This window comes from Aquabacter albus, assembly GCF_040049275.1.
GTDB lineage: Bacteria > Pseudomonadota > Alphaproteobacteria > Rhizobiales > Xanthobacteraceae > Aquabacter.
Genome location: NZ_JBDZDT010000001.1, coordinates 628,768 through 684,171 on the forward strand (window position 1 = coordinate 628,768; position 55,404 = coordinate 684,171).

General features: G+C 66.9%; 52 protein-coding genes (2 of these 52 cut by a window edge). 20 read left to right on the plus strand and 32 right to left on the minus strand.

Annotated features, from left to right (window positions below):
* Nucleotides 1-1,390: the 3' portion of an efflux RND transporter permease subunit gene (locus ABLE91_RS02600; protein WP_348928132.1), read on the plus strand. The gene continues 1,721 nt to the left of window position 1, outside the view; 1,390 of the gene's 3,111 nt are visible here — the last part of the coding sequence; the start codon falls outside the window, past its left edge; its stop codon occupies nucleotides 1,388-1,390.
* Nucleotides 1,391-1,707: 317 nt separating this feature from the next.
* Here the strand turns inward: ABLE91_RS02600 and ABLE91_RS02605 are convergent, their stop codons facing one another.
* From ABLE91_RS02605 to bioB, 5 genes are read right to left on the minus strand one after another with little or no spacing between them, the layout of a single operon-like run.
* On the minus strand, nucleotides 1,708-2,685 hold the full coding sequence (locus ABLE91_RS02605; RefSeq protein ID WP_348928134.1) for a beta-ketoacyl-ACP synthase III: 978 nt from the start codon (nucleotides 2,683-2,685) through the stop codon (nucleotides 1,708-1,710).
* Nucleotides 2,682-3,944: an adenosylmethionine--8-amino-7-oxononanoate transaminase gene (locus ABLE91_RS02610; protein ID WP_348928136.1), complete on the minus strand. Its 1,263-nt coding sequence runs from the start codon at nucleotides 3,942-3,944 to the stop codon at nucleotides 2,682-2,684. The genes ABLE91_RS02605 and ABLE91_RS02610 overlap by 4 nt, the downstream gene beginning before the upstream one ends.
* Nucleotides 3,945-3,962: 18 nt before the next feature.
* Complete coding sequence (gene bioD / locus ABLE91_RS02615) at nucleotides 3,963-4,583, minus strand: dethiobiotin synthase (protein ID WP_348928137.1); 621 nt, start codon at nucleotides 4,581-4,583, stop codon at nucleotides 3,963-3,965.
* On the minus strand, nucleotides 4,580-5,725 hold the full coding sequence (locus tag ABLE91_RS02620; protein ID WP_348928139.1) for an 8-amino-7-oxononanoate synthase: 1,146 nt from the start codon (nucleotides 5,723-5,725) through the stop codon (nucleotides 4,580-4,582). Before ABLE91_RS02620 ends, bioD begins: the two co-directional genes overlap by 4 nt.
* Nucleotides 5,722-6,711: a biotin synthase BioB gene (gene bioB, locus ABLE91_RS02625; RefSeq protein ID WP_348928141.1), complete on the minus strand. Its 990-nt coding sequence runs from the start codon at nucleotides 6,709-6,711 to the stop codon at nucleotides 5,722-5,724. The genes ABLE91_RS02620 and bioB overlap by 4 nt, the downstream gene beginning before the upstream one ends.
* Nucleotides 6,712-6,837: 126 nt before the next feature.
* Here bioB and ABLE91_RS02630 point away from each other — a divergent pair, with 126 nt between their 5' ends.
* On the plus strand, nucleotides 6,838-7,185 hold the full coding sequence (locus ABLE91_RS02630; RefSeq protein ID WP_348928143.1) for a cupin domain-containing protein: 348 nt from the start codon (nucleotides 6,838-6,840) through the stop codon (nucleotides 7,183-7,185).
* 223 nt (nucleotides 7,186-7,408) lie between these two features.
* On the opposite strand, the gene ptsN is transcribed toward ABLE91_RS02630, so the two are convergent.
* The 9 genes from ptsN to ABLE91_RS02675 all read right to left on the minus strand — a co-directional run bounded on the left by ptsN (nucleotide 7,409) and on the right by ABLE91_RS02675 (nucleotide 15,573).
* Nucleotides 7,409-7,873 (minus strand): PTS IIA-like nitrogen regulatory protein PtsN, encoded by a 465-nt coding sequence (ptsN, locus tag ABLE91_RS02635; protein ID WP_348928145.1) that lies wholly within the window; start codon nucleotides 7,871-7,873, stop codon nucleotides 7,409-7,411.
* 110 nt (nucleotides 7,874-7,983) lie between these two features.
* Nucleotides 7,984-8,571, minus strand: coding sequence for a ribosome hibernation-promoting factor, HPF/YfiA family (hpf, locus tag ABLE91_RS02640; RefSeq protein WP_348928147.1), 588 nt, complete (start codon nucleotides 8,569-8,571; stop codon nucleotides 7,984-7,986).
* A 308-nt stretch (nucleotides 8,572-8,879) separates the two neighbouring features.
* On the minus strand, nucleotides 8,880-9,962 hold the full coding sequence (gene paaE, locus ABLE91_RS02645) for a 1,2-phenylacetyl-CoA epoxidase subunit PaaE (protein ID WP_348928312.1): 1,083 nt from the start codon (nucleotides 9,960-9,962) through the stop codon (nucleotides 8,880-8,882).
* Between the two features lie 11 nt (nucleotides 9,963-9,973).
* Nucleotides 9,974-10,495, minus strand: a complete 522-nt coding sequence (gene paaD / locus ABLE91_RS02650; protein WP_348928149.1) for a 1,2-phenylacetyl-CoA epoxidase subunit PaaD — start codon at nucleotides 10,493-10,495, stop codon at nucleotides 9,974-9,976.
* Nucleotides 10,495-11,271, minus strand: a complete 777-nt coding sequence (gene paaC, locus ABLE91_RS02655) for a 1,2-phenylacetyl-CoA epoxidase subunit PaaC (protein ID WP_348928150.1) — start codon at nucleotides 11,269-11,271, stop codon at nucleotides 10,495-10,497. The genes paaD and paaC overlap by 1 nt, the downstream gene beginning before the upstream one ends.
* Before the next feature lie 120 nt (nucleotides 11,272-11,391).
* On the minus strand, nucleotides 11,392-11,679 hold the full coding sequence (paaB, locus tag ABLE91_RS02660) for a 1,2-phenylacetyl-CoA epoxidase subunit PaaB (RefSeq protein WP_348928152.1): 288 nt from the start codon (nucleotides 11,677-11,679) through the stop codon (nucleotides 11,392-11,394).
* Between the two features lie 20 nt (nucleotides 11,680-11,699).
* The gene (gene paaA / locus ABLE91_RS02665; protein ID WP_348928153.1) at nucleotides 11,700-12,686 is read right to left on the minus strand and encodes a 1,2-phenylacetyl-CoA epoxidase subunit PaaA; all 987 of its coding nucleotides are present in this window, start codon (nucleotides 12,684-12,686) and stop codon (nucleotides 11,700-11,702) included.
* 202 nt (nucleotides 12,687-12,888) lie between these two features.
* Entirely contained in the window at nucleotides 12,889-14,217 is a 1,329-nt protein-coding gene (locus ABLE91_RS02670; RefSeq protein WP_348928155.1) for an MFS transporter, read from the minus strand.
* A gap of 327 nt (nucleotides 14,218-14,544) precedes the next feature.
* On the minus strand, nucleotides 14,545-15,573 hold the full coding sequence (locus tag ABLE91_RS02675; protein ID WP_348928157.1) for an SDR family oxidoreductase: 1,029 nt from the start codon (nucleotides 15,571-15,573) through the stop codon (nucleotides 14,545-14,547).
* Nucleotides 15,574-15,686: 113 nt separating this feature from the next.
* Here ABLE91_RS02675 and ABLE91_RS02680 point away from each other — a divergent pair, with 113 nt between their 5' ends.
* A complete protein-coding gene (locus ABLE91_RS02680) occupies nucleotides 15,687-16,097 on the plus strand; it encodes a winged helix-turn-helix transcriptional regulator (RefSeq protein ID WP_348928158.1) in 411 nt (136 codons plus the stop codon).
* On the opposite strand, the gene paaX is transcribed toward ABLE91_RS02680, so the two are convergent.
* Both paaX and ABLE91_RS02690 read right to left on the minus strand, forming a co-directional pair.
* Nucleotides 16,087-16,938 carry a phenylacetic acid degradation operon negative regulatory protein PaaX gene (gene paaX / locus ABLE91_RS02685; RefSeq protein ID WP_348928160.1) on the minus strand — a complete coding sequence of 284 codons (852 nt, stop codon included), beginning with the start codon at nucleotides 16,936-16,938 and terminating at the stop codon, nucleotides 16,087-16,089. The two genes, ABLE91_RS02680 and paaX, sit on opposite strands and share 11 nt — an antisense overlap.
* 32 nt (nucleotides 16,939-16,970) lie before the next feature.
* Nucleotides 16,971-17,621 carry a TetR/AcrR family transcriptional regulator gene (locus tag ABLE91_RS02690; protein WP_348928161.1) on the minus strand — a complete coding sequence of 217 codons (651 nt, stop codon included), beginning with the start codon at nucleotides 17,619-17,621 and terminating at the stop codon, nucleotides 16,971-16,973.
* 271 nt (nucleotides 17,622-17,892) lie between these two features.
* Here ABLE91_RS02690 and ABLE91_RS02695 point away from each other — a divergent pair, with 271 nt between their 5' ends.
* The 8 genes from ABLE91_RS02695 to ABLE91_RS02730 all read left to right on the plus strand — a co-directional run bounded on the left by ABLE91_RS02695 (nucleotide 17,893) and on the right by ABLE91_RS02730 (nucleotide 25,284).
* Complete coding sequence (locus tag ABLE91_RS02695) at nucleotides 17,893-19,050, plus strand: ABC transporter substrate-binding protein (protein ID WP_348928163.1); 1,158 nt, start codon at nucleotides 17,893-17,895, stop codon at nucleotides 19,048-19,050.
* Nucleotides 19,051-19,251: 201 nt separating this feature from the next.
* A complete protein-coding gene (locus ABLE91_RS02700) occupies nucleotides 19,252-20,124 on the plus strand; it encodes a branched-chain amino acid ABC transporter permease (protein ID WP_348928164.1) in 873 nt (290 codons plus the stop codon).
* Nucleotides 20,124-21,071: a branched-chain amino acid ABC transporter permease gene (locus ABLE91_RS02705; protein WP_348928166.1), complete on the plus strand. Its 948-nt coding sequence runs from the start codon at nucleotides 20,124-20,126 to the stop codon at nucleotides 21,069-21,071. Before ABLE91_RS02700 ends, ABLE91_RS02705 begins: the two co-directional genes overlap by 1 nt.
* A complete protein-coding gene (locus tag ABLE91_RS02710; RefSeq protein ID WP_348928167.1) occupies nucleotides 21,068-21,856 on the plus strand; it encodes an ABC transporter ATP-binding protein in 789 nt (262 codons plus the stop codon). Before ABLE91_RS02705 ends, ABLE91_RS02710 begins: the two co-directional genes overlap by 4 nt.
* On the plus strand, nucleotides 21,843-22,541 hold the full coding sequence (locus ABLE91_RS02715; protein ID WP_348928168.1) for an ABC transporter ATP-binding protein: 699 nt from the start codon (nucleotides 21,843-21,845) through the stop codon (nucleotides 22,539-22,541). The genes ABLE91_RS02710 and ABLE91_RS02715 overlap by 14 nt, the downstream gene beginning before the upstream one ends.
* Nucleotides 22,542-22,698: 157 nt before the next feature.
* Nucleotides 22,699-23,715, plus strand: a complete 1,017-nt coding sequence (locus ABLE91_RS02720; RefSeq protein WP_348928170.1) for an ABC transporter substrate-binding protein — start codon at nucleotides 22,699-22,701, stop codon at nucleotides 23,713-23,715.
* Between the two features lie 22 nt (nucleotides 23,716-23,737).
* A complete protein-coding gene (locus tag ABLE91_RS02725) occupies nucleotides 23,738-24,517 on the plus strand; it encodes an ABC transporter ATP-binding protein (protein ID WP_348928172.1) in 780 nt (259 codons plus the stop codon).
* Nucleotides 24,514-25,284, plus strand: a complete 771-nt coding sequence (locus tag ABLE91_RS02730; protein WP_348928174.1) for an ABC transporter permease — start codon at nucleotides 24,514-24,516, stop codon at nucleotides 25,282-25,284. The genes ABLE91_RS02725 and ABLE91_RS02730 overlap by 4 nt, the downstream gene beginning before the upstream one ends.
* A 96-nt stretch (nucleotides 25,285-25,380) precedes the next feature.
* On the opposite strand, the gene ABLE91_RS02735 is transcribed toward ABLE91_RS02730, so the two are convergent.
* On the minus strand, nucleotides 25,381-26,421 hold the full coding sequence (locus tag ABLE91_RS02735; RefSeq protein ID WP_348928176.1) for a Bug family tripartite tricarboxylate transporter substrate binding protein: 1,041 nt from the start codon (nucleotides 26,419-26,421) through the stop codon (nucleotides 25,381-25,383).
* A 226-nt stretch (nucleotides 26,422-26,647) separates the two neighbouring features.
* Here ABLE91_RS02735 and ABLE91_RS02740 point away from each other — a divergent pair, with 226 nt between their 5' ends.
* On the plus strand, nucleotides 26,648-28,381 hold the full coding sequence (locus ABLE91_RS02740) for a CocE/NonD family hydrolase (protein WP_348928177.1): 1,734 nt from the start codon (nucleotides 26,648-26,650) through the stop codon (nucleotides 28,379-28,381).
* A gap of 121 nt (nucleotides 28,382-28,502) precedes the next feature.
* Here ABLE91_RS02740 and ABLE91_RS02745 read toward each other — a convergent pair whose 3' ends face one another.
* A complete protein-coding gene (locus tag ABLE91_RS02745) occupies nucleotides 28,503-29,306 on the minus strand; it encodes an SDR family NAD(P)-dependent oxidoreductase (RefSeq protein WP_348928179.1) in 804 nt (267 codons plus the stop codon).
* A gap of 114 nt (nucleotides 29,307-29,420) precedes the next feature.
* On the opposite strand from ABLE91_RS02745, the gene ABLE91_RS02750 reads away from it, so the two are divergent.
* Complete coding sequence (locus ABLE91_RS02750; RefSeq protein WP_348928181.1) at nucleotides 29,421-30,359, plus strand: GlxA family transcriptional regulator; 939 nt, start codon at nucleotides 29,421-29,423, stop codon at nucleotides 30,357-30,359.
* Here the strand turns inward: ABLE91_RS02750 and ABLE91_RS02755 are convergent, their stop codons facing one another.
* The 10 genes from ABLE91_RS02755 to ABLE91_RS02800 form a co-directional block, all read right to left on the minus strand.
* Nucleotides 30,360-31,577, minus strand: coding sequence for a polysaccharide pyruvyl transferase family protein (locus tag ABLE91_RS02755; protein ID WP_348928183.1), 1,218 nt, complete (start codon nucleotides 31,575-31,577; stop codon nucleotides 30,360-30,362).
* A 16-nt stretch (nucleotides 31,578-31,593) separates the two neighbouring features.
* The gene (locus ABLE91_RS02760; protein ID WP_348928185.1) at nucleotides 31,594-32,970 is read right to left on the minus strand and encodes a glycosyltransferase family 4 protein; all 1,377 of its coding nucleotides are present in this window, start codon (nucleotides 32,968-32,970) and stop codon (nucleotides 31,594-31,596) included.
* Nucleotides 32,971-32,975: 5 nt separating this feature from the next.
* Nucleotides 32,976-35,144, minus strand: a complete 2,169-nt coding sequence (locus tag ABLE91_RS02765) for a glycosyltransferase family 2 protein (RefSeq protein WP_348928186.1) — start codon at nucleotides 35,142-35,144, stop codon at nucleotides 32,976-32,978.
* 7 nt (nucleotides 35,145-35,151) lie between these two features.
* Entirely contained in the window at nucleotides 35,152-35,904 is a 753-nt protein-coding gene (locus tag ABLE91_RS02770; RefSeq protein WP_348928188.1) for a hypothetical protein, read from the minus strand.
* Between the two features lie 10 nt (nucleotides 35,905-35,914).
* Nucleotides 35,915-37,180 (minus strand): glycosyltransferase family 4 protein, encoded by a 1,266-nt coding sequence (locus ABLE91_RS02775; RefSeq protein ID WP_348928189.1) that lies wholly within the window; start codon nucleotides 37,178-37,180, stop codon nucleotides 35,915-35,917.
* Complete coding sequence (locus ABLE91_RS02780) at nucleotides 37,177-38,010, minus strand: class I SAM-dependent methyltransferase (RefSeq protein ID WP_348928191.1); 834 nt, start codon at nucleotides 38,008-38,010, stop codon at nucleotides 37,177-37,179. Before ABLE91_RS02780 ends, ABLE91_RS02775 begins: the two co-directional genes overlap by 4 nt.
* Complete coding sequence (locus ABLE91_RS02785; RefSeq protein WP_348928193.1) at nucleotides 38,007-40,268, minus strand: glycosyltransferase; 2,262 nt, start codon at nucleotides 40,266-40,268, stop codon at nucleotides 38,007-38,009. Before ABLE91_RS02785 ends, ABLE91_RS02780 begins: the two co-directional genes overlap by 4 nt.
* A gap of 118 nt (nucleotides 40,269-40,386) precedes the next feature.
* Nucleotides 40,387-40,992 carry a calcium-binding protein gene (locus tag ABLE91_RS02790; RefSeq protein ID WP_348928195.1) on the minus strand — a complete coding sequence of 202 codons (606 nt, stop codon included), beginning with the start codon at nucleotides 40,990-40,992 and terminating at the stop codon, nucleotides 40,387-40,389.
* A 404-nt stretch (nucleotides 40,993-41,396) separates the two neighbouring features.
* Nucleotides 41,397-42,803 (minus strand): HlyD family type I secretion periplasmic adaptor subunit, encoded by a 1,407-nt coding sequence (locus ABLE91_RS02795; protein ID WP_348928197.1) that lies wholly within the window; start codon nucleotides 42,801-42,803, stop codon nucleotides 41,397-41,399.
* The gene (locus ABLE91_RS02800) at nucleotides 42,800-44,533 is read right to left on the minus strand and encodes a type I secretion system permease/ATPase (protein WP_348928198.1); all 1,734 of its coding nucleotides are present in this window, start codon (nucleotides 44,531-44,533) and stop codon (nucleotides 42,800-42,802) included. Before ABLE91_RS02800 ends, ABLE91_RS02795 begins: the two co-directional genes overlap by 4 nt.
* Nucleotides 44,534-44,793: 260 nt before the next feature.
* Here ABLE91_RS02800 and ABLE91_RS02805 point away from each other — a divergent pair, with 260 nt between their 5' ends.
* From ABLE91_RS02805 to ABLE91_RS02830, 6 genes are all read left to right on the plus strand, one after another.
* Nucleotides 44,794-45,378 carry a MarR family transcriptional regulator gene (locus ABLE91_RS02805; RefSeq protein ID WP_348928200.1) on the plus strand — a complete coding sequence of 195 codons (585 nt, stop codon included), beginning with the start codon at nucleotides 44,794-44,796 and terminating at the stop codon, nucleotides 45,376-45,378.
* Between the two features lie 117 nt (nucleotides 45,379-45,495).
* The gene (locus ABLE91_RS02810; RefSeq protein ID WP_348928202.1) at nucleotides 45,496-46,740 is read left to right on the plus strand and encodes a glycosyltransferase; all 1,245 of its coding nucleotides are present in this window, start codon (nucleotides 45,496-45,498) and stop codon (nucleotides 46,738-46,740) included.
* A 145-nt stretch (nucleotides 46,741-46,885) separates the two neighbouring features.
* A complete protein-coding gene (locus ABLE91_RS02815; protein WP_348928204.1) occupies nucleotides 46,886-48,088 on the plus strand; it encodes a polysaccharide pyruvyl transferase family protein in 1,203 nt (400 codons plus the stop codon).
* 95 nt (nucleotides 48,089-48,183) lie between these two features.
* Entirely contained in the window at nucleotides 48,184-49,323 is a 1,140-nt protein-coding gene (locus ABLE91_RS02820) for a hypothetical protein (protein ID WP_348928206.1), read from the plus strand.
* Between the two features lie 198 nt (nucleotides 49,324-49,521).
* Nucleotides 49,522-50,415, plus strand: coding sequence for a LysR family transcriptional regulator (locus tag ABLE91_RS02825; protein WP_348928314.1), 894 nt, complete (start codon nucleotides 49,522-49,524; stop codon nucleotides 50,413-50,415).
* Between the two features lie 117 nt (nucleotides 50,416-50,532).
* Nucleotides 50,533-51,603 carry a carbon-nitrogen hydrolase family protein gene (locus ABLE91_RS02830; protein WP_348928207.1) on the plus strand — a complete coding sequence of 357 codons (1,071 nt, stop codon included), beginning with the start codon at nucleotides 50,533-50,535 and terminating at the stop codon, nucleotides 51,601-51,603.
* A 142-nt stretch (nucleotides 51,604-51,745) separates the two neighbouring features.
* Here ABLE91_RS02830 and ABLE91_RS02835 read toward each other — a convergent pair whose 3' ends face one another.
* Nucleotides 51,746-52,333 carry a hypothetical protein gene (locus ABLE91_RS02835; RefSeq protein ID WP_348928208.1) on the minus strand — a complete coding sequence of 196 codons (588 nt, stop codon included), beginning with the start codon at nucleotides 52,331-52,333 and terminating at the stop codon, nucleotides 51,746-51,748.
* 189 nt (nucleotides 52,334-52,522) lie between these two features.
* Between ABLE91_RS02835 and ABLE91_RS02840 the strand changes: the two genes are divergently transcribed.
* Nucleotides 52,523-52,750 (plus strand): cysteine rich repeat-containing protein, encoded by a 228-nt coding sequence (locus tag ABLE91_RS02840; RefSeq protein WP_348928210.1) that lies wholly within the window; start codon nucleotides 52,523-52,525, stop codon nucleotides 52,748-52,750.
* A 62-nt stretch (nucleotides 52,751-52,812) separates the two neighbouring features.
* Here the strand turns inward: ABLE91_RS02840 and ABLE91_RS02845 are convergent, their stop codons facing one another.
* The 3 genes in view from ABLE91_RS02845 to ABLE91_RS02855 are tightly spaced (at most 33 nt apart) and all read right to left on the minus strand, a layout consistent with a single transcriptional unit that may run on beyond the window.
* Nucleotides 52,813-53,868 (minus strand): phenylacetaldoxime dehydratase family protein, encoded by a 1,056-nt coding sequence (locus tag ABLE91_RS02845; RefSeq protein ID WP_348928211.1) that lies wholly within the window; start codon nucleotides 53,866-53,868, stop codon nucleotides 52,813-52,815.
* 33 nt (nucleotides 53,869-53,901) lie between these two features.
* Entirely contained in the window at nucleotides 53,902-54,639 is a 738-nt protein-coding gene (locus tag ABLE91_RS02850; protein ID WP_348928213.1) for an ABC transporter ATP-binding protein, read from the minus strand.
* Nucleotides 54,636-55,404, minus strand: partial view of an ABC transporter ATP-binding protein gene (locus tag ABLE91_RS02855; protein ID WP_348928215.1) — the 3' portion only. Its footprint extends 8 nt past the window's final position; the window shows 769 of its 777 coding nt (coding positions 9-777); its start codon lies beyond the right edge, outside the window — the gene reads right to left on this strand; its stop codon occupies nucleotides 54,636-54,638. The genes ABLE91_RS02850 and ABLE91_RS02855 overlap by 4 nt, the downstream gene beginning before the upstream one ends.

Sequence of the window (55,404 nt, forward strand, 5' to 3'; positions counted from 1 at the left end):
GGCCACCGCCCAGAAGGCGGAGGCGCTGATCGGCGAAGATCCGGACGTGGCCACCGCCACCACCTATATCGGCCGCGGCACGCCGCGCTTCTGGCTCGGCCTCAATCCCGTGCTGCCCAACCCGAACTTCGCGCAGATCGTCATCGTCGCGAAGGACGTGGAGGCGCGCGAGCGGCTGAAGGCTCGGCTCGACAAGGCGCTGGCCGAGGGCGCCCTGCCCGAAGCCCGCTCACGCGTGGACCGCTTCGTGTTCGGCCCGCCGGTGGGCTTCCCCGTGCAGTTCCGCGTGGTCGGCCCCGACCCGCTGAAGGTGCGCGACATCGCCGAGCAGGTGCGCCAGGTGATGGACCGCGACCCCGCCCTCATCGATCCGCATCTGAACTGGGGCGAGCAGGTGAAATCCATCACCCTCCAGGTGGACCAGGACCGGGCGCGGGCCATCGGCACCACGCCGCGCGACATCGCCGAGACGCTCCAGACGCTGCTCTCCGGCTACACCGTGACCCAGCACCGGGACGGCAACCTCCTCATCGACGTGGTGGCCCGCGCGGTCCCGGAGGAGCGCGTCGACCTGGAACGTCTCTCCGCCCTCACGGTCACCACCCGCAACGGCATCGCCGTGCCGCTAGGTCAGGTGGCCCGCATCGTCTATGGGGCGGAGGAGCCCATCCTCTGGCGGCGCGACCGCGACCTGGTGCTGACGGTGCGCGGAGACGTGAAGGACGGCATCCAGCCGCCCGACGTGACCACGCGCATCCTGCCCCAGCTCGCGGCCCTCAAGGTCGGCCTGCCGGCGGACTACCGCATCGAGACCGGCGGCTCCATCGAGGAGAGCGTGAAGGCGAACACGGCGCTGGCCGCCGTGTTCCCGGTCATGATCATCGCCATGCTGACGCTGCTGATGATCCAGCTCCAGAGCTTCTCGCGGCTCGGCCTCGTGCTGGCCACGGCGCCCCTCGGGCTGATCGGGGCGACGTTCGCCCTGCTCATCTCGCACCGGCCGTTCGGCTTCGTGGCGCTGCTGGGCCTCATCGCTCTGGCGGGGATGATCATGCGCAACACGGTGATCCTGGTGGACCAGATCGACAAGGACATCGCCGCCGGCCATGCGCCCGCGGAAGCCATCGTCGACGCGACCATCCGCCGGGCGCGGCCCGTGGTGCTGACCGCGCTCGCGGCGGTGCTGGGCATGATCCCCCTCGCGGAGAGCACCTTCTGGGGGCCCATGGCCATCACCATCATGGGCGGGCTTCTGGTGGCCACCGTCCTCACCCTGCTGGTGGTGCCGGCCATGTATGCGGCCTGGTTCCGGGTGAAGGTGGCGAAGGCGGAAGTGCCGGCCGCGAACGTTGCGGGCGAGCCGCCGCACGCGGAGCACGCTGCGGCGTGAACACAAATTCCCTCTCCCGCTTGCGGGGGAGGGGTAGGGAGGGGGCAGGCGCGGCCAAAGGACCGCCCTCCCGAGGCCAGTCGGCCCCCTCCCGCTTCAATATCGGAGTTTGTCCTGGGCGTATGCAACGCAGCGAAGCACAGTGGAATGCGACCCGGGACCCAGCGCAAGAGACCGCCGAAGGCGCTTCAATAAGCCGTCGCCACGCGGTGACGGCGTGAAGGCGCTGGTCGCGGGTTGACGGCTTCGCCGGAGTCTTGCGCTGGGCCCCGGATCTGCGTTCGAGCTGCGCTCTCACTTGTCCAGGGCAAGAAGGCTCACACCCGCAGCACGCACGCTCCGCCGGTGAGACCGCCACCCGCCGCACTCATCAGGATGATCTCGCCAGATTCCAGCGGCTTCTCCTGGTGCGAGAGCGACAGGGTCAGTGGAATGGTCCCCGCCGAGGAATTCCCGTACCGCGCGATGGAACGGGCCACCTTCTCGGGCGGAATACCAAGATTGTGCGCCACCGCATCCAGCAGCCGCTCATTGGCCTGGTGCGGTACGAAGCGGTCCACCTGTGCTGCCGAAATTCCCGCCTGCTCCAGCGCGTCGCGCGCCGCATCGCTCATCAGCCGCACGGCGCCGAGAAACAGCGCCTTGCCGTCGGTAAGCGTCATGCGCGTGTCCTCCACCGACAGGTCCGGGGAGAAGGGCCGGCTTGAGCCCCCCGCGGGGATATGCACCAGTTCGTAGCCCGAGCCCTCCGAGCCCAGGGAGGCGCCGAGGATGCCGCCCTCCCCGCCCGGCGCCACCACCACCGCGCCGGCCGCGTCGCCGAAGATGACGGAGGAGCCGCGCTCGGTGGGATTGATGCGGCGGGAGAGCAGGTTCGCGCCGATCACCAGAGCCGGCCGCCGCCACGTGCGCACGAAGCCTTCCGCCATGACCAACGCATAGAGGAAGCCCGCGCAGGCGCCCGCCATGTCCACGGCGCCGGAATGTGCGAGGCCCAGCTTGTGCGCCACGAGCGGCGCGGAGGGCGGCAGGAGATGGTCGGGCGTCGAGGTGGCGAGCAAGGTGAGTGCGATGTCGCTGCGCGGCAGGCCCGCCTCTTCCAGCGCCATCTCGCCGGCCGCGACCGCAAGGTCTGAGAGGGTCTCGTGCGGCTCCGCCCAGCGGCGCTCCAGAATGCCCGTGCGTCGTTCGATCCAGCCGGTCTCCAGGCCGAGGGAGGATTCGATCTCGGCGTTCGGCACCACCCGCACGGGGGCTGCATGGCCGAGGCCGAGGAGGCGCGTGCCGGCGCTCATGAGGGGCTCCCGAAGCGGTCGCCGGCCTCATGGATGGCGGCGTAAAGCCTGTCCAGCTCGTCGGCCGTCACGCAATAAGGCGGCATCAGATAGAGCACGTTGCCGAGAGGGCGAACGAGCAGGCCCTGCTCCAGGAAGAAGGCCCGCATCTTCGGCCCGGCCTCCGCCAGATAGCCCGCGCCCGGCACCTTCAAATCCAGCGCCGTGATGGTGCCGCAGCGGCGCGCATTCTCGAAGCGTCCGTCATCCGCGAACTGCGCGATGCGCTCCGCCTGCATGGCGCAGAGCGCTGCGACCCGTTCCGCCACCGGCTCCTGCTGCCAGACCTTCACATTGGCGAGCCCGGCGGCGCAGGCGATGGGATTTGCGGTGTAGGAAGAGGAATGGAAGAAGGTGCGCGAACGGTCCTGCGAGTAATGCGCCGCGAACACCTCCTCGCTCGCCAGCGTGGCGGCAAGCGGGATGGCGCCGCCGGTAAGGCCCTTGGAGGTGCACAGGATATCCGGCGAGATGCCCGCCTGTTCGCACGCGAACATGGTGCCGGTGCGGCCCCAGCCGGTCATCACCTCGTCGGCGATGAAGAGGGTGCCGGTCTCCCTCGCGATGCGCGAAAGCTCGGAGAGAATGGCGGGCGGATACATGAGCATGCCGCCGGCGCCAAGCACCAAAGGCTCGATGATGAGCGCCGCCGCCTTGCCGCCCCGCGTTGCCGCCTCGAAGGCGTCCAGCGTCTCCTGCTCCTTGCCCGGCGCGGGGAAAGGGATGCGATCCACCTCGAACAGCAGCGGCTCGTAGGCGGCGTTGAACACGCCGCGCGCACCGACGCTCATGGCGCCGATGGTGTCGCCGTGATAGCTCGCCTCCATCACCACGATGCGGTGCCGCGCCTCCCCTTTATTGCGGAAGGTGCCGAGCGCCATCTTCAGCGCCACCTCCACGCTGGTGGAGCCGGAATCCGAATAGAAGACGCGGATGAGGCCCGGCGGCGCCAGCGTCACCAGCTCGCGCGCCAGAGCCTCGGCATAAGGATGGGTGAAGCCGGCGAAGATGAGCTGGTCCAGCTCCTCGCTCGCGGCCCGGATGGCGGACATGATGGCCGGGTGCCGGTGGCCGTGGGTGATGACCCACCAGGAGGAAATGGCATCGAGGATGCGCCGGCCCTCGGCCGTCTCCAGATAGGCGCCCTCGGTGCGCGCGATGAGCGGCGGGGCCGGCTCGGTGGCGTGCTGGGTGAAGGGGTGCCAGACGGGCGAATTCATCTCAAAGGAAATCCAGCATCACAGGAAATCTCTGGCCTCGAACGCCCCCGCGAACGCCGCCTGCAAAGCCTCCGGCGTCAGCGGCGCGACGGGGGGCAGGCAGCCGAGCACCTTTACCCCCGAAAAGGCGGCGATGACATCCTGGCTGTCGCGCATCTCCTCGCCGATGAAGGCGATGCCCTTGATAGGGATGTTCCGCGCTTTGAGCGCCTCGATGGAGAGCAAGGTGTGATTGATGGTGCCGAGGGCGGTGCGGGCGCAGAGCACCACCGGCAGGCCCCAGTGGGCGAAGAGATCGATGGTGAGAAGGTCGCGCGTGAGCGGAACCATGAGCCCCCCTGCCCCCTCGATCACCAGCGGGCGCTGCGGAGGCACGAGGAGGCGGGCGGGATCGATGGCGACGCCCTCCGCCTCGGCCGAAAGATGCGGCGAGGCGGGCAGCTTCAGGCGATAGGCTTCGGGCAGGATGCGCTCCGGCGGGACGCGGCCAAAGCGCGCCACCGTCTCGCTGTCGGTTTCCTCCTCAAGGCCGGACTGAACCGGCTTCCAGTAAAACGCCCCGAGCGCATGGGTGAGCGCGGCGGCGAAGACGGTCTTGCCGATGCCCGTGTCCGTGCCGGTGACGATGAGCGCGCTCACGCCGGCACCTCGGCCATGGCCTCGGCGATGGCGTCCACGAGGCCGGAGACGATGGCGGCGTCCACATTCAATGTGAGCGAGACCCGTAGCCGCGCGGTGCCTTCGGGCACGGTGGGCGGGCGGATGGCGCGGCAGTCGAAGCCGGCGGCCCGCACCTTCGCCGCCACCGCCGTCGCGCGGGCATTGGTGCGGAGCATCACGGGAATGATCTGCGAGCCAGAGGGCGGCACGCCGAGGCGCTGCATCAGCGAGCCTTCGGCGGTCTTCACCAGCATGGAAAGCCGCGCCCGCCGCTCCGGCTCGTCCTTCAGGATGCGCAACGATTCCCGCACCCCGGCGGCCACGAGGGGCGAGGGCGCCGTGGCATAGATGAAGGGTCGGGCGCGGTTCACCAGGAAATCCAAGAGGCTGCGATGCGCCGTCACCAGCGCGCCGGAGACGCCCAGCGCCTTGCCGCAGGTATGGATTGAGATAAGCGCCTCGCGCCCCTCATAGTCCGCCGCCAGCCCCCGCCCGTCCGGGCCGAACACGCCGGTGGCATGGGCCTCGTCCACCACGAGGAAGCCGTCATGGCGCTCGGCGATGGCCATGAGGTCGGTAAGCGGGGCGGCGTCGCCATCCATGGAATAGATGCTCTCCACGGCGATGAAGGGCGTGCCCTTCCCGCCCGCCCCGCGCCAGCGCAGGACGGCATCTTCCATCGCCTGCGCGTCGTTATGGGCGGTGGCCGCCACCTCCGCCTTGCCCGCCTGCATGCCGGCATGGACGGAGGCGTGGATCAGTTCATCATAAACGATGAGATCGCCGCGCCGGGGCAAGGTGGAGAACAGCGCGAGGTTGGCGTCGAAGCCGGAGGCGAAGAACAGGCAGCCATCCGCGCGGAGAAAACGCGCCGCCTCCTCCTCCAGCGCCTCATGCTCGGGATCGTTGCCGCGCAGTAGCCGCGACCCCGCAGCCCCCACCGGCACACCGCGCGCCACCGCCTCCTGAACCGCCGCCTTTAGGCGCGGCGAGGAGGCTAGGCCCAGATAGTCGTTGGAGGCGAAATCATGCCCCGCGCGCGGCTCCAGCGCGCGGCCCCGGCTGCGGCCGCGCAGGCCCTCCAGCGTCGCCGTGAAGCGGCCGAGCCGCCCGGCGCTCATTGGCGGGTGTCCAGCTCCTCGGCCGTAATCCCCAGGCGGCGGAACAGGCCGGTGTCGTGGTCCTCGCCGGGATTGTCGGCGGTGAGCAGCGTCTCGCCCACGAAGATGGAATTGGCGCCCGCGAAGAAGCACATGGCCTGCAATTCGTCCGTCATCTCGGTGCGGCCGGCAGAAAGGCGCACGTGCGAGGTGGGCATGAGGATGCGGGCGAGCGCGATGGTGCGCACGAACTCGATGGGGTCCACGGGCGCCGCGTTCTCCAGCTTCGAGCCCGGGATGGGAATGAGCATGTTGATGGGCACGCTCTCCGGCGGCACGGCCATGTTGGCCAGCGTCAGCAGCATGTCGATGCGGTCGCCCGCATTCTCACCCATGCCGAGGATGCCGCCGGCGCACACCTTCATGCCCGCCTCGCGGACGTTGGCCAGCGTCTCCAGCCGGTCGGTGAAGGTGCGGGTGGTGATGATCTCGCTGTAATAGCGCTCGGAGGTGTCGATGTTGTGGTTGTAATAATCGAGCCCGGCGTCCGCGAGGCGGTGGGCCTGCTGCGGGTTCAGCATGCCGAGCGTCATGCAGGTCTCCATGCCCAGGGCTTTGACGCCCTCCACCATGGCGACGACCATGTCCATGTCGCGCTCCTTGGGCGAGCGCCAGGCGGCGCCCATGCAATAGCGCGTCGCGCCGCCGTCCTTCGCCTTCTTCGCTTCAGCGAGGACGCGCTCAACCTCCATCAGCTTGGAGGCCTTCAGGCCCGTCGGCGCGTGGGCGGACTGGCTGCAATAGCCGCAATCCTCGGGGCAGCCGCCGGTCTTGATGGAGAGCAGGCGGCTCATCTGCACCTTGTTGGGGTCGAAATGGGTGCGGTGGATGCTCTGGGCTTCGAACAGCAGGTCATTGAGCGGGAGATTGTAGAGGCGCTCGGCCTCTTCGCGGCTCCACAGGCTGCGAACCCCAGCGTCCTTGGGAACGGGCACCACCACTGTCATCGTCCAAAACCCATCCTGATCTGCCCCTTCCCTGAGTTATACCGGAAAGTGTCACTGACAAAATGCTAAGAATGGCGTGGAAAACCCGTCTCCTGTGAACCTCACGAAATCCGCGAGTGACGCGTCATGAAGCTCCACGAACTCGATCGCTCGAAAACGGAAGCCATCGCCGGGCCGATCGATCCCGCCGCCGTCGTTTCGGGCAAGCCGGAAACCCGCGCCTTCGTCACTTATGACGCACCGGAGGAGCGGCTGTGTGTGGGGGAATGGGAGGCAAGCGTGGGCAAGTGGCGGGTGAAATATGATGAGTGGGAATATTGCCTCATCGTCTCCGGCCGCTGCGTGGTGACGGGGGACGACGGCACGGTCATCCATGCGGGCCCGGGCGACGCCTTCGTGCTGGAACCCGGCTTCACCGGCACCTGGGAGGTGGTGGAGCCCATGCGCAAGCATTGGGTGGTGCGGACGCCTTGAAGGGCTTTTTGTCCTGGACAAGCGAAAGCGAAGCTTGAGCGCAGATCCGGGACCCAGCGCAAGAATCCACCGAAGGTGCTTCAACCCACCAGTGCCGCCACGCGGCGATGGTGCAAAAGGCGCTAGTCGCGAGTTGACCGCTTCGCAGGAGTCTTGCGCTGGGTCCCGGATCTGCGCTCCGCTTTCAGCGTCACTTGTCCAGGACAAGCCGCGCTTTTAACCCCTACGCCGCATCCGACGCGGACGCCGCCGTCAGCAGGGCGTGAATGAGCGATGCATCGCGGGTGGCGCGCAGCTTCTCGGCGATGCTGGGGTCGCGCAGCATGCGGGCGACGCGGGCCAGGGCCTTCAGGTGGTCCGCTCCCGCCGCCTCGGGTGCGAGCAGGAGGAAGACGAGGTCCACGGGTTCGCCGTCCAGGGCCTCGAAATCGATGGGCTTTTCCAGGCGCGCGAAGGCGCCGAACAATTGTCCGAGCTTCGGCAGCTTGCCGTGGGGGATGGCGATGCCGCCGCCCACGCCGGTGGAGCCGAGCCGCTCGCGCTGGAGCAGGGTGTCGAAGATTTCCCTCTGATCGCGCCCGATGAGAACGGAAGCGTTGTGCGCAAGCTCCTGGAGAGCCTGCTTCTTGCTGCTCGCCCGAAGGGACGGAAAGACCGCATCGGGTGCGAGGAGATCGGCGAGGGGCATGGAACCTTGTTCCTGGGTCTATAGCGCGATCCGTGCCGGGGCCCAGGGGGCTCCGGCAGCGGAGAGGGGCCGGAAGGGGGACATGCCGCCCTTCCAGGCCCGCGCGCGGGTCAATGTTTTTCCTCGGAGAAGGCGGCAGGGTCGATCCACCCCACATGCCCGTCCGGGCGCCGGTATACAACGCTCATGCGCCCGTGTCCGGCATGGCGGAACACCACCACTGGCGCTCCGGTGATCTCCAGCTCCACCACGGCATCGGCCACAGAGAGGCTGCGGAGCTTGGTCACCTGCTCGGCGACCACGGTCGGGCTCCAGCCCTCCAGGCCCTCGTCCGTCTCGTCCTCGGGAGCGGGCGCAAGCACGTAGGCCTGCGCGCTCACGGCGCCATTGGCGTTGCCATGCCCGTGACGATCCTTAAGGCGCTGCTTATAGCGTCGCAGGCGCTTCTCAATCTTGTCCAAAGCCGCGTCAGCGCAGGCATTCGCCTCGTGCGCGTTGCCCTGGGCCTGAAGATTCACGCCCGAATCAAGGTGAAGCATGCACTCGGACCGATAGCCGGATCCGTCGCGTGCCACGGTGACGTGGCCAGACCATCCGCCATCGAAATATTTGCCGAGCACCTCGGAAATGCGGTCCGACAAACGTTGCCGGAGGGCATCTCCGACGTCGATATTCTTACCCGAGACGCGTAAGGCCATGCGATTTGGTCCCCTTTGGAGTTAGGACGTGGGTGATCCCCTCGTTCTCCCCCGTTCTTTTCAAACCGGCCGGCCTATCAGTGGTAGGAGCGCTGCGACCAACTGTCAACGATGGCGGCGACGTAGGGGCTTCGGGAGGCATTCAACCTTTGGCCTGCTTGGCCAAGCGCGGCGACGCCATGGCGCGTGCCATCTTGGCCTTGACCGGGGATGGGAAGCGGATTCAGCGAGAATCGGGGCATGCTCCGCCCTTTCGGAGAAGCTCCTGGTGCGCCTAGGCCTGAACGGCCCTTTGGGCGGCAAGCCCCTCACATCTGGTCGAAATCCACCACCACGCGCTCCGTGGTGGGGTGCGACTGGCAGGTGAGGACGAAGCCGGCCTTCAGCTCCCACGGCTCCAGGGAATAGTTCACGTCCATCTCAACGGCGCCTTCCACCACCTTGGCGCGGCAGGTGGAGCACATGCCGCCCTTGCAGGCAAAGGGCAGGTCCATGCCGGCGCGCAGGGCGGCATCGAGGATCGTCTCGCCCTTGGCCACCGGCACGTCGCGGCGCTTGCCGTCCACGATCATGGAGGCGATGTGGGCCGGCGGCGCATCGGGCACCACCACCGGCTTCGGGCGCGGCTTGCCGCCAAGGGCCGAGACGAAACGCTCGGTATGGATGCGCTCCTCAGGGATCCCGAGGGCCTTCAAGGTTGCCTCGAGCTCGTCGATCATGCCCTCCGGGCCGCAGACGAAGGCATTGTCCACCGCGGCCGCCGGCACCATGGCGGTGAGCAGCAGGCGCACCTTCTCGCCATCGAGGCGGCCGTTCAGCACGGGCAGGTCCTGCTCCTCCTTGGAGAGGACGTGGAAGATGGACAGGCGGCCAAGGAAGCGGTCCTTCAGCTCTTCCAGGTCTCCACGGAACAGGATGTCGGTGGTGGAGCGGTTTCCGTAGAACAGGAAGAAGCGGCTGTTGGGCTCGCGGGAGAGCACGCCGCGCACGATGGAGAGGATGGGCGTGATGCCCGATCCCGCCGCAAACGCCGCATGCAGCCGCCCGTCTTCCGGTGCTTTTCCCAGCCCGAACCGGCCGGTGGGGGTCATCACCTCAAGCTCATCGCCCACCTTGATGGCGCTGTTGGCCCAGGCGGAGAACAGGCCGTTCTCCACCTCCTTGACCGCAATGCGCAATTCCCCGTCGTCCGGGCCGGAGCAGATGGAATAAGAGCGGCGCACGTCTTCGCCCTCCAGCGTGGTGCGCAGCGTCAGATACTGGCCCGGCGCGAAGGCGTAGTCTCGCGAGAGGTCCGCGGGCACCGCGAACGCGATGGAGACAGCCTCGTTGGTCTCGCGCTTCACGTCGCGAACGGAGAGGCGGTGGAATTTCGGGGTCGCGGCGGACATGGTCTCACCCGTCAGTGGCATTTGAAATAATCGAACGGCTCGCGGCAGCTCCGGCACTGCCAGAGCGACTTGCACGAGGTAGAGCCGAAGGCGGCGATTTCCGTGGTGTCGATCGAGCCGCATTGCGGGCAGGCCACCTCATCCTCGCCGAACAGCGCGCGCCGGCCGCCCCCCTTCGCGGGGGGCGCAATGCCGTAGTCCTTCAGCTTCTGCCGGCCTTCCTCGGTCATCCAGTCGGTGGTCCAGGCCGGCGAGAGCACGGTCTTGACCTGGACCGGGCCGAAGCCCGCTTTCTCCAGCGCCAGCTCGATCTCCAGCGCGATCATGTTCATGGCCGGGCAGCCGGAATAAGTGGGCGTGATGGCCACCTCGATGCGCCCGTCGGCGACGCTCACGTCCCGCAGCACGCCGAGATCGGCGATGGAGAGGACCGGGATCTCCGGGTCCACCACCGCGCCCGCCACGCGCCACACGTCCTCGCGCAGCGCTTCCTGGCCACGCGGCGCCTGGCGATCGTGAAGCGCCGCACCCATCACCAGGCCGCTCCGGGAAAGGCGCGCTGCATATATTGCAGGTCGGCCAGAAGATGGCCGAGATGCTCGGAATGGGCGCCGGAGCGGCCGCCCTTCTGCATCCACTCAGTCTCGGGCAGCTTCAGCGTTGCCTCCGTCAGCACTTTGGAGACCGTCTCGCGCCACAGGCCGCGCAGGGTCTCCGGGTCCGGGGCCACGCCGTCTGCGACCAGGGACGTTTCGCCCGCGTCCGCCTCGAACATCTCGCCGGTGAAGGACCACAGATGATCCACTGCCTCTTGGGCGCGGCGATGGCTTTCCTCCGTGCCGTCGCCGAGGCGGATCACCCATTCGGCGGAATGGCGCAAATGATAAGCGCTCTCCTTCTCCGCCTTCGCCGCGATGGCGGAAAGCGTGGCATCGGAAGAGGCCGTCAGCGCCCGCCAATAGGGGTCCATGAAGGCGGAATAGAAGAACTGGCGCACCATGGTGCGGGCGAAGTCGCCATTGGGCTGCTCCACGAGGAGCACATTGCCGTAGCCGCGCACGTCGCGGCGATAGGCATAGGCGTCCTCGTCATTCCCGGCGGCTTCCACCTCGGCGGCATAGGTGTAGAGCGAGCGCGCCTGGCCGATGAGATCGAGGCCCATATTGGCCAGGGCCATGTCCTCTTCCATCATGGGCGCGTGGCCGCACCATTCGGACAGGCGATGGCCGAGGATCAGCGCATCGTCGGCGCGGCGCAGCAGATAGCGGACGAGCGGCGTCTCCGTGACGGTGATGGAGCCAGCGGCCATGGTGCGTTTCCCTGGTTACGTCGGTCATCCCCGGACTTGATCCGGGGATCTCTCCCGGTTCTGCGGGAGATGGCCGGGTCAAGCCCGGCATGACGGCTTAACGGGCGTGTCCGCCCGCGCTCACATATGCCCGACTTCGTCCGGCACGTCGTAGAAGGTCGGGTGGCGGTAGATCTTGCTCTCCGCCGGCTCGAACATCATGCCCTTGTCCGCAGGATCGGAGGCGGTGATGGCGTTGGAGGGCACCACCCAGATGGAGAGCCCCTCCCCGCGACGGGTATAGAGATCGCGCGCGGCCTGGAGGGCCAAGGTCGCGTCGGTCGCGTGGAGCGAGCCCACATGCTTGTGGGCGAGGCCGTTGCGGGAGCGGATGAACACTTCCCAGAGCGGAATGGTCTGGCCGGCCATGGTGCGTTTCCTCTTGAATCTCAGGCGGCCGCCTTGGCGCGGCGCTTCTCGGCGAAGGCAAGGGCGGCTTCGCGCACCCAGGCGCCATCCTCATGGGCCTTGCGGCGCGCGGCGAGCCGGTCGCGGTTGCACGGGCCGTTGCCGGCCAGGACCTGCTTGAACTCGTCCCAATCGATGGCGCCATAGTCCCAATGGCCGGTCTCATCGTTGAACGTGAGGTCCGGGTCAGGAAGGGTCAGGCCGAGATACTGGGCCTGGGGCACGGTGGCATCGACGAACTTCTGGCGCAGCTCGTCATTGGAGAAGCGCTTGATCTTCCAGCGGGTGGAGGCGTCCGAATGCTGGCTTGCGGCATCCGGCGGGCCAAACATCATCAGGCACGGCCACCACCAGCGGTTCAGCGCATCCTGCGCCATGTCCTTCTGCTCGGCCGTGCCCTTGGAGAGGGTGACCATGATCTCGTAGCCCTGGCGCTGGTGGAAGGATTCCTCCTTGCACACCCGGATCATGGCGCGGGCATAGGGACCATAGGAGCAGCGGCAGAGCGGGATCTGGTTCATGATCGCCGCGCCATCCACCAGCCAGCCGATGGCGCCGATATCGGCCCAGGTCAGGGTCGGATAGTTGAAGATGGACGAATACTTGGCCTTGCCGCTGAGCATCTGGTCCACCAGCTCTTCGCGCGATGTGCCCAGCGTCTCGGCGGCGGCATAGAGGTAGAGGCCGTGGCCGCACTCGTCCTGCACCTTGGCGAGGAGCGCGGCCTTGCGGCGGAGCGAGGGCGCGCGGGTGATCCAGTTGCCCTCCGGCAGCATGCCCACGATCTCGGAATGGGCGTGCTGGGAGATCTGGCGCGTCAGTGTCTTGCGATAGGCCGCCGGCATCCAGTCATTGGGCTCGATGCGCTCTTCCTCGTCGATCCGCTCCTGGAAGCGGGCGGCGAGGGCGGCGTCCTCGATGTTGCGGTCTGCGGCGTCCGGATTGGCGTTGAGGGCCTGGGTGTACATGCAGCTCCTCCCTATCTTGGAAAGATTATATGTAACGGAATTTTTTCATGCAAGTTATTTTTGTAACATGTTGGGATGCGGTGCATCCCTCCAAAGCGCGTCATGGCATCTCCGCCCGCGGACGACGGGTGAACGTCCACGGGCGGAGATGCCAATGAGAAAAATGTGCAGGGCCCGAAGACCCTGCACATGGACGATCGCGTCAGGAGGCGGGCCTCGGCTCGAAGGGTTCCCAGATGCTGATCTTGCGGGTCTCCGGCATCAGGAAGAGGCAGAGCACGAAGCACACGGCCGGCACCGCGATGGGATAGATCAGCGCGTAGCCGACGCTGCCGGTGGCGGCGAAAGCCGCCGAGGTGATGAACGGCACCAGTCCGCCGCCCCACCCATTGCCGATGTGATACGGCACCGAGACAGACGTGTACCGGATCTTGCCGGGGAAGTATTCCGCCAGGAACGCCCCGACCGGCCCATACACCATCCCCACATAGCAAACGAGGATGAAGATGATGAAGACCGCGACCGGATAGTTGATGTTGCCGGGATGCGTGACCGTCCCCAGCCACGAATACAGGGGATAGTAGGTGAGCGCGGCAAGCAGCATGCCGCCCAGGATCACCGGCTTACGGCCGATGATGTCGGACAGCCAGCCGAAGAAGATCAGGCTCGGCGTCGCGATGAGCAGCGCGGCGCCCACGATGTAGGACGACGTCAGCGCGTCCACCTTGGACACCTGCTGCAGGAAGTACAACGCCCAGAACTGGCCGCTGTACCAGACCACGCCCTGCCCGATCAGCACGAGCGTGGCGATCCCCACATACTTGATGTTGGAGCTGAGGAAGGCCTCCCTCCACGGATTCCGGGTGGTCTGCCCCCTGGCCTTGATCTCCTGGAAGATCGGCGTCTCCTGGAGTTGCAGCCGGATGTAAATCGCGACGGCCACCAGCAGGAAAGACACCAGGAACGGAACCCGCCACGCCCATGCATTGAAGGCTTCGGTGCCGAAATAGGTGCGTGTCGCGATGATCACGGCGAGCGACACCACGATGCCCAGCGTCGGAGAGGTCTGGAGCCAGCCGGTGTAATAGCCGCGGCGGGCGTCGGGGACATGTTCGGCCACATAGGTGATGGCGCCGCCATATTCGCCGCCCAGGCACAGGCCCTGGATCATCCGCAGGCCGAAGAGAAGGAAGGCGGCGGTCAGGCCGATGGACTCGTAGGTCGGGATCAACCCGATCGCACCCGTCCCCAGTCCCATTCCGGTGAGCGTGACGAGGAAGGTGTATTTGCGGCCGATCCGGTCCCCCATCCATCCGAACAGGAATGCTCCCAGGGGACGGATCAGGAAACCAGCGGTGAACAGCGCAATCGTGCTCAGCAGAGCCGCGACCGGATGGCTCTGCTCGAAGAACTTGACCGACAGAACCGCCGCCAAACTCCCAAATATATAGAAGTCATACCACTCGATGACGTTCCCCACCGACGCGGCGACGATCACCCGGCGGAAATCCTTTGGGATTTGAATGGCCATTCTTGCCTCCTCTTACAAGGCATTCCTCCTGTTGTTCATGCGTTGTCTTCTCGCCCTGCGAGATTCATGCGCGACAGACCAGCGGGCGCGGGCGCGACGCCGGCCTTGAGGAGCTTTGAGCCACCAGGGAAAGCTCCAACGGCCTTCAGCGCCGTGAGCAACCGCTCCCTCCTGCCCGTCCAGGAGCGAAAGCGTAAACCACAGTATAATCCCTAATGAGATGGCTGAGGTATAAAACTTTTGGCTCAGCCCAACTCAGCCGAACGCGAGGGACAAGCGCCGAAACCTTTGGCTTGTTTGATCGGGATCTGTGAGCGTCCGTCCCCCTTATCCCCGCAACAACCCGAATTTCACGAGGCTCTCCCCGGACGCCACGATCGCGTCGTCCGCACTCCGCGGCGACCAGCCGAGCACGCGCATGGCTTTCTCGCTGGTGGCGTTGCGCACGACGCTGAGCAGCGGCACCGAAGCCTTGGCCATGGGGCTGCGCACGGCCGCAAGGCGCACCATCCAGTCAGGCAGAGTGAAGCGCGGCGCCCGTTTGCCTGCTGAACCCATGCGCGCCTGCAGCACCCCGGCGATCTCGCGCAGCCACATGAAATCGCCCGAGACGGCAATGAAGCGCTCCCCCTTGGCGGCCGGGTGGGTCATGGCGCGGATATGAAGATCCACCACGTCCCGCACGTCCACCACGCCGAAGCAGATGCGCGGCACGCCGGGCATGATGCCGTCCATCAGCCCCTTGATGAGGGCAAGCGAACCCGACAGGTCCGGCCCCAGGGTCGGGCCGAACACCCCGGTGGGGTTGATGACGGACAGCTCAAGGCCCCCGCCTTCCCTGGCGATGAAATCCCAGGCGGCGCGCTCGGCCAGCGTCTTCGACCGCATATAGGCCTGCACGTCCGGACGGGTCGGATCGGTCCAGCCGGTCTCGTCGAACGGCGCTTCCTGCACTCCTCGGCCGTAACCGATGGCTGCGAACGAGGACGTCACCACCACCCGCCGCACGCCCGCATCGCGCGCCGCGCGCAGCACCCGCAGCGTACCGTCGCGGGCGGGGATGATCAGTTCGTCCTCGTGCTTCGGCTGGCCCTGAGGCAGGGGCGAGGCCACATGCAGCACATATTCGCACCCGGCGGCGGCCTCGGCCCAGCCGGCATCGCGCTGAAGATCGGCGGCGATGAAGGACACGTGCCCGCCAGCCTCGACACCGCCCTCCTTCAGCATGGCCCGCACCTCGCCTTCGCGTGCGAGGTTCCGCAAGGTGGCGCACACCTCGTGACCGGCGGCGAGAAGCTGAAGAATGGCATGGCTGCCGATGAAGCCCGACCCGCCCGTCACCAGAACCCTGCTCATGATGTCCCCTGTTCGCCGCCGCCCCGAGCGCGGCCTCGATGATCCGTGTTATCGTCGGCAAGAGATCGTATGTGCGGCGAGATGATCAAGTAGGATGAATAATGATACTTGGTATGGAAAAAGAGACTATTGAGCCATGCGGCGATGATCAGCCCTGCTGCGAGGGCTGCACGCCAAGTAGTTCCGATATCTCCCACTTCCAGAACGCCATCCGCACCATCGTCGGCAAGTGGAAGGTGGAGATCGTCTTCACGCTCATCAGCGGCCCGCGCCGCTTCGGCGAAATCCGGCGCGCCCTGCCCGGTATCACGCAGCACACGCTGACGGCCCAATTGCGCGAGCTGGAAGGCAGCGGGCTGCTGGTGCGCACGGCTTATGCGGAAATCCCGCCGCGCGTGGACTATGAACTGACCGATGCGGCCTATGCGCTGCTGCCGGTCTTCAAGGCCATGCTGGAATGGTCCCGGCGCTATGGCGCGCAGCTTGAAGCCCACGGCACGGGCACGGCGGCCCTCACCCCTTGAAGCGGCGCCACACCTCATCGCTTGGCGGGAGCGGCGCGCCGCTTTCATCCACCGCATTCTCGTCCAGCCAGCGCTCCGAGCCCTCCAGCAGCGCGCCATAGACCTCGGCGCACAAAGCCCGCGCCGCGGCGCCCGGCCAGTCGGCGGGCAGCACCTCGGCGGGGAGGATGGGGTCGCGCAGCACGATGCGGCGGTATTCGTGGATCAGCAGCACACGGCCCACGAGGCAGTCGAGATCGGAGAGCGTCTGCCCGCCAAGCACGGCCGCGCGCAGCGGACTGAAAGCATCGAGGAAGCGCGCATAGGCTTCCCCCGTGGCCTCCAGCGCCCAGGCCCGCGCTGCCAGCGCCCGGTTCGCGGCATCGTCCCCGCCCGCCCTCAGCCGCAGCGCGCCATCGGCCTCCACGGGCACCGGCACCCCGCCGGGGGCGATCCACACACCGGGCGCGGGGCTGCCGAAGCCGGCCGCCTCCAGCGCGCCCCGCGCGCCGTTCTCCGCCAGCAGCATGTCGAAATGTCCGGCCCATGCGGGGGCGTTCTGGCTGTAGATGTGGGAGGTCGCCTGCTGGAAGGTCTCGCGCCCCTTCTCGGCGAGGCGGTAGTAGGAATTGCGCCCCACCTTGGTGCGCTCCAGCCAGCCGTCGGAAGCAAGGCGCGACATGGCGGTGCGCACCACGCCGTCCGAAATATCCAGCGCCCTGAAGAAGGCCGAGAGCGTGCCCAGCCACACGCTGCCGCCCCGCGGCACGATAGCATCGCCATAGATGGTGACGATGATGGACCAGGTGCGCGAGGGCTCGGCGCGGACATGATCGAGAATGGCGGTGAGCGCGCGGGACATATCCCGATCCATAGCCCGGTCGTGTGGAATCGTCACTCGGCCTTGGACATGCGTAAGCGCGGCGTCACCTTCGCAGGCGCCGCCACGGCCGCCGCCGCCCGCGCCGCGCCGCCCGCCAGAAGCTCGGTGACGAGCAGGGCATAATCGTCGCGCGACAGGCCCTTGCCTTCCCGGAACCAGAGATAGTGCCAGTTCAGCATGCCGAAGAGCGACATGGTGATGGGCTTCAGCAGCGGCCCCCGGCCGATCTCCGGCACCGCCTCCGCGATGGCATCGGAGAACAGCACCACGAGGCTGCGCTCCATGCCGCGCAGGATCTCCTGCCGCTCTGCGGGAAGCAGCTTCAGATTGGCGATCTGGATCTGGTGCTCGGCATCGGCGTCGCGATAGGCCTCGAGCAGCGCGGCGCAGATGCCATGGAGCCGCTCCTGCGGATCGGCCACGCTCGCGGACGCCGCCTCCACCACGCCGATCAGCCCTTCCAGATGGTCGGAGATGATGTCGAAGAGCAGCGCTTCCTTGTCGGAATAATAGTGATAGAGCAATGCCTTGGACACGCCGCAGGCGTCCGCGATCATGGTGATCGAGGTGCCGGAATAGCCGTATTGCGCGAACAGCTCGGCCGACCTGTGCAAGATGGCCAGCCTCTTGGCGTCATAGTCCTGGGCGCGGGTGCGAGCCATCCTTCACCATCCACCTTCGCGGGGAAAAACGGGACGCCGCCCCGCGCGGCACTTCGAACCAGATCATGCGCCGATAGGATTTCGGCATATCAAAGATTGTCCGGTTGGTCGATCAATCTAAAGCACGCGTCCGCAAAGCGCCACGGATATGATTGACCAATCGGTCGGTTAATCATAGATTGCCCTTGGAGCTGCCCTTCCGCAAGGTCGTGGCGGCCGGGAGGCGGGCCAACCCGCTCCTTACGACCATGCCTTTTGGGAGGAACGCCACATGGGAACGTCCGTCGCCGGACGGTGGGCGCTGCGCGCCGTCGCACTCGCCGCTTTCATTTCCACCTCCGCCTTCGCGGCCGACCCGGTGAAGATCGGCTCGGTGCTCTCGGCCACCGGCCCCGCCGCCTTCCTCGGCGACCCGGAAGCGAAGACGCTGAAGCTCTATGTGGAGGAGCTGAACAAGAAGGGCGGGCTGCTCGGGCGCCCCGTGGAGCTGGTGCTCTATGACGATGGCGGCGATGCCAACAAGGCGCGCACCTTCGCCACCCGCCTCGTGGAGGACGACAAGGTGATCGCCATGGTGGGCGGCACCACCACGGGCACCACCATGGCCATGATCCCGGTGTTCGAGGACGCCAAGATCCCCTTCATCTCGCTCGCAGGCGCCATCGAGATCATCGAGCCCGTGCGCGCCTTCGTCTTCAAGACCCCGCACACCGACAAGACGGCGTGCCAGAAGATCTTCGAGGACATGAAGGCCAAGGGCATCACCAAGATCGGCATGATCTCGGGCACGGACGGCTTCGGCAAGTCCATGCGCGCCCAGTGCCTGGGCGTGATCAAGGATTACGGCATCACGGTGCTGGTGGACGAGAATTACGGCGCCACCGATTCTGACATGACGCCCCAGCTCAACAAGATCAAGAACACGGCCGGCATCCAGGCGGTGCTAAACCCCGGCTTCGGCCAGGGCCCGGCCATCGTGACGCGCAACTACGCCCAGCTCGGCATCACCCTGCCGCTCTATGAGAGCCACGGCGTCGCCTCCAAGAGCTATGTGGAGCTGGCCGGCCCCGCCGCCGAGGGCGTGCGCCTCCCCGCCCCCGCGCTTCTGGTGGCCGACAAGCTCGCGGCTGACGACAAGCAGAAGGCGATCGTGGCCGAATACAAGGCGTCCTACGAGAAGGCCACCGGCCAGCCGGTCTCCACCTTCGGCGGCTACGGCTTCGACGGCATCCAGCTTCTGGTGAAGGCCATCGAGAAGGCGAAGTCCACCGACCCGCAGAAGATCCGCGACGCCATCGAGGGCACGAAGGATTACGTGGGCGTGACCGGCATCTACACCATGTCCGCCACCGACCATCTGGGGCTTGGAACGGACTCGTTCCGCATGCTCCAGATCAAGGGCGGCGACTGGGTGATGGAAGCGAAGTGATCGCCTGAGGCGCTCTGCCCTCCCCCGCCCCACATAACTCCCTCTCCCGCTTGCGGGGGAGGGTTGGGGAGGGGGCCCAGCGCAGCGAGGAATGCGCTTCTCACGCTCGTAGCATTTCCGGCCTGCGGCCGCCCCCTCCCTAGCCCTCCCCCGCAAGCGGGAGAGGGGATTTCTCTTCCACCAGGACCCGCGCGAGCAAACATGGCCGAGTTCCTGCAACTGGTGTTCTCAGGGCTGACGGTGGGCGCGGTCTATGCGCTCGTCGCGCTCGGCTTCACGCTCATCTACAACGCCTCCGACGTCATCAATTTCGCCCAGGGCGACTTCGTGATGATCGGCGGCATGGGCACCGTCTTCCTCGCCGCCGCAGGCATCGCGCTGCCCGTCGCCGCCTTCATCGCCATCGTCGGGGCGGTGCTGGTGGGCCTGCTGCTGCACCGCCTCGCGATCGAGCCCGCGCGGGGCGCCTCGCCCGTGGCGCTCATCATGATCACCATCGGCGCGTCCATCTTCATCAAGGGCGTGGCGCAGGTGGTGTTCGACAAGCAGTTCCATTCCCTGCCCGCCTTCTCCGGCGATGCGCCCATCGCGGTGGGCGGCGCAACCATCCTGCCCCAGAGCCTGTGGGTGATGGGCATCGCGCTCGCTCTGTTCGTGGCGCTCTACCTGTTCCTGGAGAAGACCCTGCTGGGCAAGGCGCTGCTCGCCACCGCCGCGAACCGGCTCGCCGCGCGGCTCGTGGGCGTGAACGTCACGGTCATCCTCGCTTTGGCGTTCGGTGTCTCCGCCGCCATCGGCGCCATTGCCGGCGTGGTGGTCACGCCCATCACCCTGACGCGCTATGACGTGGGCACCCTGTTTGCGCTCAAGGGCTTCGCCGCCGCCATGGTGGGCGGCATGGGCAACCCCCTGGGCGCGGTCGTGGGCGGGCTGCTCATCGGCCTGCTGGAAGCCTTCGGGGCCGGCTACATCTCCTCCACCTACAAGGATGCGGTCGCCTTCGTGGTCATCCTTCTGGTGCTGTTCTTCATGCCGCGCGGGCTGTTCGGCGGGCGCTCGGTGGAGCGCGTGTGATGCTCGCGAGCCTCCTCAAATCGCGCCTCGCGACCCTCCTCCTGCTCGCGATCATCATCGCGATCATCCCCTATGTGGCGCCCTCCGCCTTCTATCTGCGGGTCGCTGCCGTGGTGTGGGTGTTCGCACTGGCCGCCCTCGGCCTCACCATCCTCATGGGCTATGCGGGACAGGTGAGCCTCGGCCATGCGGGCTTCCTCGGCATTGGCGGCTATGCGGTGGCCATCGGCCCCACCCATCTAGGCCTCAACCCCATCCTCTCGCTCTTTCTCGGCGCCGCGCTGGCCGGGCTGCTCGCTTATGTGGTGGGCCGGCCCATCTTGCGGCTGAAGGGCTATTACCTCGCCATCGCCACGCTCGGCTTCGGCGTCATCCTCGCCCTCGTCTTCCATTCCGAGAGCCAGTGGACCGGCGGGCCGGACGGCATGCAGGTCGCGCGGGCGACGGTGTTCGGCGTCCGCATCTCCGGCGCCTCCACTTGGTATTGGGTCACGGCGGGCGCGCTGCTCATCGGCGCGTGGCTGGCGCTCAACATCGAGGCGAGCCCCACCGGCCGCGCGCTGCGCGCCCTGCACGACAGCGAAGTGGCCGCCGCCGGCACCGGCATCGACGTGGCGTCCAAGAAGCTCGCCGCCTTCGTCATCGGCGCCATCTATGCCGCCTTCGCGGGCGGGCTGCTGGCCGCCATGAACGGACTCATCACGCCGGATGCCGCAAGCTTCATGCACTCCATCGAGCTGGTGGCCATGGTCATCATCGGCGGGCTCGGCTCAGTGCTGGGGGCGGTGGTGGGCGCCGCCTTCCTGGTGGTGCTGCCCCAGGCGCTCACCATGCTCCAGGAATACGAGCAGGCGGTGCTCGGCCTCCTCATCATGGTGTTCATGATCTTCCTGCCCGCCGGCATCGTGCCCACCTTGCGCAAATGGCTGCTGGAGCGCCTGTCATGAGCCTGCTGGCGGTCGAGGATATCGGCATCTCCTTCGGCGGCCTCATCGCCGTGGACAAGGTCGGCTTTTCCGTGGAGCCGGGCCAGGTCTTCTCCATCATCGGCCCCAACGGGGCGGGCAAGACCACCCTCTTCAACCTCGTCACCGGCATCTACAAGCCGCACCGGGGGCGCGTGATGATGGCCGGCGAGACCATGACCGGCCTCGCGCCCCACGTGCTGGCGAAGCGCGGCATGTCGCGCACCTTCCAGAACCTCCAGATCTTCTTCCGCATGACGGCGCTGGAGAATGTGATGGTGGGCCGCCACCTCTCCGAGCGCTCCTCGTTTCTCTCCGATCTGTTCGGCCTACCCGCCTCGGCCAAGCAGAACAAGGTGACGTGCGAGGCCGCCCAGGCGCTGCTGGAGCGGGTCGGCCTCGGCGGCGTCGCCAACACCACCGCCGGCTCCCTGCCCTATGGCGCGCTGAAGCGGCTGGAGATCGCCCGCGCGCTCGCCGCCGCGCCCAAGGTGCTGCTGCTGGACGAGCCCGCCGCCGGCTGCAATGCGGTGGAGACCGAGGCCATCGACCACCTCATCTGCGACATCGCCAAGAGTGGTGTCGGCGTGGTCCTCATCGAGCACGACATGAAGCTGGTGATGAAGATTTCCGACCGGGTGCTGGTGCTCGCCCAGGGCCGGCGCCTTGCGGAAGGGCCGCCGCGCGAGGTCCGCGAGGACCCGGCCGTCATCGCCGCCTATCTCGGTGAGCACGGGGCAAAGGAGGCCGACCGTGCTCACGGTTGAAAACCTCTCCTCCGCTTATGGCCGCATCACCGTGCTGCACGAGGTGAACCTCGAAGTGCGCACGGGCGAGATCGTGGCGCTGGTCGGCTCCAACGGCGCCGGCAAGACCACGCTGCTGCGCACCCTTTCCGGCGTCCAGCCCGCCTCCTCCGGGCGTATCCTGTTCGACGGCACGCCCATCGAGCGGCTGGAACCCCATGTGCGGGTGGCGCGGGGCATCGCCCAGTCGCCGGAAGGGCGGCAGGTGTTCGGGCCGCTTTCCGTCGAGGACAATCTGAAGCTCGGCGCCTTCCGCCGCCGCAGCCCGGAGGCCGGAGCGCTCGGACGCATCTATGAGATGTTTCCGGTGCTGGCCGAAAAGCGGCGCATCCCGGCCATGAGCCTCTCCGGCGGCCAGCAGCAGATGCTCGCCATCGGCCGCGCCCTGATGGCGGCGCCGAAGCTGCTCTTGCTGGACGAGCCCTCCCTCGGCCTTGCGCCGCTGCTCATCGACCAGATCCTCGCCGCCGTGGTGCGGCTGAAGGGCGAGGGCATCACCGTGCTCCTCGTGGAGCAGAACGCCTCCGCCGCGCTGGCCATCGCCGACCGCGGCTATGTGCTGGAGACCGGCCGCGTGGTGCTGGAAGGCGAAGGCCGCGCGCTGCTCCAGGACCCGAAGGTGCGTGCGGCGTATCTGGGGTTGTAAGAAGGCGTCTGCCCATCATTTAGGCAGACATCGACACCATCCGCGCCCGCGGAGCCCCCGTGGATGGTCAGGACAAGCCGAGCCGCGGCCGGCGCCAAGACCACACACCCCCATGGCACACGCCTTGCTTTCCCCTTAGGGAAACAGGGAGAGCACCATGAGGTCCTTCGTTTCCGCCCTCGCCGGCGCCGCCGCGCTCCTCGCAGCCGCCGTGCCGGCCCGCGCCGACACCGACATCAAGTTCGCGCTCGACTGGAAGTTCGAAGGCCCGTCCGCGCCCTATTTCGTCGCCATCGACAAGGGTTACTACAAGACGGAGGGGCTCAACGTCACTATCGACTCGGGCCCCGGCTCGGTGGCCGGCATCGCGCGCATCGCGGCAGGCACCTATCCGCTGGGCTTCTTCGACATCAACTCGCTGGTGAAGTTCCGGGACCAGAACCCGGACAAGGGCGTCAAGGCCGTGCTCATGGTCTACGACAAGCCGCCCTTCTCCATTGTCACCCTCACCAAGACCGGCATCGCCAAGCCGAAGGACCTGGAAGGCAAGATCCTGGGCGCGCCCGCGCCCGACGGAGCCTTCGCCCAGTGGAAGGCGTTCGTGAAGGTGAACGGCATCGACGCCGACAAGGTGAAGATCGAGAATGTGGGCTTCCCGGTGCGCGAGCCCATGCTGGCGGACGGCAAGGTGGATGCCATCACCGGCTTCTCCTTCTCCTCCTATTTCAACCTGCTCCAGAAGGGCCTGAAGCCCGAGGAGATCAAGGTGATGCTCATGGCCGATTACGGCCTCGTTCTCTACGGCAACGCCGTGGTGGTGAACGAGGACTTCGCCAAGGCCAACCCGAAGGCGGTGGCCGGCTTCGTGCGCGCCACCATCAAGGGCATCATCGACACGGTGGCCGACCCCGAGGGCGCCATCAAGTCCGTGATGAAGCGCAACGAGACCGGCGACGAGAAGATCGAGCTCGCCCGGCTCAAGATGGCCATCAAGGACAATATCGCCACCGAATGGGTGAGCGCCAACGGCATCGGCGGCATCGACCGGGACCGCATGACCAAGTCCATCGACCAGATCGCCATCACCTATGATTTCAAGGGCAAGCTGCCCGCCGCCTTGGACATCTTCACCGAGGAGTATCTGCCTCCGGCGGCGGAGCGGAAGCTGAAGTAGCGCCCGCAGCGAGGGCGCGGCCATGATCCGCCTCCACGATGTCACCCTCTCCTATCGCGGCCGCACCGGCGATGTGACCGCGCTCACCCACACCACGCTCAATGTGAGCAGGGGCGAGTTCGCCGCCGTGGTCGGCCCCTCCGGCTGCGGAAAATCCACCCTCATGAAGCTGGTGACGGGCCTCATCCGCCCCACCAAGGGCAAGGTGGAGGTGGACGGCGCGGAGGTGACCGGCCCGGTGAAGATCGCCGGCATGGCCTTCCAGGCGGCCAACATGCTGCCCTGGCGCAGCGTGCTGGACAATGTGATGCTGCCGCTGGAGATCGTCTCCCCCCATCGCGCCCGCCTCGGCCGCGAAAAGGAGGCGTATCGCAACCGCGCCCTCGATCTTCTCGGCGTGGTGGGCCTGCGCGATTTTGCGGACCGCTATCCCTGGGAAATGTCGGGGGGCATGCAGCAGCGTGCCTCGCTCTGCCGCGCACTGATCCACGAGCCCGAACTGCTCATGCTGGACGAGCCCTTCGCCGCGCTCGACGCCTTCACCCGCGAGGAATTGTGGGTGGTTCTGCGCGACCTCTGGCAGCGGCTCGGCTTCACCGTCATCCTCGTCACCCACGATCTGCGCGAGGCGGCGTTCCTCGCAGACACCATCCATGTGATGAGCGCCCGGCCGGGCCACATCGTGGAGACCCGCGCCGTGGAGTTCCCTAGGCCGCGGCCGCTGGAGGTGCTGTACGAGCCGGCCTTCACCGACCTCGTCCATTCCCTGCGCAACAAGATCGCCGAGGTGCGACAGGCATGAAGATTTCGGCCGAGGACATCACCCCCATCGCCTTCACCCTCGCGCTGTTCGTGCTGTGGGAGGCCGCCTGCTTCTTCTTCAAGATCGACAGCTTCATATTGCCCGCGCCCACCGCGATCTTCGGGGCCATGGTGCAATATTGGTGGCCGCTGCTGAAGAACTCCTTCGTCACGCTCTGGACCACGGCGGCGGGCTTCGTCCTGGCGGTGGGCTTCGGCATCGCGCTGGGGATCATCGTCGGCTGGTCCCGCGCCATCTATCGCGGGCTCTATCCTGTCATGATCGGCTTCAACTCCATCCCCAAGGTGGCGGTGGTGCCCATCCTCATCATGTGGTTCGGCATCGGCGAGATTCCGGCCATCCTCACCGCTTTCCTCATCTCCTTCTTCCCCATCGTGGTAAATGTGGCCACCGGCCTTGCCACCACTGAGCCGGAGCTGGAGGACGTGCTGCGCGCGCTCGGGGCCTCCAAGCTCGACATCATGCGCAAGGTGGGGATCCCGCGCACCGGGCCCTACCTGTTCGGCGCGCTGAAGGTGGCCATCACGCTGGCCTTCGTTGGCGCGGTGGTGTCGGAGACCATCGGCGCCAATGCGGGGCTCGGGCACCTCATGGTGCAGGCGGGATCGAACTTCCAGATGCCTCTCGTCTTCGCTGGGCTGCTGGCGCTCGCGGTGGAGGGCATCCTCATGTACGCGGTGTTCGCCGTGCTGGAGAAGCGCATGGTGAGCTGGGCGTTCCGCTCCTCCATGAGCGCGGCGGCGTAGCCCACCATGAAGCGTCATGCCCGGGCTTGACCCGGGCATCTCTCGGAGGAGGAAGATCCCCGGGTCAAGCCCGGGGATGACGATGGGAAAGGCCGATCACTGGATCGCGACGGGCTGGAAGCCGATGCGCTTCGTAATGGCCGCCTGATAATCCAGGTCCTTCTTGAGATAGGCCGCATAATCCGCCGGCGTCGAGCCCACGGGCACGAGGTCCGCCAGCCCGAACGCCTGGATGACGGACGGCTCCTTCACCGCCTTCTGCGATTCCTTCGACAGCTTGTCCACGATGGCGTCCGGCGTGCCCGCCGGCACCAGGAAGCCGAAGAATCCGGTCATGACCACATCGGGCATGCCCAGTTCGGTGAAGGTGGGCACGTCGGGCAGCGCGGGGGCCCGCTTGGTGCCTGTGATGGCGAGCGCGCGCACCTTGCCGTCCTTGATCAGCGCCGCCGCCGCCGAGGTGAGGACGAAGCCCACATCCACATGCCCGCCGATGAGATCATTGATGATGAGCGGCGTGCCGCGATAGGGCACCGGCGAGAAGGTCACTCCTGCTGCGTTCTGGAACAGCTCACCGGTGATATGGGTCACGTTGCCGATGCCCGCATGGCCGAACAGGATCTTGCCCGGCTCCTTCTTGGCGAGGGCGATCAGCTCCGGCACGGTCTTCACTGGAAGCGTGTTGCGCACCACCAGCACCTGGCCATAGGGCGCTTCGGCCAAAAGGCTCACCGGCTTGAAATCCTTGATGGGGTCGAAGGGCAGGTCCTTCACCACGCTGGGATTGGCGGTGTGCGAGCCGGTGGTGAGGAGGATGGTGTAGCCGTCCGGCGCGGAGCGGGCGACGCCGCCGGCGGCGACGATGCCGTTGGCGCCCGGCTTGTTCTCGATGACGACCGGAACGCCGAAATCCTTGCTCATGACATCGGCCATGGGCCGCCCGACCGTGTCGATGGGCCCCCCGGCAGCAAAGGGGATGATGATCTTGATGGTATGGGCGGGGTAATCGGCCTGCGCATGGGCCGTATTCGCACCCCCGGCCAGCGCGAGGACGAAGGCAAAGACGGCACCTGCCAGCGTATAATGAGGCCTTTTATCTTCCGATCCGACGATCGGGCGGGCACACGACACGCGCATATTGCTTTCCTCCTGAGAACGTTTCCAACCGTTCGCCTGCGTTGATCTTTGGTGATCAATCGTTGATGCGGCCCGCGCCTTCCGTGTGAGGAAGAACACGGATTGACATATACAAACGAATGTTTATTCGTAATCAAACGTTTGATCACGTCAAGACCAAAGAAAGCGGGCCTTCCCCTAAAGGCGATGGCACCAGCGGTCCGGGAGCAACCAAGGAGACCCCCCGATGAAGCCTGAGCAAGCGGTCATCGCCGACGGCATGAAGATCGAATGGGACGTGCCCATTCCCATGAGCGACGGCGTCGTGCTCCGCGCCGACGTGTTCCGCCCCATCGCCGACGGAAACTATCCCGTGGTGCTCAGCCACGGCCCTTATGCGAAGGGCCTCTCCTTCCAGGAAGGCTTCAAGGGCAATTGGGACCGCATGGTCGCGGCCTTCCCGGAAATCATGGAAGGCACCACCAACAAGTACCAGAACTGGGAATTGGTAGACCCCGAGAAGTGGGTGCCGGACGGCTACGTCTGCGTGCGCATCGATTCCCGTGGCTCGGGCCGTTCCCCCGGCTTCCTCGACGTGTGGTCGCCGCGCGAGACGCAGGACCTCTATGAGTGCGTGGAATGGTCCGGCGTGCAGCCCTGGTCCAATGGCAAGGTGGGCATCAACGGCATCTCCTATTACGCCATGAATCAATGGCACGTGGCCGCGCTCCAGCCGCCGCATCTCGCCGCCATCTGCGTGTGGGAAGGCGCCCACGATTATTATCGCGAGTTCTCGCGCCACGGCGGCATCCTCTGCCGCTTCCTCACCTCCTGGTTCAACCGGCAGGTGGCGCGGGTGCAGCACGGCGTCGGCGATAACGGCTTCCGCTCGCCCACCACAGGCGAGACCGTGGCCGGCCCGCCCACCCTGTCCAAGGAAGAGCTGGAGAAGAACCGGGTGGATCCCGGCATCGAAATCCTCGCCCGCCCGCTGGAGGACGATTATTACCGCTCCCGCACGGCGGACCTCTCGAAGGTGGTCACCCCTCTCCTCTCCTCCGCCAATTGGGGCGGCATGGGCCTGCATCCGCGCGGCAATTTCGAGGGCTATCTCGGCGCAGCCAGCAAGGAGAAGTGGCTGGAAGTGCACGGGGATTCGCACTTCTCCCCGTTCTATCGCAACAGCGGCGTCGAGCTTCAGAAGCAGTTCCTGGGCTATTATCTGAAGGGCGAGAAGAACGGCTGGACCGACCGCCCGAAGGTGGAAATCCACGTGCGCCATCCCGGCGAGACATTCGTCGCCCGCGCGGAGAATGAATGGCCGCTGGCGCGCACGCGGTGGACCAAATTCTACCTCACCCCGGACCGCGGTTTCGGCACCGCGGCCGCGTCTGGCGCGGCCATCACCTACGAGACCATGGGCGAGGGCGTGACCTTCTCGACCCCGCCGCTTGGCGAGGAAGTGGAGATCACCGGGCCGGTGGCGGCGAAGCTGTTCGTCTCCTCCGACACCACCGATGCCGACATCTTCCTCGCGCTGCGGGTCTATGATCCGGCCGGCAAGGAGGTGCTGTTCATCGGCTCCAACGATCCGCAGGTGCCCGTGGGCCTCGGCTGGCTGCGCGCTTCACACCGCAAGCTCGATCCGGCGAAGACCAAGCCCTATCGGCCCTGGCACAGCCATGACGAGCTCCAGCCCCTGGAGCCGGGCAAGCCGGTGGAGCTGGACGTGGAGGTCTGGAACACCTCCATCGTGGTGCCGAAGGGCTATGGCATCGCCGTGACGGTGAAGGGCAACGACTATGACCACGGCCTCGGTGCCGCGGCCGTGGCCAATGCCATGTATCCCATGAAAGGCGTGGGTCCGTTCTTGCACGACATCCCGGAAGACCGCCCGCCGGCCATCTTCGGCGGCAAGAACACCCTGCATTTCGAGGCGGGCAAGGAACCCTACCTGCTGCTCCCGGTCATTCCGGGATAAAGGCGAGCACGGCTCAAAGAGCTGCCGTCATGCCCCGGCTTGACCTGGGCATGACGGTGCTTTGCTGCATTGGAATTGAGGTTCCCCGCCGCGCTCGCGGCGCGGCGGGTCCGCGGCAACCTCAGACCGTCTCACGCTGCCGATAGCGGACCGCCGGAGCGGAGGCTGAGAGGCGGGGCGACATGGCAAGGCGTGCCGCCTCCCAGCGGTCCCATTCCCCGCCATCCGGCAGCGCGGGAATGGTCACGCGCTCGCCCGTATCGAGGCCGGCGAGAGCGGCGTCCACCATGTCTTCGGCCGGCATGACCATCTCATTCGGCAGATGTTCCCGGGGGACGCCGGCCACCGCCCAGAAATTTGTCTCGGTCGCGCCCGGCAGGACGGCCTGGACGCGCACGCCCTTGTCTCCCAACTCATGCTGGAGCGAATGGCTGAGCGCCAGCACATAGGCCTTGCTGGCTCCGTAGACGCCGTTGAGGACCTCCGGATAGATGGCGACGATGGACGAGATGTTGATGATGGTGCCCTCTCCCCGCGCGGCGAAGCCGGGCGCGGCGGCATAGGCGAGACGGGTGAGCGCGGTGACGTTGAGGTCGATCATCGCCTCCATCTCATCCACATCCGCGCTCAGGAGCGGCGCAGCCGAGCCGAAGCCGGCATTGTTTACGAGCACGGTGATGGACGTGTCCTGGCGCAGCCGGTCCTCGATGCGTGCGAGATCCGCGCTCTTGCCGAGATCGGCGGGTATGGCTTCCACCTTCCTGCCGGTGGCGAGGCTGAGGCGGGTGGCAGCGGCGGCAAGCTTCTCCGCACTGCGCGCGACGAGCACCAGATCGTAGCCGCGCTTCGCCAGCCGGTCCGCATAGATCGCGCCGATACCAGAAGAGGCGCCGGTGATGAGGGCAGTGCCCTTCTGATGTGCCATGTGTGTTCTCCTGCTTCGCCCCGCATGGCGAGGCTTCCGCAGGCTTTGTAGCCTTGCGCACCCATGTCTCAAATGTCATATATCCGACTGTTTAGGACACGAAAGATCACGGCCATGCACCGCGTCGGTCTCCTCGTCTATCCCGGCTGCTCCGTCATGGGGCTCGCGCCCATTGCCGTGTTCGAGACGGCCAATCTCACCGCCAAAGAGAACTTCTACGACATCCGCCTGCTCTCGGAGCATGGCGGCTTGGTGAACACCGCCATGGGCGTGGGACTTGAGACGGCCCCCCTCGACGGCGCGGAACTGGATACGCTGATGATCAGCGGCACCACCCAGGTGTCCCCCACGGCCCCCGGCCTCATCGCGGCCATGCAGGCCGCCGCGCCTCGCCTGCGGCGCATCAGTGGCATCTGCACCGGCGCCTTTGCGCTTGCGGAAGCTGGATTCCTGGATGGCCGCCGCGCCACCACCCATTGGCTGTACACGCGCGAGCTCGGGACGCGCTTTCCAAAGGTGAAGGTGGATGAGGACCGCATCTTCATCCAGGACGGCAATGTCTGGACATCGGCGGGTATGAGCGCCGGCATCGACCTCGCCCTCGCTTTGGTCGAGCAGGACATGGGGGGAGAGGCCGCACGGACCGTGGCGAAGAAGATGGTGGTCTATCACCGCCGCGCCGGCGGTCAGTCGCAATTCTCGGCGCTGCTGGAGCTGGAGCCGAAATCGGACCGCATCCAGCAGGCCCTCGTCTATGCGCGCAACAATCTCCAGGCGCCCCTGAGCGTCGCGGAGCTGGCGGAAGCGGCGCGTCTCAGCCCCCGCCAGTTCAGCCGTGCCTTCCATGCCGAGACCGGCCAGTCGCCGGCCAAGGCGGTGGAGAACCTGCGGCTGGAGGCGGCCCGCATCCTCATGGAGCAGGGCCGCCATTCCATCGAGGCGGTGGCGCAGCAGACGGGGTTCTCGGACCCCGACCGCATGCGCCGCGCCTTCCTGCGCGCCTTCGGCCAGCCTCCGCAGGTGATCCGCCGCAACGCCCGCGCGGCGGCGTGATCAGGCGACCTTGCGGGCCGGCTCGGCCGGCTGAGCCGCAGCCTGCTTCGGCTTTGCAGGCACATGGCGGACATCGGCCATCTTGTTGTCGATGCCGTTCTCGTCCAGGAACGTCTTCATCTCGCGATAGGTCATGTGCCAGGCGCGGTTGAACTTATCGAACAGCGACTGGTCATAATAATCCTCCAGCTTGAACTCCTTCTTGGAGAAGACGTCGTAGCTGGGGATCTGATAGGTCTCCGCGAACTCCACCGTACGGCTGTCATAGGTGAAGTAGATGGACGGCGTGCCGTTGGCGAGCGCCATCAGGTTGCCGTGCAGGCGATAGCCCAGCACCATGTCCTTCTGCTGCACCAGCGCCTCGTAATCGGCCACCACGTCCGAATAAAAGAGCCGCTCGCGGTAGAGCTTCTCGATCTCATCGTCCATGAACCAGTCGCCGACCCATTTGTTGGCCCGGAGCGCCTTGATGGCCTCTTCGCCCTGCTCGGGCGTGCCGAACACGATCTTCTTCTCCTCCACCTCGCCCTGGGCCATGAGCACCACGTCGAAGCGGCGGGCGCATTCCTTCACCAGGTCGCGATGGAAGGTGAGGTAGCGCTTGATGTCCTGCGCATAAGCTGGCGACACCTCGCGGCGGCAGGTGATGCCCACCTGCTTGATCTCCTCCAGCGGGGGGAGGGTGATGGCGAGGTTGGGGTCGTTCTTGCGGAACGCCGTGGGGCATCCGACGATGCGCACGTTCTTGATGCCGATGTCCCACAACACCTGCGCAGAATAGGCCCCGCGCACGCCGATGGAGGCAGAGGATTCCGCCATCATGCGCAGCACGGTGATGGTCTCCTCCGACAGTTCAATCTTGCCCTTCACCGGCGCCTGCGCGCCGATGCCGAAGGCGATGACCGGCAGCTTGAGGCGCTTGAGCACCTCGATGGTCTTCTGCCACTTCATGGAATTGTGGACGTAGTTCGAGCCGCGCAGGAAGACGTAGTCGAACTCGCCCCGCAGGCGGTCGATATCCTCCATCTTCGGGTCGGCGATGGGCAGCACGCCCAGCTTGTCGAAGTTGAGCAGCTTCAAGGATGAATCGAAGACGAAGGCGTCGCCGATATTGTGATAGTGGTCGATGGACCGCTGGACATCCTTGTAATTGTACCAGCGGACACAGTCGTGATCGTAAACCTCTCCCGAGGGGATCATCACCAGAACACGCGCCATTTTTGCCTCCCTAGGTTCAGGCAGTGCGAGCGACCACAGCTTCGGCTGAAGCTGCGGGCTGCGGCTGGCGCTGCTCACGCAGGCGCCGGTAGAGATCGAGATGGGTGCGGGCGAAGCCGAGATAGTCGCCCGGCGGTTTGATGCCGGCGCGCAGCTGGTCCCAGAGCGTCGCGTCGCTGAGCGCCTCGCAGAGCCGGTCCGCGAGGTCCTCCGCGCTGCCCGCGCGGAAGTGGAGCCCGTCCACGCCGTCTCGGATCTTCTCCGCCATGCCGCCGATGTTGGAGGAGATGAGCGGGCGGCCGTGGAAGAAGGATTCCTGGATGACGATGGGCGAATTCTCCCACCACACCGAAGGCATGATCAGCCAATCCACGGAGCGCATCAGGCGCGGCATTTCCGGGTTCTGGTAGGAGCCGCAGAAGCGCACCCGGTCGCCGGCCTTCTCCACCAGCGCCGCCATCTTGAGCTGGTAGTCGTCCGGCTGGCGCTCGAGGTTGCCGCCGAAGATCATCAGGCGCGCATCCTCGCCCCACAGGCGCTCCGGCACCCGGCCCACCGCGTCCAGCAGCACGTCCACGCCCTTGTAGGGCGTCATCTGGCCGAAGAAGGCGAAGGAGGAGCGGCGCCCGCCCGCCGCAAGCGGACGGGGCGGCGCCTGCTCGGGGATGTCGAGGCCGTTCTCGATCACCGACATGCGCGTGCCGTCGATGCCCCAGGAGACATAGCGCTCGGCCAAAAAGTGGCTTGGCGAGATGTAGTGGTCCGCGAGCCCCAGCATGGATTGGGCGAACCGCTCGCGGCGCAGGAAGCGCGCGGGGGAAATCTCCGGGAAGCAGGCGTGGCAGTCGGTGGGCGAGGCGCGGTTGCAGAGCTTCATGCCGCGCGTCTTCACCATCTGGCCGTGATGGTGGCAGATGGCCAGGAACTCATGGAAGGTGATGACGATGCGCGCGTCCGGCAGCGCGTCGCGCACCGCGAAGATCATCTCCAGGCCGAGTCCGAGGATGTGGTGGAAATGGACCACGTCGGGCTTCACGTCGCGCACGAAGCGCAGGAAATCCTTGCGGATGTCGTCAGTGTTGCGGTTCGACATGAGGAAGTGGTCGTAGTCGTCCGCGTGGTAGAGGATCTCGTCGCTCTTCTGGCGCAGGCTCATGAGCGCGGAGGCGCCGTGGCGCGGCACAGGGTGGGCGACGCGGGCGAGATAGCGCGAAGTGACGCCTAGCGCGTTCAGGCCCTTATGCAGATTGTGGGACGCCACCTCCCCGCCCCCCAGCGAGAGGCTGGGATGGCCATGGGAGACGACCAGCACGCGCAGGTCTTCCTTGCGCGGGCCGTCCTGCGTCGGTTCGTCCGGAACCTGAGGCTTGGAGGACAGGAGGGCGGATTTCATCAGCATCAGCTCCGCATGTTCGAGACTGCGAGGGTCCAGCGACGGTCGAAGGCCCAGCGGTCGATCCTCCTTGCGAGCGGCAGCCACGGCAGGTTGGCTCCCGCCTCGTCCGCGCACATCATTTCCACCGTCGGCACCCAGACCGACGGGGTTCCGGCGAGCCGCAGCTTCAGGGCGAGATCGAGCCCCTTCTCCGCGACGCCGATATAGGTGCGGCTGAAGCCGCCCACGCCCTCGAAGGCGGCGCGCGGCAGCATGCAGCATTGCACCGCACCGGCGGCCACCTCGTCGGGCGCCGCGCCGTCGAGGACGGCGCGCGGATAGCCCACATGGCGGTCGACGAGGCTGCGCTCTGCACCCTCTCCTTCCATCACCGTCCCGGCCCAGCGCACGGAATCGTCCTCGAACAGGAGGGTCGGCGCGGCGAGGCATTTTCCGCCGCGCGCGCGATAGGCCCGCTCCAGGCGGCCGAACCAGCCATTCGCGCGGGGCAGCACGTCGCCCGCGAGCAGCACCACGTGTTCGGCCCTGGTGGCGCGCACGCCGGCCTCCAGCGCGTCGCACACATCCTCCGCGCCTTCGGCGCAGACGAGGCGCAGATTGAGCCCGTAGAAATCCGCGAGGCGCCGCACGTCCGCCGCCACCTCGTCGAAGCAGGCCTCGCAGGCGGAGACGATGATGAGCACGGCCCGCGTCTCGGGGTCGAGCGCCAGCAGCGAGATGAGCGCACCCGCCTGGTCCGGCTCGCCGTCGACACCCACCACGAGGGTGGGCTGCGCGTCGTCCGTGAAGACACCCACGTCACCCGCCGGCACCGGGCGCGGAGCCGGGCGGGAAATGGCCTGCGCCATGGGGCCGAGATGCCGCTCCACGAGATGGGGCGAGGTCAGCGCCTTGGGCTCCAGGCTGGTGGTGAGGCGCGCCATGATCTGGCGCGGCGAGCAACGCGCGACGGTGAGCGGCCGATAGGCCGGGCCGTGGCCGAGGGTCAGTTCCAGATAGGTGGCGTCGCCCGCTTCCCTGTCGGCCGGCAGGCTGGGCGCGAAGGCGAGGAAACCGTGGGACTGGTGCCCGGCCCCGAGCCCCGCGAACATGGCGTCCCCCTGATAGGCCTTGGTGACGTCGGGACGCGGACGCCGGGTCCAGGTCTCGTCTAGCCGCACGGCCTGGGTGCCCACGCGCAGCGTCACTGCCTCCACGCGGCGTTCCACGTCCAGCATCCAGCCGGAAACGAGGACGCCCCCGCCCTCCACAGCCAAAGCGAAATCGATGCCGAGGCGCACGGGCACCTTCAGGTCCGCCACCGTGTCGCGCCCGTCGAAGCGGTTGCCCGTGGCCTTCAGGCGCGCCAGCACCTCCGCAGGTGCCGTGAGGCGTGGGATCTCGGCGCGCACATGGGCCGGCACGTCGCGCGGGGCCAGCGCCAGAGCGCGCTCATAGACGGCGATGGTGCGCCAGCCCTCGCGGCCACGGAACAGCAGGCGCTGGAGGCGGGTGACGTCAAGCGGCTGCGGCGCCGTGAGGAGGCCGCAGAAGCCGCGGCCGCGGCCGGCAAGGTCCTCGCGGGGGAAGGAGGCGCTCTCCAGCTCCGCGAACACGGGCTCGGTGAGCATAGCGATGACGCGTGCCCGGCCGGGCACGAGGTCCGCCGTCCAGCCCTGGAGGAACAGTTCGTTGCCCTCCACCGGGCCCACCACTTCCACGAAGCCGTCGCGCTGGGCCACCGCCTGCGCCATGGATGCCACTGCTCGCAGGCGCCGCGCATTCGGCTGGCCCGCCAGAAGGGCCTCGATGATGCCGTCCACCACCGAAACGACGCCGGGGCCGGCATCGGCCGCGATGGCCTGGAGCAGCGCTTCGAGGGGCAGCGGCCGGTGCGGCAGCGCATAGCGGGTGGGATGGCCGGGGCGGCGGAACAGGATGGCCGAGAGCCGCCCCCGTCCCAGCGCCGCCAGCGGCACCAAAGCGACGAAGCCCGAGCGCGCCTCGGGCGGCGCCTCCGGCCGGCGCCAGCACATGGCGGCCGCCTCCACGGAGGCACTGGGGTCGCCGTTCAGCAGCGCGGTGACGGCGCCCGGCAGTTCGCCGATGCCCGCGATGAGGGCGAGGCCGTCATCCACCGGCGCGACCAGGGCGGTCTCGCCATCATAGGGAAGCGTCGCGCGTTCGGTCACGGGCACCTCAGAGGTGAATGAGAAGGGAAAGGGCGAAGCCGGTGGCGAGGCCGACCATCACCGCCAAGGCGAAGAATTGTGGCTTGAGCTCATCCTTCCCGCGGTCGGAAAGATCCTTCAGCCGCTTGTCGAAGCCGGCGAGCGAGCTGTCGAAGCGGGTGAGGAAGATCTCCATCTGGTCGATGCGCGAGGTGAGGTCCGACTGGCCGGAGCGCACATAGGTGAGCGCCTCGGCCACCCGCGCCTCCTGGTCCGCCATCACCTCGAGCTTCTGGGCCGCGTCCTTCAGGCCGTCGGCATTCTCCTTCTGGATCAGCTGGAGCTTGCGCTGGGCGGCAACGATGAGGTCGAGCCGGTCGAACACCGGCTGCATGGGCGCGAGCACGGCGGCGGCGGCGCGGTCATCGGCCGTGGGCGGCTTCAGCACCAGCTCGCCCTTGGACGTCGCGCTGCGCGCGATCACGCTGATGCGCTCCGGCGCCGCCCCGGCGGGCAGGGTGATGTCGAAGGCGTGGGCACCGTCACCGATGCCGTTGCGGCGCAGATCGATGCGCGGGCGGTCGGCGATGGCGCGAGCGATCTCCTTTGTATCCAGCAGGACGCTGATGGCGAGCCGCTCGTCCGGCGCGTCGGCGTTCCACACCCAGCCGTAGAGACGGCCCTTGTCGATGGCCTCCAGGCGCCCGTCGATGCGCGCCGCCGGCGGCGCGGCGCTGTGGGCTTTCACGGGGGCCGGCTTGGCGGCGGCGATGACGGCCATGCGCACCTCCTCAGGCAGCGGTGGAAAGGGTCTCGGATGTGGAAGCAGCGTTCGCCAAGGCGAGGTAGCGCGCGGCGACAGTCCCCATGTCCACGGGCGGCTGGGCGCCGGCCGACAGACGTCGCCACAGGCCCGTCTCCTCGGCGCAGCGGCGCATGACGCCGGCAAGGTCCGCCGCGTCCCCGGGCATCACGTGCAGCCCGTCCACGCCGTCGCGCACCGCCTCGGCCATGCCGCCAATGCCGCTGGCGATCACCGGCCGGCGATGAACGCGCGCTTCCTCGATGACCAAGGGCGCGTTCTCCCACCAGATGGAGGGCACCACCACCCAGTCCACATCGGCCATAAGCTGGGGCATGTCGTGCCGGTCATAGGGGCCGAGCCGCAGCACATGGGTATCGGTTGAGGCGAACAGGCGGTCGATCTCGGCGGTGAACGCCTCGGTCTGGTAGAGCGCGGCGCCGTGCACGCGCAATTCGAAGGGCACATCGTGGGCGATGAGGCGGCGCGCCGCCTCCAGCAGCACCTTCATGCCCTTCCAGGGATTGATGTTGCCGAAATAGCCGAAGGAGGCGCGGCGACCGTCATGGCTGTGGCGCAGCGGTGCCGGGGTCGCATGGGGGCGGGCATTGGGGATCACCTCGATGCGCTCCGCCTCCAGGCCCCACGCCACATAGCGCTCCTTCAAGAACTGGCTCGGCGAGACGAACATGTCGACCGCATCCAGATGGATCCTCAGATTGTGCGCGCGCAGCAGGAAGCGGTCCGGCGCGATGTCGGGGAAGCAGCGGTGGCAGGCATCCGGGCTTGCGCCAAGGCAGCGGTTGCCGTCCGTAGTGCGCACCATCAGCCCATCATGGGCGCAGATGGGATAGTAATCGTGCAGCGTCATCACGATGCGCGCATTGGGCAGGATACGGCGCACGAGGGCCGGGAATTCCACGCCGATGAGCAGCAGGTGGTGCAGGTGGACAATGTCCGGCCGGAAGTCCTCCAGCAGCGCCACGAGATCCGGGATCGCGCCGTAAAGGTCGATCTGGGACATGGCGAAGCGGTCGAAATGCCCGGTCCAGAACAACACCTCGTCGCCGGCCTCGCCCACTGCCTGGAAGCTGGTGCCGGGCCGCGCCTCGCGGTGCAGCGGGCTGGTGCAGCCGACGAACAACGCCTGCGCGGCCTGCTTGTAGGCCTTGAACAGATCGTGGGCGAAGATCTCCGTGCCGCCGGGATGGAGGTCCGGATGATTGTGCGCGACGACGAGAATGCGCGGGCTCATCTTTCACCTCCGCTGCGGACGGCGACGAACACGTCCTGGTAATGGGCGGCAGAACGCCCCCGCCAATGGCCGAGGCTCTTGCGCTCAATGCGGAAGCCCGCATCCAGCAGAAGCCCGTCGATAAAGCCGTCATCGAAGCCGACGGCGGCGAGCGGCGCGTCCTTGTCCGCGTGCCAGCACGGCCCCTCCCCCGCCCGCTCGAAGCCGAGCCTGGGGTCGCGGCCCTGCCCGTCGAGGGCGGAGGCGTCCACCACGAAGGCGGTGAGGAACAGCCGACCGCCGGGCGCGAGCACGCGGTGGATCTCCCGCGCATAGACGGTCAGCTCCGCGGGCATCAGGTGGGTCGCCACCGATGTCATGACGGCGAAGTCGAAGGCGCTGTCGCCATAGGGGAAGATCAGTTCCTCCCCGCTGACGGAGCCCTTGGGATTGTAGATGGCGTGGGCCACGTCCAGGCACTGGAAGCGGAAATTGGGATAGGCGCCGGTGATGGTTCGCGTGCACCATTCGATGCCTTCCAGCACCGGGTCGAAGCCCTCATAGCTGCCGCGCTCGGGATGGATGAACTGGGTGAGCGGCACCGCCATGCGGCCGATGCCGCAGCCGATATCCAGCACGCGGTGGCTGCGCCGCAGCCCGCCGATCTCCACGAAATGACGCAGGAATTCGGCACCGATGGCGCGGTAGTCGCCATCGCCCACGAAGATGGAGCCGTCCGGCGGGGTGGGGAGGAAACGGTTGCTCTCGATATAGTCGAGCAGCAGGGAGATGTCCTTCGACAGGACGGGACGCACCTCTTCCGGCTGGTGCAAGGCGACGACGGCATTCATGCGACGGCCCTCCGTGCGTCGGCATGTGGCGCGTCGGCACGCGGCGCATCAGGCGCCATCAGCGCCGTCATGACGGCGCCCCAGCGCTCGGCATGGAGCCAGGCATTGTAGGCGGAGGCGGTGCCGCGCGCGTGGTCCGGGCTCGCGGACATGGACTTGCGCTCGAGATGATAGAGCGCGGCCTCCGGCACGTAGCGGATGTCGTGCCCCTTCGCGCGAACCTTCAGGCAGAGGTCGCTGTCCTCGTAATCGCCGATCACATAATCCTCCGTGAACCCGCCCACCGCTTCGTAGAGATCGCGCCGCATGACCACGCAGGCGCCGGTCACCGCCGGCACGGAGCGCTCGATGGCGGCGGGCGGATAGCTGCCGGGCATGCCTTTGTGGAAGTGGTGGTTAAGCCAGTTCCCCCGGATGCCGGGGGCGAAATACATGCCCGCGTGCTGGAGCGAGCCGTCGCCGAACAGCAGCTTCGGGCCCACCGCACCGACCTCGCCGGAGAGCCGCGCCGCGAGCGCGTGCAGCCAGCCCGCATTGACCGGGATCACGTCCGAATTCACCTGCGCGATCACTGCGCCGCGCGCTTCCCGCGCGCCCGCATTGGAGGCGATGGCGAAGCCCGCATTGCGGGGCATCACCACCAGCACGAAGGAGAGGCCGTAAAGCAGCCCGAGGCCGCGCAGCAGATGCTCGACACCATCCGCCTGCTCGGGGGAATCGAGCACATAGATAAACTCGGCATCCTCGCGGAGAGAAGGGTCCGCGGCGAAGGCCGCGACCTGCACGCGGAGGAACTCCACCACGCGATAGACTGGCACCACGATGGACATGACCGGGTTCGTCTTGCGCGGGCCGATCTCCACCACGGTCGGCGTCCCGAGCTCGCCGAGGATGCGTTTCTGGATGGCGCCCAGCGCCGGCCCGAGGCATTCGGAAAGAATGGCTGGGGTGAGCATTTGCGGCGGCACGGCGCCGAGGGCGCGCGAGCGCATCTGCACCAGGTCCGCCGGCTGGGGCGGGGGCACGAGGGCGTGCCGCTCCCCGGATTTCAGCCGCAGCGCGAAACGCGGCTGAAGCAGAGGCACCCCATCGCGGCGCGGCCCGAGCGCAAGGAAGCCGCGCACGGGCACGGAGTTTCCGTTCTTCTCCAACATCACCGAAAAGGTGCGGAGCGTGTCGCCGAGGGGCAGCGCCGCCTCGTCCGCATCCATCAGGTCGATGCCCTCGACGAGGTTCAACGGGTCGCGCATCCAGCCGCCCGCCAGAACCCCGGCAGGCGTGGACAAAGCGAGATTCACCTCGATCTCGGGCGCATCCGTTCCGCCCACGAGGCGGCGCGCCTGGAGCGGGCATTGGAGCTGGAATTCCAGCGCCCCGCACCGCCCTGCGTCCGATGCTTCCGCGGCGAGCGCGATGGCGCGCTCCCGCAGGGCGGCGTCGGGCTTCGACTGGCCGCGCCACCAGCGGCCGAGGGTGGGCACCTCGCCTTCCGCCTCAAGGCGGCGGATGGCAAAGCCGTTGGCGCCCATGAGCACCAGGAAAGTCCCGCGCGCATCCTCTTCACCGCCCAGCACCAGATGCAGGCGGCGGGAGCCGCGCCGGTCCGGCGGATCGAGCTTCGGCCGCAGAGGCAGGCGCTCGAAGCCGTCCGGCGCGATGCGGTGCACAGCGGAGATGCCGCCGAAGCCCTCCCCCACCGCGGTCTCCGCCATGAGGTTCGCGCCATCGAGCCGGGCCAGCAGGCGGGCCGTGCCGGGCGTCGGCGCGGCGGCTGAGATCACCGCATGGAGCATGCGCGCATAGCCGCGGCTGCGCCTCAGGCGAAACATGCTCGGCCAGGCGTCGATAAAGGCGGAAAGAAGGGAGAGGCGCGCGGCGCCGGAAAGGCCCTCCAGGAGCCGCGCCGGGTCCAGGGCGGGGATCTCGGTTTCGGGATCGACGGCGACTTCGAGGCTCGGCCCCACGGTGCCGGCGAACACTGCCAGGGTGATGGCCGCTTCCGGACGCCGGAACGCCCAGACCACGCGCGTGCCGCCATCTTCCCGCTGGAGCCGCAGCGAGGCGAGCGGGGCCAAAGGTGCCCCGGCCAGCGGCTCCAGGCGGCCTGCGCGCCACACGCGGCTCGGCAGGTCCCAGGTGAGGATGAGGGTCGCGCCACCGATGCGGAACAGACGTGGCGCCGGAGCGCGCACCGCAGATGGGGGCGCAGCAAAGGGATGGGAGCTCTCTTCCAAAGTGTCCCGGACCGCCTCGAGCATTCCGTCGCGCCTCGCATGTGAGGGAAAGGGCGCCCGCGATAAGCCTCGCGGGCGCAGAGTTTTGGTCCCGGCGCGAACGCCGGGGGGCACCGGGCGCCATCAGGCGCCCGGCGCGTCCTCAGTGAACCAGGAAGTAAGCGCTCGGATTGTCGTGCACGTCCTCGACGCTCACCCCATTGAGAGTGATGCTGTCGCCGCCGCCGAGATCGATGACGGTGCTGTGGCCCACCGCGGTCGCCCGCGCCGCCACATCGTCCGCCGTCGAGATATCCGTGCCGTTGATGCCCTTGCTGATTTCGAGGAGGTCGACGCCTTCCTTGAAGTCCAGCACGAGATCATTGCCGCCGCCGCCGGAGAAGGTGAAGACATCCTGACCGGAGCCGCCGGAGAGCAGATCATCGCCGGCGCCGCCGTCGATGTAGTCGTTGCCGACCCCGCCAAACAGGGTGTCATTACCTGCGCCGCCGAGGAGGAAGTCCTCGCCCGCGCCGCCGAGCAGCACGTCGTGGCCGCCGGCGCCGTCGATATAATCGCTGTTGGATCCGCCGAGCAGATAGTCGTCGCCGGCCTGGCCGAACAGCATGTCATCGCCGCTTCCGCCGAACGCGATGTCGTGACCGCCGCCGCTGAAGATGGCGTCATCCCCGGCGTGACCGAAGATCACGTCGGGAGACTGGGTTCCATGCAAGCTATCGTCGAAAGCGCTACCTTCGATGGTCGCCATGGCAACCTCCGTTCTTTCCGTTGAGGGCCTGATGCCCGGGAGACAGGCCCACGCGGGACCCGTAGAGCCTGCAGCGACGAGGCACGTCTCATCACCGCGACACCGAAGCATACGTCAGTCAGCTCTGCCGTTGAGGAACGAACGATGAAATAATTGCGATGATATTGTGGACTCAACGTCATGTGTCGATATTAAGATGAAGTAATTCTCTCGTTATTCTGAGAGTTATTGATTTCAAATTTGAAGCTATGAATGGTCTGTTCACGGGAACCGGGGGCGAAATTCAACCCACAATCATGGTCGGCGTGAACGCGGATGCCCGGAAAGGCTCCGCTAAAGGAAAGCCAGTGAAACAAGAATGGATCCCAGAAACATGTACCGGGATCCACGCTTTATAAGGACGCTCAGTTCTCGCGGAAGGCGCGGTTGAAGCTCTCCGTGATGGGTTCCACCAGATAGTCGATGGCGCGGCGCGGGCGCTTGAGCACCATCAGCTCCGCCGGCATGCCGGGATAGAGGGTCACATTCGGGCGGTCCTTCAGGGCCTCCGGACCGATCTCGGCACGCACCACGTAGTAGGCTGCGCCCGTATTCGGGTCGAGCGTCTGGTCGGCAGCCACATAAATGAGCTTGCCGTCCACCGGCGCGATGGTGCGGTGGTCATAGGCCGTAAGGCGCACCTGCGCCTTCGAGCCCGTGTGCACCGAGACGATGTCGCGGGTGTTGAGGCGCGCCTCCACGATCATGGGCTCGTTCTCGGGCACGATGTCCATGAGCGCCTCGCCTGCGATCAAGGCGCTGCCGGGCGTGCGCTTCTGGATGTTGGCCACCGCCCCCGACTGCGGCGAGCGCACCTCCAGCCGGTCGAAGATATCGCGGGCGGAGGTGATCTGGTTCTCCACCTCGTTGAGTTCGAGCTGGGCGGTCTGGAGCTGGTCCGCCACATCGCTCTGCCAGTCATATTCCACCGAGGCGAGGGCGGCCTGGGACCCGGCCTTCGCCTGCTCGGCGCGGGCCTTCTGGGCCGTATAGTCGCCGATGCGCCCGGTCAGCTCCGAGAGCCGGGCTTCCTGCTCCAGCACCTGGGCTTTCGCGACGAAGCCCTTCACGGCGAGCGTCTTCAGCCCGTCCACCCGCTCGCTGATCAGGGCGCGCTGTTTCTCGGAGGCATCGATGAGGGCGATGGCGGACGCCGCCTCGGCGGTGCGCTGCTCGATGTCCTTCCGCTGGAACTCGATCTTTCCGCCATAGGCTTCCAGACGCTTGGCGAACAGGCGACTCTCCGCTTCGCGCACGTCATTGGCCACCGGGTCCTTGGTGTTCAGCACGCGCGGGGGAAACGCGATCTCGCTCGCCCGCGTCTGCTCGGCACGCAGGCGGGCGAGGCGGGCCTGGAGGCCGATACGCTTGCCCTGCAGCCGCTCCAGTTCGGAGCGAGCGCGGGTGTCGTCCATAAGCATCAGAGGCTGGCCTTCCTTGACGATCTCGCCTTCCTGCACGGCGAGGCGCTTCAGGATGCCGCCTTCCAGGTGGCTCACCGTCTTGCGCTTGGAATCGACGATTACGGTGCCGCTCGCCACCGCCGCCGAATCAAGGCTCGCCGAGGAGGCCCAGCCGAAGAAGCCACCGAAGGCCACGATGATGACGGCGATGCCCGCGATCATGGGACCGCGCAGGCTGGAGCGCGCCTCCGCCTCGTCCTCCTTCTCGATCACCTCGTACCAGATGTCCTCGCGCCCGCCGCCGGGGGGCAGAAGCTCGGCCGGCCGCCGGGCGGTGATGGCGTTGTCGTTGGTCCTGCGGTCGGTCATGCGGCACCTCCGGCGCTGGCGAGGGCGGGCTTGGCGGCGGGCTTCCGGACAGGCGTGATGCTCGCCACCACAGAGGTGCGCTCGCCGAACTGGGCGACGCGCCCGTCCTGGAGCACCAGCAGCTTGTCGGCGCATTCCATGATGGCGGGGCGATGGGCGATCACCACCACGATGGCGCCGTCGTCGCGGGCAGCGCGCATGGCGGAGAGGAGCGCCGCCTCGCCCTCGGCGTCGAGATTCGCATTGGGCTCGTCCAGCACCATGAGGCGCGGGCGGCCATACAGGGCGCGGGCGAGCGCGATGCGCTGCTTCTGCCCGCCGGAAAGGGTGAAGCGGCCATCGCCCACCGGCGTGTCGTAGCCAAGCGGGAGGCGGCCGATCATCTCGTGCACGCCGGCACGCCGCGCGGCCTCGATGACGAGGCGGGGATCGCCGTCGCGCATGCGTGCGATATTCTCTCTTATGGTGCCGTCGAGGAGCGAGACCGACTGGGGCAGGTAGCCCGTCATGTCGCCGAACGAGCCGCGCTCCCACAGATAGACATTGTGCCCGTCGAGAAAGACGCCGCCCGCCGTGGGCTTGGCCGCCCCCACCAGCAGGCGCGCAAGCGTGGACTTGCCGGCGGCGGAGGGGCCGACCACGCCGAGGATCTCGCCGGGCGAGACGCGGAAGGAGACGCCCTTCAGCACCGCCAGATCCTGGCCGGGCACGGCATAAACGAGGCGGTCCGCCTCCAGGTCGCCGCTGGATCGCGGCGTCGGCACCACGTCGCGGCCATGCTTGTGGCTCTCCAGCAGTTCGCGGATGCGCTGCCAGGAGCCGAAGGCGGTGATCCAGCTGCGCCAATTGTCGGTGAGGCTGTCGAACGGCGCCAGCAGGCGGTTCATGATGATAGTGGCGCCGATCATGGATCCAGGAGAGGCGGCACCCTCGATCACCAGGCCAGCGCCCAGCGAGAGCGCGCCGATCTGCATGCACAGGCGCAGAACGCGGGTCACCATATGCATGCTCCTCCCGCGCCGGTGGCCGGAGGCCGAGAGCTCCGCCGCATGCACCTGCGAGGCGCGCCAGCGCTGGGCCAGAGCCGGGAGCATCCCCATGCCCTCGATGGCCTCGGCATGGCGCAGCGTGGATGTGATGCGCGAGATGTTCTCGATATGCGCGTGGTTCGCTTCCTTGGTGACGCCCCGCGTGAACATGTCGGAGATGATGCCGAGACCGACGAGCATGGTTGCGGAGACGATGGCGAGCAGGCCGTAGAGCGGGTGCAGCAGGAACAGGACCACGAGGTAGATGGGGCACCACATGCCCTCCAGCGGCGCCACGATCGAGCTGGAGGTCATGAAGGAGCGCAGGTCGTTGAGATCCCGCATCACCTGACTCGCCTTTGCCGAGCCGGCATCGAGGGAAGATGCGAGCGCAGCTTCGAGAGTCGGGATGTTCAGGCGTTTCACCAAGGTGCCAGCCATGGCCTGGAAGGTGAGGGCCCGGATATACTCAAGAAAACCGTAGACCACGAGCGCGCCAGCCGCGACGATTATCAGCATCGTCAGCGTATCGTAGCTGCGGCTGTTAACGACGCGGTCGTGCACCTGTATCATAAAGAGGGGCACGGTGAGCTGAAGTACAGTAATAAAGGCACTCAACGCAGCGGCATAGACGAGTCCTACCAAGAAAATTCGTCTGCCCTTCCTGATGAGTGTCGCGGCATCCATATGTTTTGTCGGCATCAGAGGGGCACCTTTCTACCTGTCTCGTTCAGGAAATCGACAGAAATTAGAAACACCTTTAAATGAACATGAATTTTCCACACCATCGCCGCATTTCGACACCGAAATCGAAATTGCTGTGTTGCACACTTCACCGACAAATAGGGTGAAGTGATGACAGTACATCTACAATGACAGGCGTAAAAAGCGCCGAATACATCCTGGGGAGGAAACGAAAATGTTTCGAAAACTGTAATAAACTCGAAGAGAAGGCTGTGTGCATGCACCAGAAGCTTGGTCCCGCCGCTCTCGCCGAAATCCCCTCCATCGAAGCTGTCGAGCCGTGGAACGACGCTGCTCCTCTTGCCACCCGCCCCCCTTCCCTCGCAGAATCCGCCGACAACGACTCCGGGCAAGTCACCCACCTCGAACTGGCGCGTGTCATCGAGCGCATCCACAGGCGCTATTGCGACCTGTTGCGCGTGGAGCTGACGCGCCTCGGCATCGACGACATCTCGCCGCCGCAAGTGATGCTTTTGTTCACCATCGGCGCGGACGAACTCTCGGTCCGCGACCTTTTGGAGCGGGGGCACTATCTTGGATCCAACGCGTCCTATTATCTGAAGCAGCTGGCGGACGCGGACTACATCCACCGCACCGCGTCTGCCCGCGATCGGCGCTCCGCCCGCATCCGCCTCGCGGAAAAGGGACGGGCGCTGTGCGACACCATCCGCAGCATCGATGAGGCCTATCACCGCCTCATCGCCCGCGACGACGACGAGGTGCAGGAACTGACCACCACCTTCCACATGCTGCGGCGCCTGGAAGTCGTGTGGACCACGACCATGCGCTACGGGGAGGCCTGAGGGGAGAGCCGACCCACATTCATCATGGCCGGGCGTGACCCGGCCATTCCTTGGGCGCCCGGGCAATGAGAGATGCCCGGGGCTCGCCCGGGCACGACCACAGAATCAAGGAGACGCATGCGGATCGTCTTCATTCACCGCCGCGGCCCCGGCCAGTTCCTCCATCTCGCCCCCCACCTCGCCGCCGAGGGATGGGAGGCGACGCTCATCTGCGAAACCTGCGACCGGCCACTGCCCGGCGTGCGCGTCATCCGCCATCGCGCGGAGCAGGGCGTGCGCGAACGGGACGACGCCACGCCCCATCTCGCCGCACCGGAACGCCATGTGCGCATCGGCTATCGCGTGGCCGAGACCCTTGACGCGCTGCGGCGCGCGGAAGGCCCGCCCGACATGGTGTTCGGACATATGGGCTGGGGCGGGCTCATCTTCGCCAAGGACGTGCTGCCGGCAACGCCCGTGCTCGGCTATTGCGAGTATTTCCACCGCGCCGCGGGCGGTGATGCCGGCTTTGATCCCTCGGAGGCGGTCACGCTGGACGACCGCCTGCGCCTGCGCCTGCGCAACAGCGCGCAGCTGATCACGCTGGACGCCATCGAGGGCGGCATCAGCCCCACATCCTGGCAGCGCAGCCGCTATCCCCCGGCCCACCAGAAACGCATCGCCGTCTGCCATGACGGCATCGACGTGGAGCTGTGCCGACCCCAGACGGACGCCACCTTCACTTTGCCGGACGGGCGCGTGCTCGCACCTGGAGATCCCGTGGTCACCTATGCGGCGCGGGACCTCGAACCCTATCGCGGCTTCCCCCAATTCATGCGCGCCGCCGCCGAAGTGGCGCGGCGCCGGCCGGACGCGGTGTTCGCCGTGGCGGGCGGGGACGGCGTCAGCTACGGCCGCGCGCCGGAGGGCGGCGGGACATGGCGCGAGACCCTGATGGCGGAGACCGGCCTCGACCCCTCACGCATCTTCTTCCTCGGCACCCTGCCCCACGAGGCGCTGCTGCGCCTGTTCCGGGTGTCGGCGGCGCATGTCTACCTCACCTATCCCTTCGTGCTCTCCTGGTCGGTGCTGGAAGCCATGGCGTGCGGCGCGCTGGTCATCGGCTCGGCCACGGCGCCGGTCCAGGAGGTGATCGAGGACGGCCGCAACGGGCTGCTGACACCGTTCTTCGACGAGGCCGCCCTTGCCGAACGCATGCTCGAGGCGCTCACCCATCGCGAGGCGCTGTCCCATGCGCGGGCGGCGGCGCGGCGCACCATCGTGGAGCGCTACGCCTTGCCCCGTGCGCTGGCCCGGCAGACGGCACTGCTGCGCTCGCTCTCGCGGAACGGGGAGGCCGTATCTGCGGCAACTGCCGGCTGAATTTTGCAAAGCATCACAAGATCAACATAATATTCTTCTTATATACGCTTCCCGCCGCGGGAAATGCAGTAAATTTGAAATAATACTGGATTGTTTCAAATTTAAATACATTTCTCCTTAGGGAATTTTCTTGAAGGGACGATCCATGACAGCGAGCCCGCCGCCCTCAGCCCGCCGCCCCCGCATCGGCGTCCTCATGCCCGCCGGAAAGGTGGTGGAGCATGACAAGGTGCTCACCCACACCCATGGCGACCCGGAGAAGGCGACCAGCCTCTTCACCAATATCGGCGACTGCTTCGTCTACGAATCCTCGCTGCGCATCCTCGATTACGCCGACATGCAGCCCATCTATGCGGGCGAGAATTCCAAGCCGAGCGATGCCTATGTGGAGAAGCTGAATCAGCTCGACTACATCTTCCTGCGCGGCTCCAACTACATCAACACCAACGGGAAATGGGACGCCATCACGGCGCTTCTGGAGCGCACCCGCGTCCCCGTCATGGCCTTCGGCATCGGCGTGCAGACGCCGGACAATTCCGAGGAATATGTGAACGAGAGCACCAAGCGCTTCCTGCAATTGGTGGCGGACCGCTCCCACTCCATCGCCATCCGCGGCGCGCTCTCGCAGAAGGCGCTGAAATCCATCGGCATCTCCAATGTGCGGATCATCGGCTGCCCCACTGTGTTCCGCCACCGCCAGCCGACCCTGAAGCTGAAGCGCGTGGAGAGCTCTGAGATCGGTGATCTCGGCTTCACGCTCCGCCGCAAGACCCATGGCAGCATGACGCTCCAGCGCTACCTTATGCGGTGTCTCTCCGAGCAGTTCCGCATGCGCATCTTTTGCGCCGGGGAGCTGGAGGAGAAGCAGCTCTATTATGCCGCCCGCGGCCAGTTCAAGAATTCGCCGGACCGCTTCGATGCGGCGGTGCGCACCCTCATCGAGGAGAACTGGTTCTACGGGCCGAGCGACCCGCTCATCGACCTCTACAAATCTTCCCTCTCGGTGTTCGAGGCGGTGCAGGATTTCGAGGCGGGACTGAAAGAGATGGACGCCGTGACCGGCTTCCGCCTGCACGGCAATCTCCTCGCCCTCGCCAACAACGTGCCGGCGCTCTACGTCACCTATGACACCCGCACCCGCGAGTTCGTGCAGACGCTGGGCATCCCGTCCATCGACATCCGCCAGATGGACCGCTTCTCCTTCCGCAAGGCCTGGGACAACGCCAATTTCGACCTGTTCGAGCGCTCCTATGCGGTGCGTTTCCGGGAACTGAAGGCATTCCTGGAGGAGAACGACATGCCGCATCGCCTTGAGACCGGCGAGCCCGCTCTGGTCGCCGCCGAATGAGGTGGGGGACGGAGGATGCCCGGCTTGCCGGCGGTCCTCCGTGTCCGCCGTCGCGCCGCCTCGTCCAGCCGGGGCGTGCGTGGCGGCGGCTGGGATTGGCCCTTTCGCTTTGTCTCAGTGGGCCCGCTTTTCTCAGCGCGTCCGCATGGGCCATCGAGCTCAAGGTCGATGGCCCGGAGACGGTGATCTTCGACCAGCGCACCCAGGCGTGCGATGCCTCCGACCTTCCCGACGCGCCCGCCCGCGCCTTCCGGGATGATCAGGGGCGCATGGTCCTGTTCGCGCCCAACTTCAAGAACCGTGCCTTCACCGGGCCGGACCTGCGGCATCTGACGAAAGACTGCACGGTGCGCTTCGCCGCCTCAGGCAGCGCGGACCCGGCCATGCTGGACGACCGCACCTGGCTGCACGGCTTCTTCACGGCGGACGGGCGCAACGTCTTCGCCTTCGCCAGCGCCAGCTTCATCCCCTATCGCCATGGCGGCGCCTGCGCGGCCGGGCCGGAGCGCACCGCCTGCTGGCGGAACGGCATCGCCGCCCTCCTCTCCACCGACGGCGGCAAGACCTTCCATTATTCCGCGCCCCCGCCCCGCCAGACGGTGATGCCACCGGAAACCGCGTTCAATCCGCAGGTGAAGGACCCGGAAGGCTTCGTCTCCACCACCAACATCGTCGCCTGGAACGGCGACCTCTACGCCATCGTCTGGCGCCGCGCCGGTGAGGCCGGGAAGTCCCGCAACTGCCTCGTTCGCGCGCCCAAGGGCGATGTGGACCGCTGGGAGATGTGGACCGGGGAGGGTTTTGCGCCCTTGGCCGAACGCATGGCGGACGGCTGGAAGGTGGAGGGCCTCGACTGCGCGCCCATCGGGCCGAAGGGGCTGCCGTCCATTCGCGGCCTCGTGCGGCACGAGGCGAGCGGGGAATTCGTCGCGGTGTTCCAGATGCGCGGCCGCAAGGGCGCGCCGGACGGATTCTACACCGTCACCTCAAAGGATCTTATCTCCTGGTCAGAGCCGAGCCTGCTGGCGGCGGTGCCGCTCCGCGGCGGGCGGGAGGATGAGGGGGAGTATTCCGGCTATCCCTCGCTCATCGACGACCAGAGCCCCGACCGCAATTTCGGCACCGTGGGCACGCGGGCGGACCTCGTCTTCGTCCGCTTCGAGACGGACGCCAGCGGCAAGCGGCCGAAGCGCGTGCGGGAACTGGTAGCGCTGCCGCTGCGGGTTTCGCCCTGACGCATCCATCAGAAATGCCGTAATGCCCGGGCTTGTCCCGGACATTCACGTCTCGCCGTTAGTCCGCACCGAGCGGAGCCCCGTGGATGGCCGGGTCAAGCCCGGCCATGACGGCTGAGAGAAAGTAGGAACGCCGCTCATCTTCTTTTTTCCCGCCGCATCCTCTAACCATTGAGGTTCCACGCACTGGGCGGCGCCGTGTTCAACTGGAACGACCTCATCTATTTCCTGGAGCTCGCGCGGCAGAGCCGGCTGATGCCGGCCGCGCGCCGCCTGAAGGTGGACCACACCACGGTCTCGCGCCGCATCGCGGAGCTGGAGAAAGATCTCTCCGTCAAGCTGTTCGACCGCAAGCCCGACGGCTTCGTGCTCACCGAGCAGGGCCACCGCCTGTTCGCCATCGCCGAGCGCATCGAGCAGGAGGCGGGGGAGATCCACGAATCCATCCGCGCCGCGCCCAGCGCGCCCACGGGCCGGGTGCGGGTCGCCTCCATGGAGGGCATCGGCGCCTTCTTCCTGGCGGAGCGCTTTGCCGAGCTGTCGGAGAAGGAGCCCGGCATCGTGGTGGAGCTGGTCACCGAGCGCCACCTCATCAACCTCACCAAGCGCGAGGCGGACATCTCCATCTCCTTCGTGCCACCCACCGGCCAGCGGCTGGTGGTGCGCAAGATGGGCCAGTTCCGCCTCGCTTTGTATGCCGCGCCCGATTACATCCGCCGACGCGGCCTGCCCGGCGCGGTGGCCGAGCTGCCGGCCCACGCCTTCGTGGATTATGTGGAGGACCTCGTCGCCATCCAGCCGGTGCACTGGCTGCTGGACGTGCTGGACCCCTCCAACGTCGCCTTCCGCTCCACCTCCATGCACGCCCAGCAGAATGCCATCGCAGGCGGCGCGGGTATTGGGCTTCTCCCGTTGTTCTCGGCCAAATCCAATCCCCGCCTCATCCCGGTCCTGGCTGATGAAGTGGTGGTGATGCGAGACGTCTATGTAAGCGTCCATGAGGATCTGGAATTCATGGGCCGGGTGAAGGCGGTAATGCGCCATCTCACCGAGATTTTCCGACGGGATGCGGCTTTCCTGAACGAGCTGTGAGGGGCCCACGCACCCTCGCACCACGGCCTGCAAATTTCCCCGGTTCCCCCCGGCCTGCCGCTGGTGATCATGCACCAGGGCGCATCCTCCGCGCCGTTTGCATGGCGCGAAAGACCGATGACCGTCACCTATCCCCGCTTCAAGGCCGCCGCCTGCCACACCTCGTCCGTGTTCCTGGATTCGGAGAAGACCGCGGAGAAAGCGTGCGACCTCATCGCTGAGGCGGCGCGGGCCGGCGCTTCGCTCATCGCGTTTCCCGAATCCTTCCTGCCGGGCTTCCCGGTCTGGGCCGCGCTCCAGGCGCCCATTTACAATCACGCCTTCTTTCGCGCCCTCGTCGCCGAGGCGCAGAAGCTCTCGGACAGCGCCATCCGCACCATTCGCCTCGCGGCGCGGCGGCATGGCGTCCATGTCTCCCTGGGCTTCACCGAGGGCACCGACGCCAGCGTCGGCTGCATCTGGAACTCCAACATCCTGATCGGGCCGGACGGCGCCATCCTCAACCATCACAGGAAGCTGGTGCCCACCTTCTATGAGAAGCTGGTCTGGGCAAACGGCGATGCGCGGGGTCTGCGCGTGACACCCACCGAGATCGGCCGGATCGGCATGCTGATCTGCGGAGAAAACACCAATCCCCTCGCGCGCTATGCCCTGATGGCGCAGGGTGAACAGGTGCACGTCTCCTCCTATCCGCCGATCTGGCCGACCCGCCCGCCGAGCGAGGACGGCGCCTATGACCTGAAGCGCGCCATCGAGATCCGCGCCGGCGCCCATGCCTTCGAGGCCAAGGTGTTCAACATCGTCGCCTCCGGCTTCGTGGACGCCGCCATGCGCGAGGCCATCGGCAGCGTGAACCGCGCGAGCCTGGAGATCATCGACAATTCCCCGCGCGGCATCTCGCTGGTGCTGGACCCCACCTCGGACGTGGTGAGCGAAGTCCTCTCCGACCATGAGGGCATCCTCTATGCGGAGATCGACACGGTGCGCTGCGTGGAGCCCAAGCAGTTCCACGACGTGGTGGGCTATTACAACCGCTTCGACGTGTTTCACCTCCAAGTGGACCGCTCGCCCCGCGAGCCGGCGCACTTCTCGGCCGACGTGGGAGAGGCCGAAGCCTTCCCCCTGCCCCGCGCCGATGCGAGCCCGCTCGAGGAGCCCATCTTCGCGCGGGCGAACGGAGCGATCTGAAAGACCAATGGTCATGCCCGGGCGTGTTCCGGGCATCTCCCGCAGGACCGGGTGCGCCCGGACTCCCAGGAAATCCCCGGATCAAGCCCGGGGATGACGGCGGATGGGCGACGACTGCCGATGGGAGACGACCGAAGGACGGTCAGGCGCGCTCGCCTATCTCGGCTCGGAAGCCGCTGAGTTGGGCCGGGCATACGAGCCCGTGTCCGCGCGGCGATTTTGCCAAAGGCGCCTTGTATTCGAGCTTCTCGCCCCGCCGCACGCCATAGGCGTCATAGAGCAGCCCGAGCAGCAGGCCGGCCACGTCGTGGAAGTCCCTGTCGGGGTTCGAAATCGCCAGCAGCTTCTGGAAATTCCCCTCCGAATCATCGGTGGAGAAACCCGCCGCCTCGATGACGGCCAGACCGTGCCATGACAGGCCGGGCGGCTCGATGCCCGGCTTTACAGAATAGAAGCCCGAGGACGCCTCGCACAGCATCTGCGTGTCATCCTCCTCCAGCAGGCATTGGATGTAGCTTCTCGGCTCGCTGCGGTCGGCCACGACAAGGTAGCGGTTGGGCTCGCCCTTGCGCGCATGGATCATGTCGAGACGCAGAGTGATCTGGCAACGATTATCGGCGATGAACGTCGTGCGTGCATCGGCTGCCATGGCGGGCGACGCCAGGGCCATCAGCCAGAGGGCGCACAGGGCCAGCCGCTCGAATCCTTCGCTTCCGCGACGCGCTCGCATGCTCGCCCCCGCACCGGTCGACTGAGGCATAGCACGTACACGCTACGGTTGCGCGACAGCACGCTGGCGCCGGCGTCATCCCTGGCGATTATTGGCCCTGTGGGGTTCTCGCGGCCGCTGTCACTTGGCTTGCATGGCCCCGTGCCATTAGACCGGGCGAAGGTTGAGGCCGTTCAAGAGGAAAGCAACATGCGCTTCTATACTGTGGCACTCGCGCTCGTCTCCGCCACCCTCCTCGGGGGAGCGGCGTCCGCTCAGCAGAGCGATCTCATGACCTATTGCAAGGCCGACGTTCAGCGCCTGTGCAAGGGCGTCCCCCCCGGCGACGGCCGGCTCATGGCCTGCCTCCAGGCGCACTCCAAGCAGATGTCCGTGGGCTGCGCCCAGGCGCTGCAGAAGATAAAGCAGAACATGTGATGGTGTCTCGTCATGGCCGGACGTGATCCGGCCATGACGACCACGAATGCGGGCGGCGGGCCTCAGTTCAGCCGCTCGCCCTCGAAATAGCCCGAGAGCCCGGTGCCGGGCGCGCAGTTCACATATTCAAACACGTGGCCGCCCTCCGGCAGCACGAACACTTCGTGCCAGGTGCGCAGCTGGTTGGCCTTGCCGTATTTGCGATAGCGCGCGATGGCGGCGGAGAAGATGGCTTCGTGGGAGGGATGGCGCTCCGCCCACTCCTCCATATGGCCCAGCGACAGGAAATAGCCCAGCGCGTGCGTCTCCAGCTCCGGCGTCCCCGCAGCGTCGCAGGTCTGCTGGAAGCGCAGCGAACAGCAGCCGGTGGCGCCCGCATTCTCCTTCAGATAGGCCATGCCGCGCAGCAGCGGCTCGCGCAGGTCGCGCATATAGTCTTCCGTCTGGCCGGGATCGCACCGGCCCCAATAGGCGGCGGAGCGGATGACCGCGAGATTGGCCGGCGTCAGGATGCGCCAGCGCGCGCCCCTGGTCTCGCGCGCCACCGGGTCCTGGAGCTGGGTGGGGAGCGGGGTCTCGAGCTTGTCCACCGCCGCCAGCGGGATGCGGTCGCGCATGGCGCCGTAATAGCCGCAATAGGGGGTGGGATAGACCGCCACCTCGGGCGAGGCGGCGAGCGCGCGCGGATAGTCCTGCCAATAGAGCGTCTCCTGCCGCTCCACCGGAACGGTCATGCTCTCGCGGAAATAGCCGGTCTCCTCCGAAAGCCGCGCCTCGTCCTCCCACCATGACCGCACGTGCGGGGAGGCGAGGAAGGCGTCGCGCTTGCCCTCATCGAGCCAATAGGTGGCGACGATGTGGGTGTAGAGCCCGTTCTCGTCCACCAGCCAGGCATGGTCCGAGACCGTGGGGCCTTCCGGAAGGGCCAGCGCCGCCTCGATCCAGGGGAAGAAAGGCGAGGCATAGACGGTGTCCGCATCCTTGCCCTGGACGCCGTGGAACGTCACGCAGAGCGCGCGGCAGCTGTTGACGAAGCCGGCGGACCAGCGCTGCACTACCGGCTCGAAGCCCTTCGGCTTGCGCAGGGGATTGACGCGATCATAGACGGGCAAACCCATTGTTTTCTCCCTGGGACTTTCCTTGGGGCCTTCTCAGTGCACCCCGAAATAGGCCTTGTGCAGCTCGGCATCCTGCTTCAGCGCCTCGGTGGTACCCGAAGCAACCACGCGGCCCTGGACCAGCACGTAGCCGTCGTCCGCTACGTCCAGCGTCTGCCGCACATTCTGCTCCACGAGGAGGATGGACAGCCCCTCCTCCTTCAGCCGGCGGATGATGCCGAACACCTCCGAGACGAACAAAGGCGAGAGGCCGAGCGAGGGCTCGTCGAACACCACCAGTTCGGGATCGGTCATGAGCCCGCGGGCGATGGAGAGCATGGAGCGCTCGCCACCGGAAAGCGTGCCGGCGAGCTGGGCGCGGCGCTCCTTCAGGCGGGGGAAGGTCTCGAAGAGCTGGTCCATGCGGGCGGCCAGCTTGCGGCCGTCACGCTCCAGAAGGCCGCCCACCTTCAGGTTCTCAAGAACGCTCATGCGCGGCAGCACGCGGTTGCCCTCCGGCACGGTGGCAATGCCGAGCGCCGCGATCTTGTGGGTGGGGAGGTTGGTGATCCTCGCCTCGCCGAACGCCACCTCGCCGCGCCGGACCTTGTTGAGGCCCAGTATGGCGCGGATGAGCGTGGACTTGCCCGCGCCATTGGCGCCGAGGATGCAGGTGACGCGGCCGGGCTTCACCTCGATGGAGACGTCGCGCAGCACGTCCGCCCGGTCGTAGCCGGCGGCGATGCCGCTGACGGAGAGGCGGCGGGTGGCCTTGGAGACCCGGACGGTCATTGCGCGCTCCCGAGATAGGCGGTCTGCACTTCGGCGTTGGAGATCAGCGCCTCGAAGGGGCCCTCGAAGATCTTCCGGCCGAAATTCAGCACCACGCAGCGGTCGGAGACGCGGCGGATCACGTCCATCTCGTGCTCCACCAGCACCACGGCGAGGTCCGGCATCTCTGCGCGGAAGGCGAGGAGGTCGTCCATGAGGCGCCGCGTCTCCTCATGGGTCATGCCGGCGGAGGGCTCGTCCAGCAGCAGCAGGCGCGGCGCGCCGATGAGCGCGCGGCAGATCTCGATGCGCCGCCGGTCGATCATGGTGAAGGCGCCGGCGGGCTGGAAGATGTTGGCGGAGATGAGCGGGTTGAAGCGCTGGGTGAGCGCCCGCGCCTTCTCGACCACCGCCTCCAGCTCGCCGTTGAACCGGCCGCGCCGGAACAAGGTGGAGAAGAGGCCAAGGTCGAGCCGGCCGAGAGCCCCCAGCGCGATATTGTCGAACACGCTCTGGTCCAGCATCAGCCGCGAGCGCTGGAAGGTGCGGGCGACCCCGGCACGTCCCACCGCCTGGGGCGATTTGCCGAACAGGTCCTGCGCCTCGAACCGCACCGCGCCGGCCGAGGGCTTGTAGAGGCCGGTGAGCACGTTGAAGAAGGTGGTCTTGCCCGAGCCGTTGGGGCCGACGAGGCCCACCGTCTCCCCCTTGGCGAGGGAGATGTCGAGCCCGTCCAGCGCAACCAGCCCGCCAAAGCGCATGGTGAGGCCGGAGCAGGCGAGGAGA

Excerpts from the sequence above, each read along its gene's own strand:
- ABLE91_RS02710 (WP_348928167.1), top strand. The coding sequence starts at position 21,068 with ATGAGCCTGCTGGCGGTCGAGGATATCGGCATCTCCTTCGGCGGCCTC.
- ABLE91_RS02750 (WP_348928181.1), top strand. The coding sequence starts at position 29,421 with ATGCACCGCGTCGGTCTCCTCGTCTATCCCGGCTGCTCCGTCATGGGG.
- paaE (WP_348928312.1), bottom strand. The coding sequence starts at position 9,962 with ATGTCCGCCGCGACCCCGAAATTCCACCGCCTCTCCGTTCGCGACGTG.
- ABLE91_RS02755 (WP_348928183.1), bottom strand. The coding sequence starts at position 31,577 with ATGGCGCGTGTTCTGGTGATGATCCCCTCGGGAGAGGTTTACGATCAC.
- ABLE91_RS02790 (WP_348928195.1), bottom strand. The coding sequence starts at position 40,992 with ATGGCGACCATCGAAGGTAGCGCTTTCGACGATAGCTTGCATGGAACC.
- ABLE91_RS02730 (WP_348928174.1), top strand. The coding sequence starts at position 24,514 with ATGAAGATTTCGGCCGAGGACATCACCCCCATCGCCTTCACCCTCGCG.
- ABLE91_RS02840 (WP_348928210.1), top strand. The coding sequence starts at position 52,523 with ATGCGCTTCTATACTGTGGCACTCGCGCTCGTCTCCGCCACCCTCCTC.
- ABLE91_RS02845 (WP_348928211.1), bottom strand. The coding sequence starts at position 53,868 with ATGGGTTTGCCCGTCTATGATCGCGTCAATCCCCTGCGCAAGCCGAAG.
- ABLE91_RS02605 (WP_348928134.1), bottom strand. The coding sequence starts at position 2,685 with ATGAGCGCCGGCACGCGCCTCCTCGGCCTCGGCCATGCAGCCCCCGTG.
- paaA (WP_348928153.1), bottom strand. The coding sequence starts at position 12,686 with ATGTACACCCAGGCCCTCAACGCCAATCCGGACGCCGCAGACCGCAAC.
- ABLE91_RS02780 (WP_348928191.1), bottom strand. The coding sequence starts at position 38,010 with ATGAATGCCGTCGTCGCCTTGCACCAGCCGGAAGAGGTGCGTCCCGTC.
- ABLE91_RS02725 (WP_348928172.1), top strand. The coding sequence starts at position 23,738 with ATGATCCGCCTCCACGATGTCACCCTCTCCTATCGCGGCCGCACCGGC.
- ABLE91_RS02835 (WP_348928208.1), bottom strand. The coding sequence starts at position 52,333 with ATGCGAGCGCGTCGCGGAAGCGAAGGATTCGAGCGGCTGGCCCTGTGC.
- ABLE91_RS02670 (WP_348928155.1), bottom strand. The coding sequence starts at position 14,217 with ATGGCCATTCAAATCCCAAAGGATTTCCGCCGGGTGATCGTCGCCGCG.
- ABLE91_RS02830 (WP_348928207.1), top strand. The coding sequence starts at position 50,533 with ATGACCGTCACCTATCCCCGCTTCAAGGCCGCCGCCTGCCACACCTCG.
- ABLE91_RS02675 (WP_348928157.1), bottom strand. The coding sequence starts at position 15,573 with ATGAGCAGGGTTCTGGTGACGGGCGGGTCGGGCTTCATCGGCAGCCAT.
- ABLE91_RS02775 (WP_348928189.1), bottom strand. The coding sequence starts at position 37,180 with ATGAGCCCGCGCATTCTCGTCGTCGCGCACAATCATCCGGACCTCCAT.
- ABLE91_RS02745 (WP_348928179.1), bottom strand. The coding sequence starts at position 29,306 with ATGGCACATCAGAAGGGCACTGCCCTCATCACCGGCGCCTCTTCTGGT.
- ABLE91_RS02620 (WP_348928139.1), bottom strand. The coding sequence starts at position 5,725 with ATGAGCGCCGGGCGGCTCGGCCGCTTCACGGCGACGCTGGAGGGCCTG.
- ABLE91_RS02735 (WP_348928176.1), bottom strand. The coding sequence starts at position 26,421 with ATGCGCGTGTCGTGTGCCCGCCCGATCGTCGGATCGGAAGATAAAAGG.
- ABLE91_RS02815 (WP_348928204.1), top strand. The coding sequence starts at position 46,886 with ATGACAGCGAGCCCGCCGCCCTCAGCCCGCCGCCCCCGCATCGGCGTC.
- ptsN (WP_348928145.1), bottom strand. The coding sequence starts at position 7,873 with ATGCCCCTCGCCGATCTCCTCGCACCCGATGCGGTCTTTCCGTCCCTT.
- ABLE91_RS02680 (WP_348928158.1), top strand. The coding sequence starts at position 15,687 with ATGGAAAAAGAGACTATTGAGCCATGCGGCGATGATCAGCCCTGCTGC.
- ABLE91_RS02690 (WP_348928161.1), bottom strand. The coding sequence starts at position 17,621 with ATGGCTCGCACCCGCGCCCAGGACTATGACGCCAAGAGGCTGGCCATC.
- ABLE91_RS02795 (WP_348928197.1), bottom strand. The coding sequence starts at position 42,803 with ATGACCGACCGCAGGACCAACGACAACGCCATCACCGCCCGGCGGCCG.
- paaX (WP_348928160.1), bottom strand. The coding sequence starts at position 16,938 with ATGTCCCGCGCGCTCACCGCCATTCTCGATCATGTCCGCGCCGAGCCC.
- ABLE91_RS02740 (WP_348928177.1), top strand. The coding sequence starts at position 26,648 with ATGAAGCCTGAGCAAGCGGTCATCGCCGACGGCATGAAGATCGAATGG.
- ABLE91_RS02610 (WP_348928136.1), bottom strand. The coding sequence starts at position 3,944 with ATGAATTCGCCCGTCTGGCACCCCTTCACCCAGCACGCCACCGAGCCG.
- ABLE91_RS02805 (WP_348928200.1), top strand. The coding sequence starts at position 44,794 with ATGCACCAGAAGCTTGGTCCCGCCGCTCTCGCCGAAATCCCCTCCATC.
- ABLE91_RS02770 (WP_348928188.1), bottom strand. The coding sequence starts at position 35,904 with ATGGCCGTCATCGCCGCCGCCAAGCCGGCCCCCGTGAAAGCCCACAGC.
- ABLE91_RS02800 (WP_348928198.1), bottom strand. The coding sequence starts at position 44,533 with ATGCCGACAAAACATATGGATGCCGCGACACTCATCAGGAAGGGCAGA.
- ABLE91_RS02760 (WP_348928185.1), bottom strand. The coding sequence starts at position 32,970 with ATGAAATCCGCCCTCCTGTCCTCCAAGCCTCAGGTTCCGGACGAACCG.
- paaC (WP_348928150.1), bottom strand. The coding sequence starts at position 11,271 with ATGGCCGCTGGCTCCATCACCGTCACGGAGACGCCGCTCGTCCGCTAT.
- hpf (WP_348928147.1), bottom strand. The coding sequence starts at position 8,571 with ATGGCCTTACGCGTCTCGGGTAAGAATATCGACGTCGGAGATGCCCTC.
- ABLE91_RS02630 (WP_348928143.1), top strand. The coding sequence starts at position 6,838 with ATGAAGCTCCACGAACTCGATCGCTCGAAAACGGAAGCCATCGCCGGG.
- ABLE91_RS02810 (WP_348928202.1), top strand. The coding sequence starts at position 45,496 with ATGCGGATCGTCTTCATTCACCGCCGCGGCCCCGGCCAGTTCCTCCAT.
- ABLE91_RS02785 (WP_348928193.1), bottom strand. The coding sequence starts at position 40,268 with ATGCTCGAGGCGGTCCGGGACACTTTGGAAGAGAGCTCCCATCCCTTT.
- ABLE91_RS02720 (WP_348928170.1), top strand. The coding sequence starts at position 22,699 with ATGAGGTCCTTCGTTTCCGCCCTCGCCGGCGCCGCCGCGCTCCTCGCA.
- ABLE91_RS02705 (WP_348928166.1), top strand. The coding sequence starts at position 20,124 with ATGCTCGCGAGCCTCCTCAAATCGCGCCTCGCGACCCTCCTCCTGCTC.
- ABLE91_RS02700 (WP_348928164.1), top strand. The coding sequence starts at position 19,252 with ATGGCCGAGTTCCTGCAACTGGTGTTCTCAGGGCTGACGGTGGGCGCG.
- ABLE91_RS02850 (WP_348928213.1), bottom strand. The coding sequence starts at position 54,639 with ATGACCGTCCGGGTCTCCAAGGCCACCCGCCGCCTCTCCGTCAGCGGC.
- paaD (WP_348928149.1), bottom strand. The coding sequence starts at position 10,495 with ATGGGTGCGGCGCTTCACGATCGCCAGGCGCCGCGTGGCCAGGAAGCG.
- paaB (WP_348928152.1), bottom strand. The coding sequence starts at position 11,679 with ATGGCCGGCCAGACCATTCCGCTCTGGGAAGTGTTCATCCGCTCCCGC.
- ABLE91_RS02695 (WP_348928163.1), top strand. The coding sequence starts at position 17,893 with ATGGGAACGTCCGTCGCCGGACGGTGGGCGCTGCGCGCCGTCGCACTC.
- bioB (WP_348928141.1), bottom strand. The coding sequence starts at position 6,711 with ATGACAGTGGTGGTGCCCGTTCCCAAGGACGCTGGGGTTCGCAGCCTG.